Source organism: Pseudomonas sp. WS 5051, from assembly GCF_012985715.1.
GTDB lineage: Bacteria > Pseudomonadota > Gammaproteobacteria > Pseudomonadales > Pseudomonadaceae > Aquipseudomonas > Aquipseudomonas bubulae.
In genome coordinates this window covers 57,672-115,342 of the sequence record NZ_JAAQWV010000012.1, presented here as the reverse complement: position 1 = coordinate 115,342, position 57,671 = coordinate 57,672, and the positions used below count along the sequence as shown (strand labels likewise).

Genomic DNA, 57,671 nt, shown 5'->3' with positions numbered 1-57,671 from the left:
ATCAGAAATCCAGGTTGGACACTGCCAGTGCGTTGCTCTCGATGAATTCACGACGTGGTTCTACAGCATCGCCCATCAAGGTGTTGAAGATCTGATCGGCGCCGATCGCGTCTTCGATGGTGACTTTCAGCATGCGACGTACGCTTGGGTCCATCGTGGTTTCCCAGAGCTGATCCGGGTTCATTTCACCCAGACCTTTGTAGCGCTGGATGGTGTGACGTTTGGTACTTTCAGCCATCAACCAGTCCAGTGCTTCCTTGAACTCGGTCACTTGCTTGCGACGTTCGCCACGCTGGATATAGGCGCCTTCATCCAGCAGGGTGCTCAGTTGAGCGCCCAGGGTCACAACGGTTTTGTAATCGTTGCTGCCGAAGAAGTCGCGGTTGAAGGTGATGAACGTCGAGTGGCCGTGGGAGATCAGTTCGACCTCTGGCAACCAGACATTACGCTCACGGTCTTCACGCAGGCTGGCTTTGTAGACCAGGCCCGATTTCTCGACCAGACGCAGACGCTCTTCAAACTTGGCCATCCAGTCCTGCATGGCAGCGTGGTCACCCAACTGCTCAAGGCTTACAGCCGGCAGGTAGATGAAGTGCTCGGTCAGCTCCTGAGGGTACAGGCGCGACAAACGCTTGAGGGTCTTCATCACCATGCGGAAGTCGTATACCAGACGCTCCAGTGCCTCACCGGAGATGCCAGGGGCATCTTCGTTCAAGTGCAGGCTGGCATCTTCAAGAGCCGACTGGGTCATGTACTCTTCCATGGCCTCGTCGTCTTTAATGTACTGCTCTTGCTTGCCCTTTTTCACTTTGTACAACGGTGGCTGGGCGATGTAGATGTAGCCACGCTCGATCAGCTCCGGCAACTGACGGAAGAAGAAGGTCAGCAGCAGGGTACGGATGTGCGAACCGTCAACGTCAGCATCGGTCATGATGATGATGTTGTGATAGCGCAGTTTGTCGATGTTGTACTCTTCGCGGCCGATGCCACAGCCCAGCGCAGTGATCAAGGTGCCGACTTCTTGCGAAGAGATCATCTTGTCAAAACGGGCTTTCTCGACGTTGAGGATTTTACCTTTCAACGGCAGGATGGCTTGGGTACGACGGTTGCGACCCTGCTTGGCGGAGCCGCCAGCAGAGTCACCTTCCACCAGGTACAGTTCGGACAGAGCAGGGTCTTTTTCCTGGCAGTCAGCCAGCTTGCCCGGCAGGCCCGCGATGTCCAACGCGCCTTTACGACGGGTCATCTCACGGGCTTTACGTGCAGCTTCACGAGCACGGGCTGCGTCGATCATCTTGCCGACAATCAACTTGGCTTCGTTCGGGTGTTCCAGCAGGAAGTCGGAGAAGAACTTGCCCATTTCCTGTTCAACAGCGGTCTTCACTTCGGAAGACACCAGCTTGTCTTTAGTCTGCGAGCTGAACTTTGGATCCGGCACTTTCACCGATATGATCGCGGTCAAGCCTTCACGGGCATCATCACCGGTGGTGGCGACCTTGTGCTTCTTGGCCAGGCCTTCAGCTTCGATGTACGTGTTGAGGTTACGCGTCAGGGCAGAGCGGAAGCCCACCAAGTGCGTGCCACCATCGCGCTGTGGAATGTTGTTGGTGAAGCACAACAGGTTCTCGTTGAAGCTGTCGTTCCACTGCAGGGCGATTTCTACGCCGATGCCGTCTTCACGCTGAACATTGAAGTGGAACACCTGGTTCACAGGGTTCTTGTTGGTGTTCAGGTAATCAACGAATGCACGCAGGCCACCTTCGTACTTGAACAGCTCCTCCTTGCCGCTGCGCTCGTCCTTGAGGACGATACCCACACCGGAGTTCAGGAAGGACAGTTCACGAATCCGCTTGGCCAGGATGTCCCAGCTAAAGTGGATATTCTTGAAGGTTTCAGCCGAAGGCTTGAAGTGGATCTGCGTACCCGTGGTTTCGCTTTCACCCACAATAGCCATAGGCGCCTGAGGAACACCGTGGACGTAGGTCTGTTCCCAGATCTTGCCGCTGCGGCGTACAGTCAGGACCAGCAGTTCGGACAGGGCGTTTACCACCGAAACACCTACACCGTGCAAGCCGCCGGATACTTTGTAGGAGTTGTCATCGAACTTACCGCCGGCGTGCAGCACGGTCATGATGACCTCGGCTGCAGATACGCCTTCTTCTTTATGCACGTCAACCGGAATACCGCGGCCGTTATCGCGCACGGTGATGGACTCGTCCGGGTGGATCGTGATGGTGATGTCGTCGCAATGGCCAGCCAGCGCTTCGTCGATGGAGTTGTCGACTACTTCGAACACCATGTGGTGCAGACCGCTGCCATCGTCAGTATCACCAATGTACATACCGGGACGTTTGCGTACGGCATCAAGGCCTTTCAGCACTTTAATGCTCGTTGAGTCGTACGTGTTTTCTTCGCTCAATGCCTTCACTCCCGATGGTCGTGGGTCTGGGTGATACAGCCCTGTTCCACGTGGAACAGGGCAACTGGCGTTTCCGTCTGCCAGCCTTCCCTCAATAATTCGTGGTCTACACAGGTAATGAATACCTGGCAGCGTAAGTCTTCCAACAAGCGACACAGTGCGTTGCGATGCTGCTCGTCCAGTTCGGACGGCAAGTCATCCACCAGATAAATACATTGGCCTCGCCGGGCCTGGCTGACCAAGTGCCCCTGAGCGATGCGCAGCGCGCAGACCACCAACTTCTGCTGCCCCCGCGACAAAATATCTGCGGCGTTATTTGCACCCAGCTTAAGGCGCAAATCAGCACGTTGTGGCCCCGCCTGGGTATGCCCCATTTGCTGGTCCCGGTGGACAGACGCGGCGAGTACAGCACTCAGCTCACGGTCTTTATCCCAACCACGGTAATAGCTCAGCGTTAACCCCTGGAGATCCAGCAGCTCGCTCAGGGTCTGCTCAAAGACTGGTTTCAAGGCTTTGATGTAGGCGCGGCGGTATTCATCAATTTCAGCACTGGCCAGGCACAGTTCCCGGTCCCAGGCCGCTTGTGAAACGGCGTCGAGTGTACCATGCCGCAGCCATGAGTTCCGCTGCCGCAGGGCCTTCTGTAGCCGCTGCCAGGTCGACATGAACCGCGGTTCAACATGGAACACGCCCCAGTCGAGAAATTGCCTGCGGATCTTTGGGGCCCCTTCAAGAAGTCGGAAGCTGTCCGGGTTGATCAATTGCAGCGGAAGTATCTCGGCCAATTGCGCAGCACTGCGCGCATTCTGGCCGTCGATACGAATCTGGAACTCCCCCTGACGATCCCGCGAGACACCCAGTGCACTGTGTCCGCCTTCTGCCAGTTCTACCTGACCAAAAACTGTACAGCTCTGCTGCTCATGCTGGATAACGGGGTTCAGCCGCACACTGCGAAACGACCGCGCCAACCCTAGCAGGTGGATAGCTTCCAGCACGCTGGTTTTGCCGCTGCCGTTGGCGCCGTACAGAATATTGATGCGGGGGGAGGGGGAGAAGGTCACCGGGTGCAGGTTACGCACCGCGGTGACTGTGACACGACTGAGGGACATCTAGCGTGGGCTGTGCATAAGTTACAGGCGCATCGGCATGACAACGTAGGCCGAGTCGTCGTTGTCCGACTCCTGGACCAGGGCGCTGCTGTTGGAGTCCGACAGGATCAGACGCACTTGTTCAGTGGTCATGACGCCCAGTACGTCCAGCAGGTAGCTCACGTTGAAGCCGATCTCCAGGGAGCCGCCGTTGTAATCAACGCCAACTTCTTCTTCCGCTTCTTCCTGCTCCGGGTTATTGGCCTGGATCTTCAGCTGGCCATTGGCCAGTTGAAGGCGAATACCGCGGTACTTTTCGTTGGATAGGATCGCGGTACGACTGAACGCTTCACGCAGTGCCTGACGGTCACCGATCACCACCTTGTCACCGCCTTTAGGCAGAACGCGCTCGTAGTCCGGGAACTTTCCGTCTACCAGCTTGGAGGTAAAGGTGAATTCGCCGGTGGTCGCACGGATGTGGTGTGCACCCAGAACGATGCTCACTTCGCCGTCTGGCTCGGTCAGCAGGCGCGCCAGCTCGAGGATACCCTTGCGCGGTACGATCACCTGGTGACGGTCTGGTTGGCCGATATCGGCTTTCATCGAGCACATGGCCAAACGGTGACCGTCGGTAGCTACGGCACGGATGATCCCGGCCGACACTTCCAGCAGCATACCGTTGAGGTAGTAACGAACATCCTGCTGGGCCATGGCAAAGCTGGTGCGCTCGATCAGACGACGCAACTTGCTCTGCTGCAGGCTGCAGGTCAGCGAACCCGGACCTTCTTCAACCGTCGGGAAATCGTTGGCCGGCAACGTCGACAGGGTAAAGCGGCTACGGCCTGCCTTGACCACCAGTTTGTTGTCATCAAGTTTGATGTCGATCAGTGCATCGTTGGGCAGGCTTTTGCAGATATCCATCAGCTTGCGCGCAGGCACGGTGATTTCGCCTGGCTCGGCCGGCTCTTCAAGTTGCACCCGACCGACCAGCTCGACTTCAAGGTCAGTACCGGTCAGCGACAGTTGCTGGCCTTCGACAACCAACAGCACGTTGGACAATACCGGCAAGGTCTGGCGGCGTTCTACTACGCCGGCGACCAGTTGCAGGGGTTTCAACAGGGCTTCGCGTTGAATGATGAAATGCATGGTCTAGTCCCTTGCCTTAATAAGCTGCGCTGGTGTCATCAGGTTGTCAGAGTTCGCAGCAGGTTCTTGTAGTCCTCGCGGATGTCCGCGTCGGATTCCTTGAGTTCGTTGATCTTGCGGCATGCGTGCAAAACCGTGGTGTGATCGCGACCGCCAAACACATCGCCGATTTCCGGCAGGCTGTGGTTGGTCAGTTCCTTGGACAGTGCCATGGCGACCTGGCGTGGTCGCGCTACCGAGCGCGAACGGCGCTTGGACAACAAGTCCGAGATCTTGATCTTGTAGTACTCGGCCACGGTGCGCTGGATGTTATCCACAGAGACGAGTTTGTCTTGCAGCGCCAGCAAGTCTTTTAGGGACTCGCGAATCAGCTCGATGGTGATGTCGCGGCCCATAAAGTGCGAGTGAGCGATAACGCGCTTGAGCGCGCCTTCGAGCTCACGCACGTTGGAGCGAATGCGCTGGGCAATAAAGAAGGCTGCATCATGGGGCAGATCAACCTTGGCCTGATCGGCCTTCTTCATCAGGATCGCTACGCGGGTCTCTAGCTCCGGCGGCTCGACGGCAACCGTCAGTCCCCAGCCAAAGCGCGACTTCAGACGCTCTTCGAGGCCTTCGATTTCTTTCGGGTAACGGTCACTGGTCAGAATCACTTGCTGACCGCCTTCAAGCAGGGCGTTGAAGGTGTGGAAGAACTCTTCCTGGGACCGTTCCTTGCGCGCAAAGAATTGAATGTCATCGATAAGCAAGGCATCGACCGATCGGTAGAAGCGCTTGAACTCGTTGATGGCATTGAGCTGCAGGGCTTTAACCATATCAGCTACAAAACGCTCGGAATGCAGGTATACGACCTTGGCATTCGGGTTCTTTTTTAACAGGTGGTTACCCACCGCGTGCATCAAGTGAGTTTTACCCAGACCTACGCCGCCATAAAGGAAGAGCGGGTTGTAACCGTGCTTGGGGTTATCCGCCACTTGCCACGCCGCAGCGCGGGCCAGTTGGTTGGACTTGCCCTCGACGAAGTTTTCAAAGGTAAAGGTGCGGTTCAGGTAGCTGGTGTGCTTCAGGGCACCTTCAACCTGAACGGTGCGCTGTTCGGCGCGCACGGGTGCTTGCTGCGAGCTGGCGCCAGCCATCGGGTCGAAGCTGGCACGCGAAGGCTCTTCGCTGGCGGGCTCGGACTGCTTGGGCGCGGGTGCAGAGACTGCAGGCGCAGGCGCGCTCGGCGCCGGGGCTTGTTGAGAAGCCGATGCAGCCAAGGGCGCATTGGGGGCAGCACGAGGCGCCGAGCTGCGTTTGCTGCCTATTAACAAGGACAACGCTGGCGCCATGCCATTGCTGTGCTCATTCAACAGTTCAAGCAAACGGCTCAGGTATTTTTCGTTAACCCAGTCGAGAACGAATCGGTTGGGTGCATACACACGCAACTCGTCGCCTTCGGCTTCGACCTGTAGTGGACGGATCCAGGTGTTGAATTGCTGGGCAGGCAGCTCATCGCGCAAAAGCTCCACGCACTGCTGCCAAAGTTCCACTGACACGGATATCCCCTAAGTTGAAAGCCGGTGAGGCAAAAACAGGCGCCATTGTAGCGACCGCCGCCCCACTTATCCACATGTAGCTGACCTGCATATAAGGCGTTGACAGGCTTTTTACTGTGAACAAAGCGACAAATGGTATGTGCATAAGGTCTGTGGATAAGCGGGCCTGAGCTCGTTGCACAAGTGGGGGTAAAACTCTGTGCATAACACGGCTGTGGATAAGTAGCCCTTTCATGCACAGCTTTTCCGAGGGTGCAGCACAGGCAAAGCACCGCTTGTGGACAACCTTTCTGTTCTCTGAAAACCTTGCTCTACAAGGGCTGCATAGAGTTATCCACAGCAGAACGGCTCTATAAGAGTAGTAAGTTCTTTAAAAGAGCTTTAAATACTTCGTTTTTTTATTTCTATAGTTGGCAGGCACAAGACTGGTGCAAAACGGCAAACATCTATTTAGCAGTAAACGTTGGTTGGAAATTGACCTATCGGCTTGCATTCTCTAGAATCGCCGGTCTCTTAAAACGGGGGCCATTCCGGCCCGTTGTGGACGAACCAGGTAGCACGACATGAAACGTACTTTCCAACCAAGCACTATCAAACGCGCCCGCACTCACGGTTTCCGTGCTCGCATGGCTACTAAAAACGGCCGTGCAGTCCTGTCGCGTCGCCGCGCCAAAGGCCGTGCACGTCTGGCAGTTTGATAATCAGACAATGGTGGTGAGTCAGGACTTCAGTCGGGAAAAGCGGTTACTCACTCCCCGACATTTCAAGGCAGTCTTTGACTCCCCCACCGGCAAGGTTCCGGGGAAAAATCTCCTGCTCCTTGCGCGTAGCAACGATCTTGATCACCCCCGCCTGGGGTTAGTGATCGGGAAAAAGAGCGTAAAGCTCTCCGTTGAGCGCAATCGCCTTAAGCGTTTGATGCGTGAATCGTTTCGTCTCCACCAGGATTTACTGGTTGGTTGGGATATCGTTATCGTCGCGCGCAAAGGTTTGGGTGACGTAGAGAACCCCGAATTGATTCAGCATTTCGGCAAACTCTGGAAGCGTCTGGCCCGTAACACGCCAGTTCCAGCGGTTAAAACCGAAACTGTAGGGGTAGGCAGTCCTGATGCGTAAACTGGCACTCGTTCCGATCCAGTTTTATCGTTATGCCATTAGTCCTTTGATGGCCAGCCACTGCCGTTTCTACCCCAGTTGTTCCTGCTACGCGTTGGAAGCCATCGAAAATCATGGCCTTCTGCGCGGCGGCTGGCTGACCTTTCGTCGTTTAGGTCGCTGTCACCCGTGGAATCCCGGTGGTTACGACCCGGTTCCACCTATCCCTACCTCCCGTTCTTCTTGATGGCCGAGTAATCATGGATATTAAACGCACGATCCTGATCGTCGCTCTCGCAGTCGTGTCCTACGTTATGGTTCTGAAATGGAACCAGGACTACGGCCAAGCTGCCCTGCCGACTCAGAATGTTGCCGCCAGCACCACCGCACCGGCTTTGCCCGATACGGTTTCAGGTAACAACGTTGCAAACAGTGCCGATGTACCCAGCGCCAATACCGATACCAGCACACCGACTGAAACCCCGGTGGCTGCAAGCAAAGACCTCATCCACGTAAAAACGGATGTTCTGGATATCGCGATTGATCCACAGGGTGGTGATATTGCCCAGCTGCGTCTGCCGCTTTATCCACGTCGCCAGGATCACCCGGATGTTCCTTTCCAGTTGTTCGATAACGGCAACGAACGCACCTATCTGGCCCAAAGTGGCCTGACAGGCGTTGATGGCCCGGACGCCCGTCCGTCAGGTCGTCCTGTTTTCAGCACCGAGAAAAAGACCTACGAACTGGCCCCAGGTCAGGATCAACTGGTTGTTGATCTGAAATTCAGCGAAAACGGCATCAACTACATCAAACGTTTCACGCTCAAGCGTGGTTTGTACGATGTACAAGTTAGCTATCTGATTGATAACGAGAGCGGCAAGCCGTGGAACGGCAACCTGTTCGCGCAATTGAAGCGTGATGCCAGCTCCGATCCTTCTTCCAGCACCGCCACCGGTACTGCGACTTACCTGGGCGCTGCCCTGTGGACAAGTGCAGAGCCGTACAAAAAAGTGTCGATGAAAGATATCGACAAGGCTCAGCTGAAAGAAACCGTACAAGGCGGCTGGGTTGCCTGGTTGCAGCACTACTTTGTGACCGCGTGGATCCCTCAGAAAGGCGATAACAACGTCGTTCAGACCCGCAAAGACAACCAAGGCAACTACATCATCGGTTTCACTGGCCCAACATTGACTGTTGAACCGGGCAAAACCGCTGAAACCAGCGCTACGTTGTACGCCGGTCCGAAAAGCCAGGGTGTACTCAAAGAGTTGTCCCCAGGCCTGGAACTGACGGTTGACTACGGCATCCTGTGGTTCATTGCCCAGCCTATCTTCTGGCTGCTGCAACATATCCACAGCCTGGTCGGTAACTGGGGCTGGTCGATCATCTTCCTGACCATGCTGATCAAAGGGATCTTCTTCCCTCTGTCGGCCGCCAGCTACAAGTCGATGGCCCGCATGCGCGCTGTGGCACCAAAACTGGCCGCTCTGAAAGAGCAGTTCGGTGATGACCGCCAGAAAATGTCGCAAGCGATGATGGAGCTGTACAAGAAAGAGAAGATCAATCCACTGGGCGGCTGTTTGCCGATTCTGGTGCAGATGCCGGTCTTCCTGTCCTTGTACTGGGTACTTCTGGAAAGTGTTGAAATGCGCCAGGCGCCGTTCATGCTCTGGATTACCGACCTGTCGATCAAAGACCCGTTCTTCATTCTGCCGATCATCATGGGCGCAACCATGTTCATCCAGCAGCGTCTGAACCCGACTCCGCCGGATCCGATGCAGGCCAAGGTGATGAAGCTGATGCCAATCATCTTCACTTTCTTCTTCCTGTGGTTCCCGGCTGGTCTGGTGCTGTACTGGGTTGTGAACAACTGCCTGTCCATCGCTCAACAGTGGTACATCACGCGTAAAGTCGAAGCGGCTACCAAAAAAGTCGCTGAGTAACTTACTCTGATACGCACCACTCAAAACGCCCCCTAGTGGGGCGTTTTGCTATCCGTCACTTTTGTTTTGAGGCCTGTTTTATGAGTGTTCCGGCAGAGACTATTGCTGCAGTAGCGACCGCCCAAGGCCGAGGTGGTGTGGGGATCGTACGTATTTCCGGCCCACTCGCCCGTGTTGCGGCCAAAGCGTTCAGCGAACGCGAACTAAAACCGCGCTATGCCCATTACGGCCCTTTTTACGGCGACAACCGCGAAGTGCTGGATGAAGGCATAGCACTCTACTTCCCCGGGCCCAACTCCTTTACCGGCGAAGACGTCCTTGAACTGCAGGGCCACGGCGGTCCGATTGTTCTGGATATGCTGCTGCAGCGCTGCATCCAGTTGGGCTGCCGTTTGGCCCGTCCGGGGGAGTTCAGCGAGCGGGCCTTTATGAATGACAAGCTCGACCTGGCCCAGGCCGAGGCGATTGCCGACCTGATCGAGGCAAGTTCTGCACAGGCTGCGCGTAACGCATTACGTTCCTTGCAGGGTGCTTTCTCTCAACGTGTGCATAACTTGACCGAGCAATTGATCGGTTTGCGTATCTATGTCGAAGCAGCGATTGATTTCCCGGAAGAAGAAATCGACTTCCTCGCCGATGGCCATGTGCTCGGTATGCTCGACAAGGTTCGTGAAGAGTTATCCACCGTACAGCGCGAAGCCGGCCAGGGTGCTTTGCTGCGCGACGGCATGACCGTGGTGATTGCCGGGCGGCCCAATGCTGGAAAATCGAGCCTGCTCAATGCCCTGGCCGGGCGTGAAGCGGCGATCGTGACCGAAATCGCGGGTACTACCCGTGATGTGTTACGCGAACATATCCACATCGATGGCATGCCATTGCACGTTGTCGACACCGCCGGTCTGCGCGACACCGATGACCAGGTTGAGAAAATTGGCGTGCAGCGCGCACTCAAGGCCATTGGTGAAGCTGATAGGGTATTGCTGGTGGTTGATGCCACGGCACCGGAAGCTGATGACCCGTTTGCCCTGTGGCCAGAGTTTCTTGAACAACGCCCGGATCCGGCGAAGGTGACCTTGATCCGCAACAAGGCGGATCTAAGCGGTGAGAATGTAGCCCTTGAAGTCAGTGAAGATGGCCATGTCACCATCAGCCTGAGTGCCAGATCTACAGAAGGCCTGGACCTGCTGCGGGAACACCTCAAGGCCTGCATGGGCTATGAGCAGACCTCGGAGAGCAGCTTCAGCGCACGCCGCCGCCATCTGGAGGCATTGCAGCACGCCAGCAAGGCACTTGAGCATGGCAGGGCACAACTGACCCTGGCGGGTGCAGGAGAGCTATTGGCCGAGGATTTGCGCCAGGCACAGCATTCCCTTGGCGAAATTACCGGGGCATTCAGTTCGGATGACCTGCTGGGACGGATCTTCTCCAGCTTCTGTATCGGTAAATGACCCTCGTAGCAGCTGCCGTAGGAACGAGGCTGCGTCCGGCGGCACAGCCGTCGTAAAATCAGACACTGTGGTGTGCCAGTTAAAACCGGAGCTCAGGATTTACGACGACTACGTCGCCGAACGCAGCCTCGTTCCTACGGCAGCTGCTACAGTTATCCACATTCACACGAGGTATTAGTCCGATGCGCCATTGATGCCGCCGCGATGCTTGCGGCCAGTTCTTGATTCCCCTGCAACAGGGGGTAGATCTGTGCATCTCTGGAGTGCGTATGGCTCACGTTACCTCTGTAACGATGCAAGGCGTTTCTTATCATCTGCCCGATGGCAGTTCCCTGTTTTCAGATATTGATCTGCATCTCGACCAGCGCCGCACCGGCCTGGTAGGGCGCAATGGTGTGGGCAAGAGCATATTGGCGCGCATCATGGCAGGGGATATCTTGCCCTCAACCGGCCACTGCATCCGTAATGGCACGGTGTATTACCTGACGCAGCAAGTCAGCCATGACCCCAATCACACCCTTGCCGAGCTTGCTGGCGTGCAACCAGTCATTAGCGCCCTTGAGCGAATAGAGCGGGGCAGCAGCGCCCAAGCGGACTTTGACTGTGTGGGCGAACGCTGGAATATCCGCCAGCAACTGCTCGATCAGCTAAGCCGCAACAAGCTTGCACACCTGACCCTTTCGACTCCTGCATCAGCACTCAGCGGTGGTGAAGCCATGCGCGTGGCTCTGCTGGGCGCCTTTTTGTCGAAAGCCGATCTGTTGATCCTGGATGAGCCCACCAATCATCTGGATCACCAGCATCGACTTGCCCTGCATGAACAGTTGCAGCAGTGGCCAGAAGGATTACTTGTTATCAGCCATGATCGCGCCTTGCTGGAAAATATGGAGCGCATCGTTGAGCTGTCACCACAGGGCCTCACCAGTTACGGCGGCGGTTACTCGTTTTATGCACAGGCCAAAACCGGGCAACTGCAAGCGGCGCAACAACAGCTGGCGGCATACCGGCTGGAGCGCAAGCGTCAGGAACAGACCCTGCGTGAGCAAAGAGAAAGTCTTGAGCGCAAACAATCCCGTGGCCGGAAACAGGCCGCTGACGCCAATCAGGCGAAGATTTTGCTGGGCCGGCAAAAGGAGCGCAGCCAGGCCAGCAGCGGTAAGTTGCGGGTACAGCAGGATGCGGCTCGCGAGCAATTATCTGTGCAGGTCCGTCAGGCTGCGAATCAGGTAGAAGAGCAGCAGGCCATCTTTATCTCTGCGCCGCAGCCTTGCTCTGGCTCGCCGGCTCAAATTGCCGAGTTGATAGAGGCCCGCCTGCCTTATGGGGCGCAACAACTGCGCAGGATCAATCTTGCCGTTACGCGAGGCCAGCGCATTGCCTTGACCGGCCCGAACGGCTGCGGCAAGTCGACCTTGCTCAAGGTATTGGCCGGGCAACTAACGGTTGTTTCCGGTCAGGCCAGGACCCTGGTCACCAGCACTTACCTCGACCAGCACCTGGGCGTTTTGGAACCGGCTCGGTCAGTTCTTGAGCAGTTGCAGTCACTTAACCGGCAACTGAGTGAAGGAGAATTACGTACCCGGCTGGCGCAATTGGGCCTTAATGCCGATCGTACCAACCTGCCATCCCATCGGCTCAGTGGCGGTGAACGCTTGAAAGCGGCGATGGCCTGCGTGTTTTATACACAATCCCCACCACAGCTGTTACTGCTCGATGAACCGGGCAATCACCTGGATCTGCCTTCCGTTCAAGCCCTGGAGAGCATGCTCAAGCATTACCCGGGCACTCTGATCGTTACCTCACACGATGATGTGTTTCTGGCCGCAATCGGAATTACCCACAGGCTCATGGCCTCACCCACAGGCTGGCTGCTTTGCCCCGTCTAACGGGGCTGTTGGCTACCGTTTATCACATTAATCATTGACCGAACGTCCGACCGCTTGCCGGATTGCACCTTCAAGCGTTTTTCGGCTGCCTGTTTATTGGCTCGAAAGCACCCAAACACGGGAATAAGCCCTGTGCATAACTGGCCCTCAGGTCAGTGGGTAAGTAGGTCTGAAAACTGAAGATAACCACCCCTGTGGATAAGCACCTGTTTTACCCACAGGCTTAAAGCACTTATCCCAACCCCTCATCAGTGCATAACCACAGACTTTTGATCCTCTGTACAGTACGTAAAATATAGCCTGTAGCAATCTATCCACAGAAAGGTGCCTCAGTAGAAATAAACATAAAAACAAAGCTTTATAAATTTCTTCTCTATTTATTTATCTATCTTGCCCTTATCCACAGCTGGTTAAATTTTGTGCAAAGGGTTCTTTAAGAAGGGCGAAGTCCCTATACTTCGCGGTCTATCCAAAAAACCCCTAGTAACAGGCACGAGGTGCGTGGTGAATTTCCCTTCCCGTTTTGCAGTGATCGTCATCGGCGGCGGTCACGCCGGAACCGAGGCTGCACTTGCTTCAGCACGTATGGGTGTGAAAACCCTGCTGTTGACCCACAACGTGGAAACCCTCGGGCAAATGAGCTGCAATCCTGCAATTGGCGGGATTGGTAAAAGCCATCTGGTTAAAGAAATCGATGCCCTTGGCGGCGCGATGGCGATAGCCACCGATAAAGGCGGTATTCAGTTCCGCGTACTCAACGGACGCAAAGGCCCGGCAGTACGGGCGACCCGTGCACAGGCCGACCGCATCCTGTACAAGGCCGCCGTACGCGAAATCCTGGAAAACCAGCCCAACCTGTGGATATTTCAACAGGCCGCTGATGACCTGATCGTTGAACAGGATCAAGTCCGTGGCGTAGTGACCCAGATGGGCCTGCGTTTTATGGCTGATGCCGTGGTTCTGACCACAGGCACTTTCCTCGGTGGACTTATCCACATCGGCATGCAGAATTACTCGGGCGGTCGGGCCGGTGATCCACCTTCGATTGCCCTGGCACACCGTCTGCGTGAACTGCCCCTGCGAGTCGGTCGCCTGAAAACCGGGACGCCACCGCGTATCGATGGCCGTTCTGTGGATTTCTCGGTAATGACCGAGCAACCGGGTGATACACCGATTCCTGTCATGTCGTTCATGGGCAACAAGGAACAGCACCCGGCCCAGGTCAGCTGCTGGATTACCCATACCAACGCCCGCACTCACGAAATCATTGCCTCCAACCTTGATCGTTCGCCGATGTATTCAGGCGTGATCGAAGGTATTGGCCCGCGTTACTGCCCGTCGATTGAAGACAAGATCCATCGCTTTGCCGACAAGGAAAGCCATCAGGTCTTTATCGAGCCGGAAGGTTTGACCACGCACGAGCTGTACCCGAACGGGATTTCCACCTCCTTGCCGTTCGACGTGCAAATCCAGATCGTGCAATCGATTCGCGGTATGGAAAACGCCCATATCGTGCGCCCGGGCTATGCCATCGAGTACGACTACTTCGATCCACGCGACCTGAAGTACAGCCTCGAAACCAAGGTGATTGGCGGCTTGTTCTTTGCCGGGCAAATCAACGGCACCACCGGTTACGAAGAAGCCGGCGCCCAGGGTTTGCTGGCTGGCGCCAACGCGGCATTGCTCGCACAGGGCAAGGAAAGCTGGTGCCCGCGCCGGGATGAGGCGTACATCGGCGTATTGGTCGACGACCTGATTACCCTGGGTACTCAAGAACCGTACCGGATGTTCACTTCCCGCGCCGAATACCGCCTGATCCTGCGCGAAGACAACGCCGACATGCGCTTGACTGAAAAAGGCCGCGAACTGGGCCTGGTCGACGACGCTCGTTGGGCGGCTTTCTGCACCAAGCGCGAAAGCATCGCGCAGGAAGAACAACGCCTCAAAAGTACCTGGGTTCGTCCAGGTACCGAGCAGGGTGATGCCATTGCTGCCAAGTTCGGCACACCGCTGACCCATGAATACAATTTGCTCAACCTGCTGACCCGCCCCGAAATTGATTACGCCGGCCTGGTTGAAGTGACCGGGCAGGGGGCAGAAGACCCGCTGGTTGCCGAGCAGGTTGAGATCAAAACCAAGTACGCCGGTTATATCGATCGTCAACAAGACGAAATTGCCCGTCTGCGTGCCAGTGAAAATACCAAGCTGCCTGTGGATATCGATTACACGACCATCTCCGGTCTGTCGAAAGAGATTCAGAGCAAGTTGGGCGCCACACGTCCCGAGACCCTGGGCCAGGCTTCGCGTATCCCGGGTGTGACCCCTGCGGCAATTTCCCTGTTGATGATTCACCTGAAAAAGCGCGGCGCTGGCCGCACGTTGGAGCAAAACGCTTGAGTTCGCTGGTAACCGCACAACACGCCGAAGAGTTATCCACAGGTGCACGCCAGCTGGGCGTCGCACTGACCGAGCATCAGCATCAGCAATTGCTGGGTTATCTGGCCCTGTTGATCAAATGGAACAAGGCCTACAACCTCACGGCTGTGCGTAACCCGGACGAGATGGTGTCGCGTCATTTGCTCGACAGTCTGAGCGTGATGCCCTTCATCGAAAATGGCCGTTGGCTGGATGTGGGCAGTGGCGGCGGCATGCCGGGTATTCCCCTGGCGATCCTGTTTCCCGAGTCGCAAGTGACCTGCCTGGACAGCAACGGCAAGAAAACCCGTTTCCTGACCCAGGTAAAACTCGAGCTGAAGCTGGATAACCTGCAAGTTATCCACAGTCGCGTCGAAGAATTCCAGCCTGAGCAGCCTTTCAACGGAATTGTTTCCAGGGCTTTCAGCAGCATGGAGAACTTCAGCAACTGGACGCGCCACCTTGGCAACAGCGAAACCCGCTGGTTGGCAATGAAGGGCGTTCATCCGGCCGATGAGCTGGTAGCATTGCCGTCTGATTTTCGTCTCGATGGCGAACACGCCTTGACCGTTCCGGGTTGCCAAGGCCAACGCCATCTGCTGATACTGCGCCGCACGGCATGATTGGGAACGCAAGCAAGAATGGCTAAGGTATTCGCAATAGCGAACCAAAAAGGTGGTGTGGGTAAAACCACCACCTGTATCAACCTCGCAGCATCGCTGGTCGCGACCAAGCGCCGCGTGCTGCTCATTGACCTTGATCCACAGGGCAACGCCACCATGGGTAGCGGTGTGGATAAACACGGTCTTGAGAATTCGGTCTACGACCTGTTGATCGGTGAATGCGACCTGGCCCAGGCCATGCACATCTCCGAGCACGGTGGTTACCAGTTGCTTCCCGCCAACCGCGATTTGACCGCGGCTGAAGTCGTGCTGCTCGAAATGCAGATGAAGGAAAGCCGTCTGCGTACAGCGCTGGCCCCGGTTCGCGAAAGCTACGATTACATCCTGATCGATTGCCCGCCGTCGTTGTCGATGCTGACCTTGAATGCCCTGGTGGCGGCCGATGGGGTGATTATCCCCATGCAGTGCGAGTACTTTGCACTCGAAGGCCTGAGCGACCTTGTGGATAACATCAAGCGCATCGCCGAGCTGCTCAATCCGAACCTGAAGATCGAAGGCCTGCTGCGCACCATGTACGACCCGCGCCTGAGCCTGATGAACGATGTTTCGGCGCAGCTCAAGGAACACTTCGGCGAGCAGCTCTACGACACCGTGATTCCGCGCAACATCCGCCTGGCCGAAGCGCCAAGCTATGGCATGCCAGCGCTGGCGTATGACAAAAATTCCCGTGGCGCGATTGCTTACCTTGCCCTGGCGGGCGAGCTGGTTCGTCGTCAACGTCGTTCTACCCGCACGCCTCAGCCAACTTAAGGAATTTCCATGGCCGTCAAGAAACGAGGTCTCGGACGCGGACTGGATGCACTCCTGAGTGGTCCTACGGTCAGCTCGCTGGAAGAGCAAGCGGTCAAGGTTGATCAAAGCGAACTGCAGCACCTGCCCCTGGACCTGATCCAGCGCGGCAAGTACCAGCCTCGTCGCGACATGGATCCGCAGGCGCTTGAAGAACTGGCCAGCTCGATCCGCACCCAGGGCGTGATGCAACCGATCGTGGTGCGCCCGATCGAAGGTAACCGCTTTGAGATCATCGCCGGTGAACGTCGCTGGCGCGCCAGCCAACAGGCCGGCAAGGACACAATCCCGGCGATGGTCAAAGACGTGCCGGACGAAACCGCCATTGCGATGGCGTTGATCGAGAACATTCAGCGTGAAGACCTCAATCCGATCGAGGAAGCTGTCGCCTTGCAGCGTTTGCAGCAAGAGTTCCAGCTGACTCAACAGCAAGTCGCCGACGCTGTGGGTAAGTCCCGGGTGTCTGTGGCTAACTTGTTGCGATTGATTTCGTTACCGGAAGTGATCAAGACCATGCTGTCCCACGGTGACCTGGAAATGGGTCATGCGCGGGCATTGCTCGGTTTGCCTGATGCTCAGCAGGTTGAAGGGGCGCGACACGTTGTCGCACGAGGCCTGACGGTACGTCAGACTGAAGCCCTGGTTCGCCAGTGGTTGAGTGGCAAACAGGAACCCGCGGAACCGGTTAAAACCGATCCGGACATTGCCAGACTCGAACAGCGTCTGGCTGAGCGGCTGGGCTCTGCGGTGCAGATCCGCCACGGAAAGAAGGGAAAAGGCCAGTTAGTGATTGGTTACAATTCCCTGGATGAGCTGCAAGGAGTGCTTGCTCACATCCGCTGAAACAATTCCTCATGTAGCGCGCAGTCGGAAATCACTACCTGACAGTTGAATAGGGGCTTCGTCGCCCCTATACTCTGCGCGCATTTTGTCGGCACAAATTATGCCAAGTTTTCTGTTTTTGGTAGCCGACCTTTGAGGAGCAGTTGTGATGGAAACCCGCACGCCAAACCGCTTGCCGTTCCATCGCTTGGCGGTTTTTCCGGTTTTGCTGGCTCAATTTGTCGTTTTATTGCTGGCTGCTCTGGGGCTCTGGCAATGGCATGGAGTCGTCGCCGGATATTCAGGACTCTGCGGAGGCCTGATAGCTTTGCTACCCAATGTGTATTTTGCTCACAGGGCTTTTCGGTTTTCCGGCGCCCGAGCAGCGCAAGCCATCGTCCGGTCGTTTTACGCCGGTGAGGCAGGCAAGTTAATTTTGACGGCAGTGCTGTTCGCGCTGACGTTTGCAGGTGTGAAGCCATTGGCGCCGTTAGCAGTATTCGGTGTCTTCGTGCTGACCCAACTGGTCAGTTGGTTCGCTCCCCTGCTAATGAGAACAACACTTTCGAGACCTTAGGGCGTTTGAGGCAACCATGGCAGAAACAACCGCTTCGGGCTATATCCAGCACCACTTACAGAACCTGACCTTTGGGCAGCTACCTGATGGCGGCTGGGGCTTTGCCCACACCGTTGCAGAAGCTAAAGCAATGGGCTTTTGGGCGTTCCACGTCGATACCCTCGGCTGGTCGCTGTTTGTTGGTCTGATTTTCATCCTCGTATTCCGCATGGCGGCCAAGAAGGCAACTTCCGGTCAGCCAGGCGCACTGCAGAACTTCGTTGAAGTACTGGTGGAATTCGTTGATGGCAGCGTAAAAGACAGTTTCCACGGTCGCAGTGCAGTAATCGCACCGCTGGCGCTGACCATTTTCGTGTGGGTGTTCCTGATGAACGCCATCGACTTGATCCCGGTTGACTGGATTCCTCAGTTGGCCATCTTGATCACTGGCGATGAACACTTCCCGTTCCGTGCCGTACCGACGACTGATCCAAACGCGACCATGGGCATGGCCCTGTCGGTGTTTGCACTGATCATCTTCTACAGCATCAAGATCAAGGGCATCGGTGGCTTTATCGGTGAACTGACCCTGCACCCATTCGGCAGCAAGAACATTTTTGTTCAGGCGCTGCTGATTCCGGTGAACTTCCTGCTCGAATTCGTGACGTTGATTGCCAAGCCTATTTCGTTGGCTCTGCGTCTGTTCGGCAACATGTACGCTGGCGAGCTGGTGTTTATCCTGATCGCCGTGATGTTCGGCAGCGGCCTGCTTTGGCTTAGCGGTCTGGGCGTGGTGCTGCAATGGGCGTGGGCTGTATTCCACATCCTGATCATCACCTTGCAAGCGTTCATCTTCATGATGTTGACCATCGTCTACCTGTCGATGGCACACGAAGATAATCACTAAGATCCGCTTCGGCGAATCTGGTGCTCCTCTCACCTTCGGGTGAGAGGGCGTCGCAAAATGATTTTGTTTTACCGCTTTAATCTAAAAACCTAAACCATACGACGTAAAAGTCGGGAGGAAAGATGGAAACTGTAGTTGGTCTAACCGCTATCGCTGTTGCACTGTTGATCGGCCTGGGCGCACTGGGTACCGCAATTGGTTTCGGCCTGTTGGGTGGCAAGTTCCTGGAAGGCGCAGCGCGTCAACCAGAAATGGTTCCAATGCTGCAAGTTAAAATGTTCATCGTTGCCGGTCTGCTCGACGCCGTAACCATGATCGGTGTTGGTATCGCACTGTTCTTCACCTTCGCTAATCCTTTCGTTGGTCAACTCGCTGGCTAATCACTCGAATTTTCGAGTTGATTAGAGTGATGGACAACGAACGAGCGAGGTGTTGGCGTGAACATTAATGCAACCCTGATTGGCCAGTCCGTTGCGTTCTTCATTTTTGTACTGTTTTGCATGAAGTTCGTGTGGCCTCCGGTCATCGCGGCATTGCAAGAACGTCAGAAGAAGATTGCGGCTGGACTGGACGCTGCTAACCGAGCAGCTCGCGACCTGGAGTTGGCCCAAGATAAAGCGGGTCAACAACTGCGCGAAGCTAAGGCTCAAGCAGCTGAAATCATTGAGCAAGCCAAGAAACGCGGTACTCAGATCGTAGACGAAGCCCGTGAACAGGCTCGCGTTGAAGCTGACCGTGTGAAGGCTCAGGCTCAGGCCGAGATCGAACAGGAACTGAACAGCGTCAAAGACGCCCTGCGTACCCAACTGGGTACCCTGGCTGTTGAAGGCGCAGAGAAGATCCTGGGTGCCACAATCGATCAAAACGCGCACGCGGAGCTGGTTACTAAACTGGCTGCTGAAATTTAAGCGAGGGCGATCATGGCAGAATTGACCACGTTGGCCCGACCTTACGCTAAGGCAGCCTTCGAGCACGCCCAGGCCCACCAGCAACTGGCCTCTTGGTCAGCCATGCTCGGCCTGGCTGCAGCAGTGTCGCAAGACGACACTATGCAGCGCGTGCTCAAGGCCCCGCGACTGACGAGCGCAGAAAAGGCCGCCACGTTTATTGACGTGTGCGGCGACAAGTTCACTGTAGAAGCACAGAACTTCATCAACGTCGTTGCCGAAAACGACCGTCTCCCGCTGTTGCCGGAGATCGCCGCTCTGTTTGACCTGTACAAGGCCGAACAAGAGAAGTCGGTAGACGTTGAAGTCACCAGTGCTTTTGCATTGAACCAAGAACAGCAAGACAAACTCGCCAAGGTTCTCAGTGCACGACTCGACCGGGAAGTGCGCCTGCAAGTTGCGGAGGATGCCAGCCTTATAGGTGGTGTCATCATCCGCGCCGGCGACCTGGTTATCGATGGCTCGGTTCGCGGGAAACTCGCAAGCCTTGCCGAAGCATTGAAATCTTGAGTTTGAAGGGGCAGCAGAGCAATGCAGCAACTCAATCCTTCCGAAATAAGTGAAATTATCAAGGGCCGCATCGAAAAACTCGATGTGACCTCCCAAGCCCGTAACGAAGGCACTGTCGTCAGCGTATCTGACGGTATTGTGCGGATTCACGGTCTGGCCGACGTAATGTACGGCGAGATGATCGAGTTTCCGGGCAGCGTCTTCGGTATGGCTCTCAACCTCGAGCAAGACTCTGTAGGTGCCGTAGTACTGGGCGCATACACGACTCTGGCTGAAGGCATGAGCGCCAAGTGCACTGGCCGTATCCTGGAAGTTCCGGTTGGTAAGGAACTGCTGGGTCGCGTTGTCGACGCACTGGGTAACCCAGTTGATGGCAAAGGTCCACTGGGCAACACCGAGACTGATGCAGTCGAGAAAGTTGCTCCAGGCGTGATCTGGCGTAAGTCGGTAGACCAGCCTGTACAGACTGGCTACAAGGCTGTCGATGCCATGATCCCTGTCGGCCGTGGCCAGCGTGAGCTGATCATCGGTGACCGTCAGATCGGTAAAACCGCTCTGGCGATCGACGCGATCATCAACCAGAAGAACAGCGGCATTTTCTGTGTATACGTAGCGATCGGTCAGAAGCAATCGACCATCGCCAACGTGGTTCGCAAGCTGGAAGAAAACGGCGCGCTGGCTAACACCATCGTCGTTGCTGCCAGTGCTTCCGAATCCGCAGCGCTGCAGTTCCTGGCACCGTACTCCGGTTGCACCATGGGCGAATACTTCCGCGACCGCGGTGAAGACGCGCTGATCGTTTATGACGATCTGTCCAAGCAAGCAGTGGCTTACCGCCAGATTTCCCTGCTGCTGCGCCGTCCACCAGGCCGTGAAGCTTACCCAGGCGACGTGTTCTATCTCCACTCCCGTCTTCTGGAGCGCGCATCCCGCGTATCCGAAGAATACGTAGAGAAGTTCACCAACGGCGCAGTGACCGGCAAAACCGGTTCCCTGACCGCACTGCCGATCATCGAAACCCAGGCTGGCGACGTTTCCGCGTTCGTTCCGACCAACGTGATTTCCATCACCGACGGTCAGATCTTCCTGGAATCGGCCATGTTCAACTCCGGGATCCGTCCTGCAGTGAACGCCGGTGTTTCGGTATCCCGTGTGGGTGGTGCCGCTCAGACCAAGATCATCAAGAAGCTGTCCGGTGGTATCCGTACCGCTCTGGCTCAGTACCGTGAACTGGCAGCATTTGCCCAGTTCGCTTCTGACCTGGACGAAGCGACCCGTAAGCAACTTGAGCATGGTCAGCGCGTTACCGAGCTGATGAAGCAGAAGCAATACGCACCAATGTCGATCGCTGACATGGCGCTGTCGCTGTATGCCGCTGAGCGTGGGTTCCTGACTGACGTCGAAATCACCAAGGTCGGTAGCTTTGAACAAGCGCTGATTGCTTACTTCAACCGCGATCACGCCGAGCTTATGGCGAAGATCAACGTTAAAGGTGACTTCAATGACGAAATCGACGCTGGCATCAAAGCCGGTATCGAGAAGTTCAAGGCCACCCAAACCTGGTAAGCCGCAGCGGGAGCCGCAAGGCTCCCGCTTGCTAACCTGATAGGTGTTACATGGCAGGCGCAAAAGAGATTCGCAGTAAGATTGCGAGCATCAAAAGCACGCAAAAGATTACCAGCGCCATGGAAAAAGTGGCGGTCAGCAAAATGCGCAAGGCACAAATGCGCATGGCTGCTAGCCGTCCTTATGCGGAGCGTATCCGCCAGGTTATTGGGCATTTGGCCAACGCCAACCCGGAATACCGCCACCCGTTCATGATCGACCGCGAAGTTAAGCGTGTGGGTTATGTGGTTGTGAGCAGTGACCGTGGTTTGTGCGGTGGTTTGAATACCAACCTGTTCAAGGCTTTGGTCAAGGACATGGCGGTAAACCGTGAAAACGGCGTCGAGATTGATCTGTGCGTGGTCGGCAGCAAAGGTGCGGCATTTTTCCGTAACTTCGGCGGTAACGTCGTCGCTGCTATCAGCCATCTGGGTGAAGAACCGTCGATCAATGATTTGATCGGCAGCGTTAAGGTGATGCTGGATGCTTACCTGGAAGGCCGTATTGACCGCCTGTCCGTGGTATCCAACAAGTTCATCAACACCATGACGCAACAGCCTACTGTGGAGCAATTGATTCCACTGGTGGCGACCCCGGATCAAGAACTCAAGCACCACTGGGACTATCTCTACGAACCGGATGCCAAAGAGCTGCTAGACGGCTTGATGGTGCGTTACGTGGAGTCGCAGGTGTACCAGGCGGTGGTCGAGAACAGTGCAGCTGAACAAGCTGCGCGGATGATCGCAATGAAGAACGCCACTGATAACGCCGGTGACTTGATCAGCGATTTGCAGCTGATCTACAACAAGGCGCGTCAGGCTGCGATCACCCAAGAGATCTCGGAAATCGTCGGCGGCGCTGCCGCGGTTTAACGGTTCAAATATTCAGAGGATCCAGCTATGAGTAGCGGACGTATCGTTCAAATCATCGGCGCCGTGATCGACGTGGAATTTCCACGCGAAAACGTACCGAGCATCTACAACGCGCTGAAAGTACAAAGCGCGGCCGGAACCACTCTGGAAGTTCAGCAACAGCTGGGCGACGGCGTGGTTCGTACCATTGCGATGGGTTCCACCGAGGGCTTGAAGCGCGGTCTGGAAGTCACCGACTCTGGCGCAGCCATCTCCGTTCCAGTAGGTAAAGCTACCCTGGGCCGGATCATGGACGTTCTGGGCAACCCGATCGACGAAGCTGGCCCGATTGACACCGAAGAGCGTTGGGGCATTCACCGCCCAGCACCGTCCTTCGCTGAGCAAGCTGGCGGCAACGACCTGCTGGAAACCGGTATCAAGGTTATCGACCTGATCTGCCCGTTTGCAAAAGGCGGTAAGGTTGGTCTGTTCGGTGGTGCCGGTGTAGGCAAAACCGTAAACATGATGGAACTGATCCGTAACATCGCCATGGAACACAGCGGTTACTCTGTGTTTGCTGGTGTGGGCGAGCGTACCCGTGAGGGTAACGACTTCTACCACGAGATGAAGGATTCCAGCGTACTGGACAAAGTGGCACTGGTTTACGGTCAGATGAACGAGCCGCCGGGTAACCGTCTGCGCGTAGCACTGACCGGCCTGACCATGGCCGAGAAGTTCCGTGACGAAGGTAACGACGTACTGTTGTTCGTTGACAACATCTACCGTTACACCTTGGCCGGTACTGAAGTATCCGCACTGCTGGGCCGTATGCCTTCGGCAGTAGGTTACCAGCCGACTCTGGCTGAAGAGATGGGTACTCTGCAAGAGCGCATCACTTCGACCAAAAACGGTTCGATCACTTCGATCCAAGCGGTATACGTACCTGCGGATGACTTGACTGACCCGTCGCCTGCGACCACGTTTGCCCACTTGGACGCTACCGTCGTTCTGTCCCGTGACATCGCTTCCCTGGGTATCTACCCAGCAGTAGATCCACTGGATTCGACTTCGCGCCAGCTGGACCCGAACGTAATTGGCCAGGAACACTACGACACCGCTCGCGGCGTTCAGTACGTGTTGCAGCGTTACAAAGAACTGAAGGACATCATTGCGATCCTGGGTATGGACGAGCTGTCGGAAACCGACAAGCAGTTGGTATCCCGCGCTCGTAAGATCCAGCGTTTCTTGTCTCAGCCGTTCTTCGTGGCTGAAGTCTTCACTGGCGCTTCGGGTAAATACGTTTCCCTGAAAGACACCATTGCTGGCTTCAAAGGCATCCTCAACGGTGACTACGACCACCTGCCAGAACAAGCGTTCTACATGGTCGGCGGCATCGAAGAAGCGATCGAGAAAGCCAAGAAACTGTAATTCCAGCGCCCGGCAACGGGCGCTAATCAGGTTGAGGCAATCAGATGGCTAATATGATGACAGTCCATTGCGATATCGTCAGTGCGGAAGGAGAAATCTTTTCCGGTCAGGTCGAGATGGTGATTGCGCACGGCAGCCTGGGTGATCTTGGTATCGCTCTGGGTCACGCTCCGCTGATCACTGAACTCAAGCCAGGTCCGATCCGCCTGATCAAGCTGGGCGGGGAATCGGAGGTGTTTTACATCTCCGGTGGTTACCTCGAGGTTCAGCCGAACATGGTCAAGGTTCTTGCCGACACCGTGCAACGTGCTGCCGACCTGGATGAAGCCTCCGCTCAGGAAGCCGTAAAGGCTGCCGAGAAGGCACTGAACGAAAAAGGCGCAGATTTCGATTACGGATCTGCTGCTGCACGTCTGGCCGAAGCCGCAGCTCAGCTGCGCACCGTCCAGCAAATCCGCAAGAAGTTTGGCGGCTAAGCCTCCTGTCTTATTGTGTGATTGATTAAAAAGGGTAGCCTCGGCTACCCTTTTTCTTTTTCCGCGAAATACTTTTTGGTCGCAACCGCTGACCACCCAGGATTGGTAGCCAGTCATGTCTCTCGATATCGTTATTCTCGCCGCAGGTCAGGGCACCCGCATGCGTTCTGCCCTGCCCAAGGTTCTGCACCCCGTGGCAGGCAACTCCATGCTTGGCCATGTTATCCACAGCGCTCGTCAGCTTGAACCGACCCGCATCCACGTCGTCATTGGTCACGGAGCCGAACTGGTGCGTGAACGCCTGGCTGCTGATGACCTGAACTTTGTGCTGCAAGACAAGCAACTGGGTACCGGCCATGCCGTGGCTCAGGCACTACCATTTCTGACCGCAGAAAACGTGTTGATCCTGTACGGCGATGTACCGCTGATCGAGGTCGAGACCCTGCAACGTCTGCTCAAGCAAGTTGGCCCCGAGCAACTGGGCCTGCTGACCGTCAACCTGGCCGACCCGACTGGTTATGGTCGTATCGTGCGTGATGCGGATGGCAAGGTGTGTGCGATTGTTGAGCACAAGGACGCAACCGAAGCCGAACGTACAATTACCGAAGGCAACACCGGGATCCTCGCCTTGCCGACCCGTCGCCTGGCTGACTGGATGAGCCGTCTGTCGAACAACAACGCACAGGGCGAGTACTACCTGACCGACGTAATCGCCATGGCGGTCAGCGATGGTTTGGTCGTGGCCACCGAGCATGCCCTTGACCCGATGGAAGTGCAGGGCGCCAATGATCGTAAACAACTCAGTGAGCTGGAACGTCATTACCAGTTGCGCGAAGCCCGTCGCCTGATGGCCTTGGGTGTGACCTTGCGTGACCCGGCGCGTTTCGATGTGCGCGGTGAAGTCACCGTGGGTCGTGATGTGCTGATCGATATCAACGTGATTCTTGAAGGTCGCGTGGTTATTGAGGACGACGTGGTCATCGGTCCGAATTGCGTAATCAAGGACAGCACCTTGCGCAAAGGTGTTGTGGTCAAGGCCAATAGCCATCTCGACGGTGCCGTGATGGGCGAGAACAGTGATGCCGGACCGTTCGCTCGTCTGCGCCCGGGCAGTGTGCTGGATGCCCGTGCCCATGTGGGTAACTTTGTCGAATTGAAAAACGCCCACTTGGGTGAAGATGCCAAATGCGGTCACCTGACTTATCTGGGCGATGCCGAGGTCGGCCCGCGCACCAATATCGGTGCTGGCACCATCACCTGCAACTACGATGGCGCCAACAAGTGGAAGACCGTGTTGGGCGCTGATGTATTTATTGGTTCGAACAACTCGTTGGTTGCACCTGTGGATATCTCCAACGGTGCTACCACTGCTGCAGGCTCGACCATCAATCAGGATGTTGCCGCGGAGCAACTGGCCGTTGGTCGTGCGCGCCAGCGCAATATTGATGGCTGGAAGCGTCCGGTCAAACAGCCAAAGCCTTGATTTAAAGTTATCCACAGAAAGGCGATGATGATTTAAGGTTATTAACAAGTCATCCTATAACTGTTTTAAATCAATGAGTTACCTAAAGCCTTATTCACGCCCTGTGGATAAGGCTTTGTTTTTTGCGGGCCTAAATAAGCGTTTTGGCCAATGAATACAGGCCCATATCGACTTATTCACAGAAAATAGCCCACAACATTTTCTTGACGAAGGTTTCGAGATACGGTTTCATTGCTTTCGTTATCTTTCGAAACGAAACTTAAGCCGTTATGTCCAAACGTAATACGCCACAACGCAGACACAACATCCTGGCCATGCTTGCCGAGCAGGGCGAAGTCAGTGTGGATGAACTGGCCAAGCGCTTCGAAACCTCTGAGGTTACGATTCGCAAGGATCTGGCTGCACTCGAAAGTAACGGGCTTTTATTGCGTCGTTATGGCGGCGCGATCACCATGCCGCAAGAACTGGTCAGTGATGTCCCTCAGCCAGTTTCTCTTTATAAGCAAGCCATTGCCCGTGCAGCGGTTGGTCTGATTAAAGAGCATGCGCGCATCATCATCGACAGCGGCAGCACCACGGCCTCGATGATTCCACAACTGGGCCTGCAACCTGGCCTGGTAGTGATGACCAACTCCCTGCACGTCGCCAATGCACTCAGTGAACTGGAACATGAGCCTGTATTGCTGATGACCGGGGGCACCTGGGATCCGCACTCCGAGTCCTTTCAGGGACAGGTTGCCGAACAGGTGTTGCGCTCATACGACTTCGATCAACTGTTCATCGGTGCTGACGGCATAGACCTGCAGCGCGGCACGACAACTTTTAACGAGTTGTTGGGTCTGAGCCGGGTCATGGCTGACGTCGCGCGTGAAGTGATCGTGATGGTCGAGTCGGACAAGATTGGTCGAAAAATACCCAACCTGGAACTGCCCTGGAGCAGCGTCCATACCCTTATTACCGATGATCGCCTGCCCCTTGAGGCACGCGAACAGATTCAGGCCCGGGGCATAACATTGTTATGCGCGGCCCTAAGCTAGGAGAACTTTATGTGTGGAATCGTTGGCGCAGTCGCTGAACGTAATATCACGGCCATTCTGCTGGAAGGCCTGAAACGTCTTGAATACCGTGGTTACGACAGCGCAGGTGTGGCTGTTTTCACCAACAACGGCACCCTGGAACGCATGCGCCGCAACGGCAAAGTGGCCGAGCTGGAACAAGCTCTGGCCGGTGAGCCATTGGCCGGTCGTCTGGGCATTGCCCATACCCGTTGGGCCACCCACGGTGCGCCGTGCGAGCGTAACGCTCACCCGCATTTCTCCGGTTCCGATCTGGCTGTTGTGCACAACGGCATCATCGAAAACCATGAAGCCCTGCGTGAGCAGCTCAAAGGCTTGGGCTATGTGTTTACCTCGGACACTGACACCGAAGTCATTGCCCACCTGCTAAACCACAAACTCAAAGATCACAGCGACCTGACCGAGGCCCTCAAGGCCACCGTTAAAGAGTTGCACGGTGCCTACGGCCTGGCTGTGATCAGCGCCAAGCAACCGGATCGTCTGGTTGCAGCCCGCAGCGGCAGCCCGCTGGTGATTGGCCTGGGCCTGGGTGAAAACTTTCTGGCCTCCGACCAATTGGCACTGCGTCAGGTCACTGACCGTTTCATGTACCTGGAAGAAGGCGATATCGCTGAAATCCGTCGTGACAGCGTGCAGATCTGGGACGTAAACGGTCAGAGCGTTCAACGCGAAGCCGTGCAATACAGCGATGGCGCCGAAGCGGCCGACAAGGGCGAGTATCGCCACTACATGCTCAAGGAAATCCACGAGCAACCAGCTGTAGTTCAACGCACCCTGGAAAACCGCCTGGGTGCTGACCATGTACTGGTTCAAGCTTTCGGTCCACAAGCGAAGGAATTGTTCGCCAAGGTTCGCAATGTTCAGATCGTCGCCTGTGGTACCAGCTACCACGCTGGCATGGTTGCCCGTTACTGGCTCGAAAGCCTGGCAGGCATTCCGTGCCAGGTTGAAGTGGCCAGCGAGTTCCGCTACCGCAAAGTTGTGGTGCAACCGGACACCCTTTTTGTTTCGATCTCGCAATCGGGCGAAACCGCTGACACCCTGGCAGCACTGCGCAATGCAAAAGAATTGGGCTTCCTCGGTAGCCTGGCGATTTGCAACGTAGGTATCAGCTCGCTGGTTCGTGAGTCTGATCTGACGCTGCTAACCCAAGCAGGTCGCGAAATCGGTGTGGCTTCCACCAAGGCATTTACCACCCAGCTGGTAGGCCTGTTGCTGCTGACCCTGTCTCTGGGCCAGGTGCGCGGCACCCTGGAAGAGGGCGTTGAAGCACAGCTGGTAGAAGAACTGCGTCGTTTGCCAGCGCGTCTGGGCGAAGCCCTGGCGATGGATTCGGTGGTTGAAAAAGTGGCTGAATTGTTTGCCGATAAACATCACACCCTGTTCCTGGGCCGTGGCGCTCAGTTCCCGGTGGCAATGGAAGGTGCACTCAAGCTCAAAGAAATTTCGTACATCCACGCTGAAGCGTACCCGGCGGGCGAGTTGAAGCACGGCCCTCTGGCACTTGTGGATAACGATATGCCGGTAGTGACCGTTGCTCCGAACAATGAGCTGTTGGAGAAACTTAAATCCAACCTGCAAGAAGTGCGTGCCCGCGGTGGCGAGCTGATTGTGTTTGCTGATGAACAAGCCGGTATGAGCAACGGCGAAGGCACCCATGTGATCAACATGCCGCATATCCACGATGTGCTGGCGCCGATCCTCTACACCATCCCGCTGCAATTGCTGTCGTACTACGTGGCCGTGCTTAAAGGCACTGACGTGGACCAGCCGCGTAACCTGGCTAAATCCGTGACTGTGGAATAAATCACAGCTGCGGCACTACTCAGTGGTTTTAGAGAGTTAAAACTGTCGCGAATGAAGGGAGCCACTTACGGGCTCCCTTCTTCGACAGATCCCCTTCTTCCAGGTTGCTTGACCAACACTGAGGGAAACACTCAATTACAGGTGGAAATGGCCCGCAGCCTCTGGCTGGTAAAGCACTTTCATGATCTCAATTCGGCGGGTCCGATCAGAAATTCGCCAGTCAATGGCGTCCCCCTCCTGATAGCCCAAAATGGCGGCGCCAATGTCGGAATACACGGAATGCTTCCCTGCGTTGCTGTCCGCGTCTTCCGGGTAGACCAAGGCCACTTCGATCTCTTCGTCGTCCAGTTGCACTAAAGCCCTGGAGTTCATCGTGACGACATTGCCCGCCACCTGCTGCGGCTTGACGACAATGGCTCGTTCAAGCTCATGTTCGAGCTCAACAACCGTCGGACCTTGCTCCAGAGCGATTAGACTCTCGAGCCTGGCCTTGTCGATTTCAGTGATGTAGATCCTGGTGGAGTCGCCAACGGTACCTTCGCGCAAGAGCTGGAGATAGCGCCCCGCTGCCATGGAAAATGACTTCAATGTGGGCGTTTCGCTTTCAAGCACAAAGCCGCTGCGCAGAAAGGCTTTTACCGAGCGCGTGTTGTCCGGGTGGATCTTGGCGATGAGCTTCTTGGCCCGCATGTCGAGGAAGGCCAGTTTCATGCCTTCGCGGATCGTGCGGGCGCCAAGGTTTCGGCCCCATTTGTCGCTGTCTCCGATGACCAGGACTATCTCGCAATTTGAGCCGGTCTTGATCAGACGGACAAAGCCTACCGGGGCGTCATGCCGGTCATAAGCCATGAAGAATCGGCCGCCCTGGTTGAACAGATGGGTCAGGATTGGCAATTGGGTTCTATCAATGGCTTGCTCGATGGAGCGGGAGACATGACGTGAATCGCTCAGATAACAGGTGACGCGCTCATCTTCCAACCAATCCATCAACGTCAACGCATGCGCCCGAGTAACTTCCGGGCACAGCGAAATGAAAGGCTTGTTCATCTTCACCACACTTATTTTCAAGGGATGAAAGCCCTTCATGGCTACGGCCATGACGGTTCTTTCGGCAACCGGCTATTTTAAGACATAACGCAAGTAATGCCGAATGGTCGGGAGAGTTCGGGGATATCTTCGTTTTACCCTTTGATCCGACCCAGAGCCTCGCCGCAAGCAGCGCCAGCAAATGTACGTTGATGTCTTGTGGCTTCTGGGTTGTGGATAACTTCAGCAAGGAGCTGGCATGCTTTACACCAATGCGCTGAAACAATTGGATATGCAGGATATTTCGATCGTCTTGCTGTTGATCGAAAATCGCAGCGCCAAGCGTGTGGCAGAAATGTTGAATCTCAGCCAATCAAGCATCAGTTACAGCCTGAAAAAACTCCGCCACTGTTTCGACGACAAACTCTTCGAGAACACCGACGGCGCCATGCAACCCACGGCACGGGTGCTGGCGATCAAGCCCTATCTGCAAAACATCCTGCAGTGCATCAATCAGTGCGCCAAGGAAGGAGCAGGGCAGGGCACCGCGCTGCGTCAGTGGAATATCACTGCCCCGGAATATTTTGAAATTCTCATGTTGCCTGCAGTGTTGCAGCAGGTGCGTTCAACCGGGCGCAACTGGGCGTTGAGTGTGAGCCGCCTGGGCCAGGATTTGCCCATCAGTGAGTTATTGGCTTCTGACACCGACGTTTGCTTTGGCTTCGGCCCGGGCTATCACCAACGGCATCCGTTGCTGGGCTATCGCAGCCTTACTGAAGATTCTTTTGTGTGCCTGTCCAGCGTGGCAAAACATCAGGCTAAATCTTTTTTGGATATTGATGAATTTTGTGACACGCCGCACATATTTCCAACGCCGTGGCTGTCGGAAAAAAACATGGTGGATGGCTGGCTGGAAAAACAGTCGCGGCGTAGAAATATTTTTACCCGGGCCAACTCCTATCACGCCGGGGTCAATGTTTTATTGGCGGTGCCGGCACTGATCGTGATCCCGAAAAAAATAGTGGCGACGTTGAATGTGCCGCCAAACATTAAAGTTCTCCAACCGCCGCCCGGTTTTCCGACTTTCACTCTGGACATGATCTGGAGCCGTGAACGAACCATCCACAGCGACTTTCATGAGCTGGAAGGGTTGATCGAAAAAATAAAAAAATAAATTTCAGGTGCGCAAAATCGCCTGCGGGTGCTGGTGTGCGCTATACATTCCCACTGCTTATCCCGCAGGGTAGGGCACGGCCATGAACTGAAAAGGAATTTTCGATGATCAAGCAATTTATCAAACCCGCCCGCACCGGTGCGGTTTTTCTAGTGACTTGCCTGGCGGCTTCCATCGCCTGTGCCAGCGATAAAACCAGTTACCCGGACGCCGCTGCCAGCGACCCGGCGAAGCTGGGCTGGATGGTCGGTGCACCGCCCCCGCCGGATCGCATCGTGCGCTTTGCCGACGGCAGTTATTTCCAGTTTCCCGCCATGCGCTGGAGTGTTTCCAACTTCCGTCAATTGATGCCTACCACCAATGTCTCCCGTGGCCTGGGTGCGCCCGTGCCGCTGGCCAGAGCCTTGCGCACGGATATCGACGCCTTGACCTTCGTGCCACTGGGCAGCAAGGAGCCGATGACCTGGGAACAGTCGCTGGCGGCGAACTACACCGACGGCATTGTGGTGCTGCACCGCGGCAAAATTGTTTATGAGCGTTACTTTGGTGTGCTGACCCCCGAAGGCCAGCACGGCGCCATGTCGATGACCAAGTCCGTGGTGGGTACTATGGGCGCGATGCTGGTGGCTGATGGCACGTTGGATGCCAATAAAAAAATTGCTGAGTATGTCCCCGAGCTGGCCAAGTCGGCCTTTGGCAACGCCACCCTGCGCCAGGTGCTGGACATGACCACGGGACTTAAATACAGCGAAGATTATGCCGACCCCAATGCGGAAGTCTGGAAGCATGCACAGGCCGGTAACCCGCTACCCAAACCCAAGGACTACACCGGCCCGCAAAGTTATATGGAATATTTGCAGACGGTCGAGCCGGAGGGGGAGCACGGCGAGGCCTTCGCTTATAAAACCGTGAACACCGATGTGCTGGGCTGGGTCATTGCACGAGTGACAGGGCGTAACGTTGCGCAATTGCTCTCGGAAAAAATCTGGCAGCGCATTGGCGCTGAACAATCGGCCTATTTCACCGTGGATTCAATCGGTACCCCGTTTGCGGGGGGTGGTTTGAATACAGGGCTACGGGACATGGCCCGCTTTGGAGAAATGATCCGTAACAATGGTCAGTATCTCGGCAAGCAAATCGTACCCAAGGCGGTTGTCGATGACATTCGTGGTGGCGGCGATAAAGCGGCCTTTGCCAAAGCCGGTTATGACTTGCTCAAGGGCGCCAGCTATCGCGACATGTGGTGGGTGACGCACAACGCGGATGGTGCCTTTATGGCGCGCGGTGTTTACGGTCAGCGCACCTACATTGACCCGAAAGCCGAAATGGTTATTGTGCGTTATGCCTCCAACCCGGTTGCCAGCAACTCGGCTAACGATCCGGTGACTATTCCTGCATTTGAAGCCCTGGCCAAACAGTTGATGACTCACCCGGACTGATAGCGCCAAAAAACGCTGGGAGTCGTGCTTGACCGGCTCCCATAGCGGCGTTTCGCCGTTTTTAAACCAAGATGAAGAATCCGTAAGCTCGACAAAAGTTTCATCATTTCTGCGATATCGTAACTAGATATTTCATAAGTGAGTGTTTCCATGCGTGTCGATTTAGAGGCAGAGGAGGGCCGGCTCGAGTCTTTGCCTCGTTTCCAAAGCGCCAGCGCACAGGCTCGTCAGCTCTATCTACTGGGGGTAGTGCTGGCAGTCCTGGCGTTGCTGGCGTGGGTGCTGGCATTTTTTATAGGTCTGTTTTCATCGGAATCGCTGTGGCCGGTGCTGCTGGGCAATAACGCAGCAGCCATGCTGGTGCTGGCCGCAGGCGTTCAATCGGCTTACTGGGTGGCGGATTGGCGCAATGACGCACTCAACCCCGCACCACAGGTGGCTGAGGTCGCTCCCGACGAACAGTTGCGTGGCATTGAACGTTTTAACCAGCGGATTGATGCCGGGGCAAAACAGGTGCTGGCCACCATCGGCGCGCCCGTTTTGTGGCTGGCAGGCGTGAGCGGTGTCGCCTGGTGGAGCGTCCAGCACACCTGGAACCTGGCTTTACCCGGTTTGGCTCTGGGAACCTGGGGCAGTGTCGCGGCTGGCATTGCGGTGCTGTGCGCGTTTGCACTGTTAGTGTTCGAACGTTTCCTGGCGCAGCAACACCCTGGCCAATGGCCGGAGGCGCGTTTGCTGGCACCGTTGGTTCGCGTGCCCATCCTCACTTTGCTCCTGAGCGCCGTGTGCCTGATTTTCAGCAGCGACGATGCGGTGTGGCCTGCCCGCCTCGCGGTGCTGACCGGGTTGCTACCTGCTGCCGTGGCTATTGAGCTGATTCTGAGGGCGCTGGCTGCACTGTTCATCCCGCGCCGCGACAAACTAGAACCGCGCATGATCGGGCAAAGCTTTGTCGCTGGTATGTTGCGTTGGCCGCCTCAGCCATTGCTGACGCTGCAGAGCGAATTGCATAACCGGTTCGGCATCGACCTGCGCCAAATCTGGGCTTTTACCTTTATGCGCAAAGCGTTTTTCCCGGTGCTGGCGGTGGTTGCTGCTGTCGGCTGGGTGCTGAGCGGTGTGAGTGAAATCCCGCTGCAAGGTCGAGGGATTTATGAGCGCTTTGGTGAGCCGGTTGAAGTGTTGGGCCCGGGTTTGCACGTGGGCCTGCCATGGCCTTTTGGGCGAGTCCTGGCGGTGGAAAACGGTGTGGTACATGAGTTGGCCACTAGCACAGAATCGACTGTCGATCCGCTACTCACGCCTGCCGATGGTTTACCACCGCTTACCGCCAATCGCCTGTGGGATGCCACCCATGTGAATGACAAGTCCCAGGTGATTGCCAGCGACAGTGGCGACAAACAGGGCTTTCAGATCGTCAATATGGACGTGCGTTTTGTCTATCGCATTGGCCTGAGCGACCACGCCGCCATTGCCGCCACTTATCACAGTGCTGATGTACCGACGCTGATTCGCACTACCGCCAGCCGCATTCTGGTACACGACTTTGCCTCTCGGACGCTTGATGGTGTGCTCGGTGAGCAGCGCAGTGCGCTGGCCGATGATATAGGCCACGCCGTGCAGGCTGATCTGGATGGCCTGGACAGCGGGGTGGAAATTCTTGCCACCGTGGTTGAAGCCATCCACCCACCTGCCGGGGCCGCCAATGCCTATCACGGTGTGCAGGCAGCACAGATCAGCGCGCAGGCCCTGATTGCCCGCGAACGGGGCGCGGCCAGTGAACAAGCCAATGTGGCGCAATTGCAGGCCAGCGTCGCCCTGGATCAAGCCCATGCGCTGGCGCGTGAAATAAATGCCACCGCACTGACAGCTGATCTGCGCTTTGGCGCCGAGCAAAAAGCCTACGCCAGTGCCGGTCATGCGTTCCTTTTGGAACAGTACCTGAGCCAGTTAAGCCAGGGGCTGAACAATGCCCGATTGCTGATCCTCGACCATCGCCTTGGGGGCAGCAGTGCGCCGACCCTCGACCTGCGTTCTTTCACGCTGCCGGCCGATCCTGTCGCGCCGCGTAAAGCTGCTCAGTAAGGAGTCTTCTCTTGTCTCAATCCCACGATCACAGCAGCCATCATCATGGCTGTTCCCACCACGGCCATCACCATCATGACGATACCCTTGAGCCAAGCCCCTTCCCGTGGCGACGCATGGGCTGGGCGGCATTGCTGGTGCTGTTTGCCATCGCCGCGGCGAGCCTGGTGCAAGTACGTTCCGGCGAAGCCACGGTAATTACCCGCTTTGGCAACCCGGCCCGGGTGCTGCTGGAGCCCGGTCTGGGCTGGCGCTGGCCGGCGCCATTTGAAGTCAGCGTGCCGGTGGATCTGCGTTTGCGCACCACCTCCAGCGGCCTGCAGGACGTGGGCACTCGCGATGGTCTGCGGATTATTGTGCAGGCCTATGTGGCCTGGCAGGTGCAGCCCGATGCCGAGAATGTGCAGCGCTTTATGCGCGCCGTACAAAATCAGCCTGACGAAGCGGCGCGGCAGATCCGTACATTTGTGGGGTCGGCACTGGAAACGACGGCTGCCAGTTTTGATCTTTCAAGCCTGGTGAACACCGATGCCAGCCAGGTCAAAATTGCCGACTTTGAAGCGCAATTGCGTCAGCAGATCGAACAGCAATTGCTCAACACCTATGGTGTGCGTGTGCTGCAAGTGGGCGTGGAGCGCCTGACTTTGCCATCGGTCACGCTCACGGCGACGGTTGACCGCATGCGTGCCGAGCGCGAAACCATCGCCACGGAGCGCACCGCCGCAGGCAAGCGCGAAGCGGCGCAAATCCGCTCCGCTGCCGAACGCGATGCGCGCATCCTGCAGGCCGATGCGAGCATCAAGGCCGCGGATATCGAAGCGCAGTCGCGGGTAGAAGCCGCGCAGATTTATGGTCGTGCCTATGCCAGTTCGCCCGCGCTGTACAACGAACTGCGCACGCTCGATACGCTGGGAACAATGGTTAATCCCGGCACAAAAATTATTTTGCGCACCGATGCCGCACCCTTCCGGGTACTGGTCGATGGCCCGCCGAAGCTGGATGCCAAGGCTGGATCGCAGCCATGAGCCAGGCACCTGATGAAATCAAAGGTGTCAGCAGCCCATGGCAACAGGCGGGGCGACTGGCATTTTTGGGCCTGTACGCGGTGACTGTATTCGCGGCGGTTGCCTGGGGGTTTTCCAATGTGCGTCAGATCGATCCGCAAAATCGTGCCGTGGTATTGCGCATGGGCGCGTTGGACCGTATCCAGAATGCCGGCTTGTTGTGGGCGTGGCCAAAGCCTTTCGAGCAAGTGGTGATCGTCCCCGCAGCAGACCGCGTGAGTGAACGCCGGATTGAAAATCTGCTGCGCTCGGATGTGGCGTTGCAGGCCGATCGAAAAGCTTCGTTCGCCACGCCGGTCAGCGATGCGCTGGCCGGTTCCGGGTATTTGCTGACCGGTGATGCTGGCGTGGTGCAACTGGATGTACGGGTGTTTTACAACGTCACCGAGCCCTATGCGTTTGTGCTGCAAGGTGAGCATGTACTGCCTGCGCTGGACCGGTTGGTGACACGTAGCGCCGTTGCGCTGACCGCCGCCCGCGATCTGGACACGATTCTGGTGGCGCGCCCGGAACTGATCGGCAGCGACAGCCAGGCAGCTGAACGCCGTGAGCGCCTGCGCGGTGATCTGGTGCAAGGCATCAACCAACAACTCGCATCCCTGAGTGCCACCGGGCAGGGTATTGGTTTGCAAGTGGTACGGGTGGATGTGCAATCGAGTTTGCCGGGCCCTGCGGTGAATGCCTTCAATGCGGTACTGACGGCCAGCCAGCATGCGGAGCAAGCGGTGGCTGCAGCGCGCAATGAAGCGGCCAAAGTCACCCAATCGGCCACCCAGCAGGCTGATCGCAGTGTCGAGCAGGCCCAGGCCCAGGCCAGCGAGCGTCTGGCCAAGGCTCAGGCAGATACGTCTACCATCATCAACCTGGCCAAGGTACAGCAGGCCGGCAATGATTCTGGCTTGATGTTGCGCCTGTACCGCGAACGCATGCCCAGGATTCTGGGGCAGGCCGGTTCTGTCACCAGCGTCGATCCCAACGATGATTCCCGCCTGATTATTCAGGGAGCCGAACAATGAATGCGTCTGCCACTCAACCCGCCGTGAGCCTGTTGACCGGTCCCGAACAACGTCGCGCAGCGCGCCAACTGACACTGGCCATGCTGGCGCTGGGCTTGTTGGGTTTGGGGCTGGTATGGCGCTGGCTGATGCCCGCGCAAATCGGCGTCAGTCAGTTGCTGCTGGGTTTTGCTTCAATATTGGTGGCCGTGCCGGTCATGCGTTCGGCCTGGTACAGCCTGCGCTACCCGAGCCTGCACGGGATTACCGACCAGTTAATTGCCTTGGCCATGCTCGGCGCCTGGGCCACCGGCGATTTGCTGACGGCGGCTTTGCTGCCGATCATCATGATTTTTGGCCATGTGCTGGAAGAGCGCAGTGTGATTGGCTCCCAGGAAGCGATCCATGCCCTGGGCAAACTGACCCGCAGCCAGGCGCGTTTATTTCAGGCTGACGGCAGTTTGCTGGAAGTCGACAACGCCACCCTTAAAAGCGGCGATCAGGTAGAGGTGCGCGCTGGAGATCGGGTGCCCGCCGATGGTCTGGTACTGGCAGGGCAGGCCAGCCTGGATACGGCCTCTATTACCGGTGAGTCAGTGCCGCTGGAAGTCGGTAGCGGCATGCCGGTCTTTGGTGGGGCCATCAACCTCGATGGTTTACTGCGGGTACAGGTTACCCGCACCGGTGAAGAATCGACATTAGGTAAAGTCATCGCCCTGATGCAAAGCGCCGAGCGCGCCAAGCCGCCGATCACCCGTTTGCTTGAACGCTATGCTGGCAGTTATATGGTGTTGGTGTTGATGATTGCAGCAGTGACCTGGTTTATCACCAACGATGCCCAGGCCATGCTGGCAGTGCTCGTGGCTGCGTGCCCTTGTGCGCTGGTGTTGTCGGCACCGGCGACGGCGATTGCCGGGATTGCCGTGGCGGCGCGCCACGGGATCTTGATCCGTAGTTCGGCGTTTCTGGAAGAGCTGGCAGACCTCAGCTCATTGGTTGTGGATAAAACCGGCACCCTGACCTACGGCACTTTGCGCCTGCAAGCGATCGAAACCGATGTGCTGCACGAGCAACCGCTGCTGCAACTGGCCGCCAGTTTGGGCGCCGCCAGCAGCCACCCGGTGAGCCGGGCGCTGGCCGGGTTGGTGAGCCACGAGCAGATGCTCACCCTCAATGATGTGCGCGAGCGACAAGGGTTGGGCATTGTGGCCAGCACCGGGCAGGGTGAAGCAGCGTTGGGCCGTCCTGAATTGTTCAGTCAATTGAACATCACCACCAGTGCCGTGCCTGACCACGATGGCCCCATTGCCGGGCTTTCCCTCAATGGCAATTTCCTGGGCTGGCTGTTGCTGGCAGATAGCGTAAAACCCGAAGCCCGACAGGCGTTAAGTGAATTACGTGAACTGGGGCTTGGGCGCCAGGTGCTGCTGACCGGCGACCGCCAGAGCGTGGCCGAGCATTTGGCGCACACTGTGGGCATCAACGAAGTTCAGGCGCAGGCACTGCCCGAAGACAAGCTCGAACGTGTGCTGAGTGAAATCGGCAACGGCTTTCGGCCTATGGTGGTGGGCGATGGTATCAACGATTCGCTGGCGCTCAAGGCCGGTGTGGTGGGGGTTGCCATGGGCGCCGGTGGCGCGGATATCGCGCTGGCGTCATCGGATATCGTGTTGATCGGCAGCGATTTGCGTCGGCTGGGCACCTGCGTGCGCCTGAGTCGTGAGTGCCGGCATACTTTGCAGGTCAATGTGATCATCGGCCTGGGCTGGACCCTGGCGATTGTCGCGGCGGCGGCGTTTGGCTGGCTGGGGGCCGCCGGCGCGATGATCGCCGCGGTGTTGCATAACCTCAGCACATTGCTGGTGCTGGGCAATGCCGGGCGTTTGCTGCGGTTTCATGAACCCCTGCAGCCGTTGAAGTTGGCTTGAAAGTGATTCGGATAAACGGTCGCGCCCGCTCTAGCGTCGACCTCCTGTCCGCGAAGCTGACAGTTTTCGTTATTCGTCTAACCTATAGTTTTGATATCTGAAATGAAGGAGGATTACAGATGCTCGCGCAACTTCCACCGGCCTTACAGAAACTTCAACTTCCATTACGCCTGAGGCTGTGGGACGGGCACGAGTTCAATTTCGGCCCGACGCCCAGCGTCACGATCGTGGTCAAGGACCCGACCCTGGTGGCTCAATTTACCCACCCCAGCCTCGACTTGCTGGGCAGTGCCTTCGTTGAGGGTCGGCTTGAACTGGAAGGCTCTATCAGCGAAGCGATTCGGGTATGCGATGAGTTGAGCCAGGCGCTGGTAGATGATGATGACTACGCCCCGCCACCCCGGGTTTATCACGACAAGGCGACTGACGCCGAGTCCATCTCTTATCACTACGACCTGTCCAATGACTTCTACCAGCTGTGGCTTGATCGCGACATGGCGTATTCCTGTGGTTATTTTGAAACCGGGGAAGAAAGTCTGGACGAAGCCCAGCAAGCCAAGTTTCGTCTGTTATGCCGCAAGCTGCGACTCAAGCCCGGCGAATACTTGCTGGATGTAGGCTGCGGTTGGGGCGGGCTGGCGCGGTTTGCCGCACGCGAATATGGGGTCAAGGTATTCGGGATTACCCTCAGCAAGGAACAACTCAAACTTGCCCGTGAGCGCGTCAACGCTGAAGGTCTGCAAGACAAGGTTGATCTGCAACTGCTCGATTATCGCGATCTGCCGCAGGATGGCCGGTTCGACAAAATCGTCAGCGTCGGGATGTTTGAACACGTCGGGCACGCCAACCTGCGCGAATACTGCGAAATTCTCTCCAGAGCGGTGCGCGAAGGCGGGTTGGTGATGAACCACGGGATCACTTCCAAGCACACCGATGGCCGCCAGGTTGGTCGGGGTGCAGGGGATTTTATCGATCGTTATGTGTTCCCCAATGGCGAGTTGCCGCATCTGTCGATGATGACTGCCGAAATCAGCGAGGCCGGGTTGGAAGTGGTCGATGTTGAAAGTTTGCGCCTGCATTACGCGCGTACGCTGGAGCATTGGAGCCAGCGCCTGGAGCAAAAACTGGATGCTGCCGCCAAGCAGGTACCGGAGCAGGCCCTGCGGATCTGGCGTTTGTATCTGGCCGGTTGTGCCTACGCCTTTGCCCATGGCTGGATCAACATCGACCAGATTCTGGCGACCAAACCCCATGCCGATGGCTCGTTGGAGTTACCACCGACCAGGGCGGATATTTACCGCTGAGCGTGGGTTTCCCAGGTGATGGGTTGCGGGTCTTGTATCAGGTTTCTGTCCAGGACGAAGCGCCCATTCTGGAGCCCGATATTTTGATCAACCTTGGCCAGGGCTGTTTGCTCAAACGTCAGTGAGCTTTTGTTGAAAACAAGGTCGTGGCGGGCGACATTGCCGCCCCAGTCCGGTGAGGGGAGGGAGATGTAACTGATGCGGTACTGGTCGTCAGTAAAATCTCCCTCCACCACATACACGCCGTAATGGTTCTCTCCCGGGGAGATGATTTTGTAGAGGCCATTGTCGTAGTAGTACAACACCGCTTCTTCAAAGGGCTTTTCGCTATACATCTTCTTGTAGTGCAGCCGGTGGATAAACGTTGGCTGGCCCACTTCTACGTTGATTAGCGGCGGGGTGTGAGGGGTGTCTTTGGCCTGAGCTGAAGCAAGCGTGCTGATAGTGAAGAGCACACCCATTAACGAGAATCTCATTATTTTTATTCCTTAAACTGAACGGCCCGGGTTATTCCGGGCCATTCAGTTTATGGAATCCTGCTTGACGCTTTTGCCTGCCCTGAGTAATTCAGATCCGTCCTACACAGCTATAAAACCGGTGAAACCAGTCTGGCTATTCGCATGCCCAGTTGCTGCAAACGGTGTGTGGCTTTGATATCGGCATCAGTGATTTCACGGGCCAGTGCGAAGTCATCAAGCAGCATATGCTCGACTTGCCTGGCGAAGTCTTGGTCGACGGTCAGCAGCATGACTTCAAAGTTGAGACGGAACGAGCGGTTGTCCATATTGGCGCTGCCAATGGCGCTGATCTCGTCATCGACCAGTACTACTTTTTGATGCACAAAACCGGGCTGGTAACGGAAGATCCGTACGCCTGCGCGTACTGCCTCGAAGGCATACAGGCTGGATGCGGCGTACACGATTTTGTGGTCCGGGCGTGAAGGTATCAGGATGCGTACATCCACGCCGCGCAGCACGGCGAGCCTGAGCGCGGAAAACACCGCTTCGTCAGGTACAAAGTAAGGGCTGGTAATCCACACCCGTTGATTGGCGGCATGGATAGCTTCAACGAAAAACAGCGAACAGGTTTCGTATGGATCTGCCGGGCCGCTGGCCAGGAACTGGCAGAGCACGCCACCGTCCGGGTAGCTTTGTGGCAGGATCAGGGGCGGCAGTTTGCGTGCGGCCCAGAACCAGTCCTCGGCAAACGACTCCTGCAGGCAGGCCACAACAGGGCCGGTGACTTCCACATGGGTATCGCGCCACGGCGACAGCGGGGGCTTGGCACCCAAATACTCATCGCCAACGTTATGGCCGCCGACAAAACCGCGCACGCCATCCACGACCACCACTTTGCGATGGTTACGGAAGTTGACCTGGAAACGACTGATCCAGCCGCCACGGGTGGCAAACGCATAAGTTTGTACACCACCTGCGCGCAGGGTCTCGGCATAAACTTTTGGCAAGGCATGGCTGCCGATACTGTCATACAGCAGATGCACCGCGACCCCTTGCGCGGCTTTTTCGAGCAGCAGTGCATGCAGTTTCATGCCCAGGTCATCGTCGTGGATGATAAAAAACTGCACCAGCACCACTTCTCTGGCTGAGCGAATGGCATCGAAAATGGCGTCAAATGTCGCCGTGCCATTGATCAACAGGCGCACGCTGTTGTTGGCCAGGCATGGCATGCGACCCAGTCTGGGCATTGCGCGCAGCGAGGCGTAGGCTTTTGAGCTGCGTGCGGCCAGTGCTTCTTCGACCCATGGGCGCCAGCTCAGATGGGTGATGGCTTCACGCATTTCCTGGTTGGCATCGCGACGGGCTCGAATGTAATCGTCAAAAGTACTACGGCCAAAGATCAGATACGGGATCAGGGTGAAGTAAGGAATAAAGAACAGCGACATAGCCCAGGCAATCGAGCCCTGCGCAGTCCTGACCGTCAGCACTGCATGCACGGCGGCAATCAGGCCTAAGCTGTGGATTAATAAAATCAGATAACCAAGTACGTGCGGGCCTAGATAATCCATGCGTATCCTTACTCCAAAATGTCTAATGCCAGTACTAACAGACCATGATCTGTTATGAATGTCCTATTTGTTTGCGGGCGCAACACTTGCCCTTTTTTGACGTCTAACGCTGACAATCGCGTAGGAGTTGCTTGATGAATGTTCGTCTGCTTGGGCTGTTCATGGCCTGTGGTTTGTCGATTCCTGTGGCTCAGGCCCAGATGCTGCAACCGGGGCTTTGGGAACTCAGCTCCAGCAATATGCAGGTAGATGGCCAACAGCTGCCTGAACTGCAGGTAATGTTAGGCCAATTACAGGATATGCTGACCCCGGAACAAAAAGCCCAACTGGAAAGCCAGGGGCTGACCATGGCGGGCAAAGGTGTGCGGGTGTGCCTGACGCCCGAGCAAGTGAAGTCAGACAATATTCCGCTGACTGACCCCAAGTCTGGGTGTAACCAGCAGATCACTGAGCGTAGTGGAAATCAGTGGAAGTTTCGCTTTAGTTGTCCAAAAGCCCAGGGCGCAGGTGTGGCAACGTTTGCCAGTGATCGGGAGTTCACCACCCAAGTAAATGGCACCTTCAATGCGACCGGGATACAGCAGAAGGGCAGCATGGATACCCGTGCTGTCTGGTTGGGACAAAACTGTGGAACCGTCAAACCGCGTACTTGATCAGAACTCGTTTTGCAGCGCTTTATAGCCGCGCACCAAATCCACATTGGTGCGCGCTACATCTTCTGAAAACTCCGATGCGCTAACACTCACTGGCGCAAATTGGCTCAGGTCCGTGTTTGGTCCGATTCGGGTCGTGGACGGCACATAGAAGTTATCCGGCAGGTCGCGGCCATCCACGACCGAGTTATGCCGCACCACACAGCCATCACCCAACTCGCAATTGAACAGCACACTGTTGAAACCGATAAATACCCTATCGCCAACACGGCATGGCCCGTGAACGATGGAACGATGTGCTATCGAAGTGTTTTCACCAATGATGACCGCCGCGCCGGACTTTGAGTGAATGACCACGCCGTCCTGAATATTTGAATTAGCGCCGATGCTGATCGGTTGCATGCCGCCGTCCTTGTCGACTTCATCGGCGCGGATCACGGCGTACGGTCCGACAAATACGTTTTCGCCGATCACTACTTTGCCGCAAATGATGGCCGTTCTGTCGACATAGGCGGACTCGGCGATTTGTGGCAAGTCGCCTGATGGATTTTTTCGGATCATGGTGTGCTCAATGCGTTGTGCAGGGTGGTGAGGTTGTATTCGAAAAGGCCAAGAAAAGTGCTGGCCGGACCTTCACTGGCCAGGGCATCGTAGTACAGCGTGCCACCAATTTGTGCGCCACTTTCATCGGCAATCTGCTGCAACAGACGCGAGTCTTTAATGTTCTCCATAAATACGGCCCTCACCTTGTCGGCCCGTATCTGACGAATCAGCGAAGCGACTTCAGCGGCCGAAGGTTCGCGCTCAGTGGACAAGCCCTGAGGTGCCATAAAGTCGATGCCATAGGCCTGGCCCAGATAGCCGAAGGCATCATGGGAGGTCACGATACGGCGATTGCCGGCGGGCAGGTTGCCCAGATCTGTTATGGCCTCGGCTTGCAGTCGATCCAGCTTTTTCAGATAAGCCGCAAGGTTGCGGTTGTAGTACGCCTCATCGGCCGGGTCGGCCTTGATCAGCGCTTGAGTGATGTTGTTCACATACAGTTTTGCGTTTGTCAGGTTGTGCCAGGCGTGAGGGTCGGGGATGGTTTCGCCGTCTTCCTCCATCGTGTGAGCAGCCACTCCTTTGCTGGCAGTCACGATAGCCCCCGGGGTTTCGGTACTGCTCACCAGGCGATCAAGCCAGGGCTCGAACCCCAGGCCATTTTTGATAATGATCTTGGCATTGAGCAGTGCCTTGGCATCGTCCGGGGTGGGCTCATAGGTATGTGCATCCTCATCAGGGCCGACCAGCGCGCTGACGTGCACATGTTCGCCGCCGATTGCCCGGGTCATGTCGCCGAGAATGCTGAAGCTGGCTACGACAGGTATTTTCGGTGTCTGAGCCGCGACGCCAAGGGACAAGCCCATCGCCACGCACATACTGAATATCATGGGTAGAGCACGCATCGTGTTGCACCTCATCGGGATGACAGCAAAGGCGGTCGGCGCAGCAAACCGTGTACCGGACCAAAAATGACAGACAACGCATAGCTGCAACCCGCTATCAGCACGATGGCCGGGCCGCTGGGCAGTGAGTAATAAAACGACAGCAAAAGGCCCAGCCAAACCGAAACGCAGCCAATCGCAGCCGAGATCAGGATCAGCACAGGCAGTCGACGGCTCCAGAAGCGCGAGGCAATAGCCGGCAACATCATCAGGCCAACCACCATCAGTGCGCCGATAGCCTGAAAGCCGATCACCAGATTCAACACCACCAATGTCAGGAATAGCCCGTGAGCCAATGGCCCCAGCCGACTGACACTGCGAAGGAATAGAGGATCCAGGGTGTCGAGCAACAATGGGCGGTAGATGGCTGCCATCAGCAGCATGCTGAAGCCGGTTACCCAGAGCATGCCTGTGAGCGTCTGGCTGTCGACGGCCAAGGCTGAACCAAACAACAGATGGAGCAGATCAAGACGTTTACCGGCGATGCCAAGGATCAATATGCCGCTGGCCAATGAGATCGGGTAAATCGCCGCGAGGCTGGCATCTTCACGCAAGCCGGTGCGCCGAGTGATCCAGGCTGACACTCCGGCCATGCTCAAACCCGCCCCCAACCCCCCCAATGTCAAAGCAGGCAGGCTCAGCCCGGCAAACCAAAACCCCAGCGCAGCTCCGGGGAGAATGCCGTGTGCGACTGCATCACCAATCAAACTCATGCGCCGCAAGATCAAAAAAACGCCCAGGGGTGCCGTGCTACATGCCAGTACCAGACCGCCAAATAAGGCACGGCGCATAAAGACAAATTCCTGGAACGGTTGCCATAACTGGCTGACGATAACCATCAGGCGACCTGCGGCGGGTTGATCAGTTGCTCGGTCGGCGCCAGTAAGTTGCCGCTGCTTTTAATCAATAATGTTTGGGGGATATGTTTGCGAACGGCGTTAAGGTCATGGCACACAACCAGCAACGTTCGGCCTTCGGTTTGCCATCTCTGGATATGTTGCCAGAGCAGTTCTTGCCCCAGTTCATCGAGAGCTGCATGGGGTTCATCCAGTAGCAACACCGAGGCATCGGCAAGGCATAAGCGGGCCAGAAGCGAGCGTTGCAATTCGCCGCCCGACAGGGCCATAAGCGGTCGGTGTTCCAGGCCGTCTAAATGCCAGTCTGCCAAGACAGCGTTCAACCGGTCGCTTCGTTGTTGGGCCGTTTGCTTCTTGCCCCAAAATCCCGCAGCCACCAACTCTTGCAAACTGATGGGGAATTGCCGATCCATAAATTGTTGTTGTGGCATAAAGGCCACGTTGCCTTGGCGTGGAACATCCAGCACAACTTTTCCCGAGAGCGGCTTTTGCAGCCCCGCAATCACTTTGAGCAAACTGCTTTTGCCGCAACCATTGGCGCCTATTACGGCTGTGAGGCTGCCTTTGACCAGGTTCATATTTAGCGCTGGAGTGAGGGGCTGACCCGGAACGCCCCAAGTCAGATGCTGACAACCGATCATCACGCCTCCCAATTCCAAAAGCTTTCGGCCACGGCGTCATGGCTGTGCAAACTTTCTGCGTGAACAACTTTAAGTTTGAACGCCTCCACGCCAGAAGTTTTCTGCAACACCGTGTTGAGCCTTCGGGCCGCGTCTTCGCAGAACATCAAGTTTTGACCGTTGGCCAGTGCGAAGGCTTGTTCGTCGGCGCGTTTTACCGCTGTTTGAACGGCAGTCCCTAATGCGCCTTCGGCATTATTGATGATTGTTTCCAGAGGCAGTTGTGGGAACTGATGTTCCAAACGAATCGTTAGATGTGCAGCGCTTCGCTGGCTGTGTGGTGTGGCCACGATACCTTTTGAACTACCGAGCCAAGCAAGAACATCTGCGTGTTGCAGTGATGTGTTGGCGAAATCATCGATGAATTGTCGCTGTATTAATTGCCGTGCGAGCGCCGCTGAGCAGGGGCATGTGGAGGAGTAACTCACGAGAATTTTTAGTTCCACGTGGAACATTCCGTTTTTCAAACTCGCTTCTATGCTTGTTGGATAGCTTTTCCAGCCTGCCAATGGGCTGACCAAGGCCGGGCGTTTGAGCAGTACATCGCTGTGAATTCGCACATAGGCTTTGTTCGATAAACCTTCGTGGCTGTCGAGAAAGCACTGCAATAGTTGCCTGAGCAGGGCAGGCGTAAGGTTTTCCGTTTCCAGCTGATCCAACGCCAGATACAGGCGAGACATGTGAATGCCCCGTGCAGTGGCGTCTACGAGATTGACGCCGGCATCTATTTTCGCGCTGAGGCGTTGGCCGTTGATTAATACCGGGGAAGCAATGCCGCACATACCGACCCATTCAAGCGCTATTGCTTGCTGGGATGACTGCGCGGCGACATCTGGCAAAGTCAGCGCATTCATAAAGTGAGATCCGTCGCAGAGTGTTTTGACATGTTATATTATAACTATAAAGTCGACGATGCTTTTTTGCTGGGGCATACACACAGCAATCTTGAGTACGGATGCTCCCTTATCTGCGGTACAGGCCATGCACAGACGTCAACTGCTCAACTGGCTGCTTGCCAGTTCCGTATTCACATTGCCGCTGGGAATTTCAGCTGCCCAAATTCAGCACGCCAGGCTATGGCGCACCGGGAATACCCTGCGTCTGGTTCTGGATCTGAGTGGGCCGGTGCAGTACAAAACCTTCTCATTAACGGCTCCCGATCGGCTGATTATTGATGTGAGTGGTGCCAGCCTGAAGGGGGATTTCAGTGAGTTGGTACTGGCCAATACGGGCCTGCGTTCGATTCGCTCCGGGCATTACGGCCAGGGTGATACGCGCATCGTGCTGGACCTGGATGAGCCGGTTCAGCTCAGCAGTTTTCTGCTGCCACCCCAGGGCGGGCAAGGTCACAGGCTGGTGCTAGACCTGGCCAAAAGTGCGGTCGCCAAACTGGGTGTGGCAGCGGCAACGCCAAGCAACACACACCCCAAACGCGACATTATTGTGGTGATTGACCCCGGGCACGGGGGTAAGGATCCGGGTGCGACGAGCGCCAAAGGCCATCGTGAAAAGGATGTTGTTTTGTCCATCGCCCAGCTGCTGGCCAAGCGCCTCAAGCGTGAAAAAGGCTTTGATGCACGGCTGGTGCGCAATGATGATTTCTTTGTCCCCCTGCGCAAGCGGGTAGAAGTCGCTCACAAGCACAATGCAGACCTGTTTATTTCGGTGCATGCAGACGCAGCGCCGCGTCTTACGGCGTCTGGAGCGTCGGTGTACGCGCTCTCGGAGGGTGGGGCTACATCGGCCACGGCGCGGTATATGGCACAGCGTGAAAATGGTGTGGATTTGCTCGGTGCCACCCGTCTTTTGAACCTTAAAGACAAAGACCCGATGCTCGCAGGCGTGATCCTCGATATGTCCATGAATGCCACCATCGCGGCCAGTTTGCAGTTGGGCAACACCATTCTGGGCAGCCTTTCGGGCATCACCTCACTGCATCAAAAACGCGTGGAACAGGCCGGTTTTGCCGTGCTCAAGTCGCCGGATATTCCGTCGATTCTGGTAGAGACGGGCTTTATGTCCAACCCCCGCGACAGCGAGCGCTTGATCACCGCGCGTCATCAACAGGCGGTAGCCGAGGGTTTATTTAACGGATTAATCGCTTATTTTCAGAAAAATCCGCCCGCCAGCAGCCATATGGCGTGGGTTAACGAACAGAAAAACAGTACGTTCGTCACTTCAGGGTTGTCTTAAATGTATTGTTATAATGTATCATTTGTTGATCCGGTATCGGATTGACTGCCAAGCGGGCGTTTTGACCTGCAGCCCTGATGAGGAAATATCCAGATGTCGAATCGTCTTCCTGTAACTGTTCTCTCAGGCTTTTTAGGTGCAGGTAAAAGCACGCTGCTCAATTATATTTTGCGCAACCGCGACAACTTGCGCGTGGCCGTGATCGTTAACGATATGAGCGAAATAAATATTGATGGCGGTGAAGTACAGCGCGATGTGACCTTGAACCGGGCTGAAGAAAAACTGGTCGAAATGAGCAACGGCTGCATCTGTTGCACCCTGCGTGAAGACTTGCTTGAAGAGGTCAGCGCACTGGCCAGGGAGGGTCGATTTGATTATTTATTGATCGAGTCGACCGGTATTTCAGAACCGCTGCCTGTGGCAGAAACTTTTACGTTTCGTGATGAATCAGGACAAAGCCTGGCCGATATTGCCCGCCTGGATACGATGGTTACAGTGGTCGACGGGCTGAATTTTCTTCAGGATTATCAAGCCGCAGAGAGCCTGGATTCACGGGGTGAAACCCTTGGAGAATCAGATGAACGGTCAATTACTGATTTATTGATCGAACAAGTTGAGTTCGCGGACGTCATTTTAATCAGCAAAATTGATTTAATAAGTTCCGACGAACGGCAAGAATTAATGGCCATTCTGCAACGCCTCAACGCTCAGGCCGAAATAATGCCTATGGTCATGGGTGAAATTGCGCTGCATAAAATTCTCGATACCGGCCGGTTTGACTTTGACCGTGCGGCGCAGGCACCGGGCTGGTTGCAAGAGTTACGCGGTGAGCATGTGCCCGAAACCGAAGAGTACGGCATTGCCTCCAGTGCCTATCGTGCGCGCCGGCCTTTTCATCCCGAACGTTTTTTCAATTTTATCGAGCGGCCCTGGACCAATGGCAAACTGCTGCGCTCCAAAGGTTTTTTCTGGCTGGCCAGTAAATTTCAGGAGGCGGGCAGTTGGTCTCAGGCTGGCGGTCTGATGCGCTATGGGTTTGCCGGTCGCTGGTGGCGCTTTGTGCCCCGCGACCAATGGCCGCAGGAGCCGCAAGCCAAGGCAGAAATATTGCAAAAATGGCTGCCGGATACAGGAGATTGCCGCCAGGAATTGGTGTTTATCGGTCAGCACATCGACTTCGCCCGGCTGACGGCTGAACTCGATGCCTGTTTGCTCAACGATGCTGAAATGGCCTTGGGCGAAGCGAGCTGGAAATTGCTGAGCGATCCTTTTGGCGACTGGTATGAAGAGGTGGCTGCATGAAGAATGCATTTGCCTTTACCGCTCAGCCGTTGATCGATCAGGTTCGTGGGCAGACGCCTGAAATCATGACCCGAATTCTGGATGAAGACGTCAACCTGGCGATCTGGCAGCGTCAGTTACCTGTGCATATCGTCGATTTCGGGGCTTTATTGCTTTCGCTGGACGAGCCATTGGCTGACGCCATCGTGATAGATATGCCCAACGAAAAGGCTCAGCCCAACCTGACAGGCCTGGCTGCCAGGTTTAATGATCTGGAAGGCTATGCAGGCTTTATTGCAGACGTTTCCTGGCTGGTGAGTGCCTACGCGTGCCTGTTGGGCGCAAAACGCATTGGGCTGCGTCTCAGAGCCCTGGATAAAGCCATGTGCCCCCGCTTTCATGTGGACCATGTACCTGTACGTCTTATTACCACTTATGCAGGGATTGGTAGCCAGTGGCTGCAGGAAGGCGTAATGGAGCGTCGTCAGTTAGGGCAGGTGCAGGCCGAACCCGCCCGTGCAGAGTTGATTCAGCAAATAAACGCCGGTGAAGTTGCCTTGCTCAAGGGGGAGAAGTGGCAGGGTAACGAGGGAGCGGGGTTGATCCATCGTTCGCCGGCACTGGCACCGGGCGAGCGCAGGCTGATTTTGACCCTCGATTGGCTGGCCTGAGGCATATTGCTTGCTTCAATCCGTACAGAAGCTGGCCTCATGTTGCAAAACATACCTACCCACGTGATTGCCGGGCCGCTTGGCGCCGGCAAAACCAGTCTGATTCAGCATCTGATGGCGCACAAACCGCCACACGAACGCTGGGCGGTGCTGGTCAATGAGTTCGGTCAGATCGGCCTGGATGCGGCCCTGATGAGCCAGGGAAGCGATGACATTGCTATCACCGAAGTGGCGGGTGGCTGTGTGTGCTGCGTCAATGGCGCGCCTTTTCAGATCGGTTTGAGTCGCCTTTTGCGCAAGTCTATGCCCGATCGCCTGTTTATCGAGCCTTCCGGTTTAGGCCATCCCGCACAGATTCTAAAGCAGCTCGGTGAAGCGCCCTGGCTGGGGGTTTTGGTCCTCCAGCCGTGCGTCATGGTGCTCGATGCGCAAGCGATGGCTCAGGGCAAACCTTTGCCAAAAACCCAGCAAGAGGCCCTGAAAAGTGCCGGTTTACTGGTCATGAATAAATCTAATAGTGTCCCAAATGAGCAACGTGAGCAGATTGCATGCAGCCTGCCAAAGTGCCCTGTTTTATGGGTCGAGCATGGCCGCATCCCTTTAAATACGCTGCCTGTAGCCCATATGAATATCGCTCATGCTGTGGATAACTCATTGATTTATAAGGATTTTAATCATATTGGCAGTGTGTTTTCCGACCCGCGTACGCCGTTGGTGATGACTCAGCATCAGCCCGAAGGATGGAGCGCAGGTTGGCGCTGGCACCCCTCTCGGCAATTTGACCTGGATCTGTTGCAACAGTGGCTCGAAAGCCTGGATTGGCAGCGTGCAAAGCTGGTTATTCATGGTTCGGCGGGCTGGTTTTCGAACAATTCTGTGGATAACTCGATCGCGCAATGGAGATCGAGTGAGTGGCGCAAGGATTCGCGCCTCGAATTGATTTTTGCTCAGCCCCAGGATCTGGATTTGCTTTGCTCGGGGCTGGAAAGTTGTCTACTCAAGGAGGTTTTTTAGGTAGCAGGCCCGTGTTGCGAGGCACAAAACCCAAGGTTTTAGCGGGTTCTGTGCTGGTAAAATTGTCCTACAACTTGAAGTGTGCGCATGGGATTTGCACCGTTAAAACCTCACAGAGGTGTCTATCTCAATGGTTTTAGCGAGGTTGCACGGAAAGTTATCCACAGGCGCCCGGCATGCAGGCGCTGAAAGGCAGGGCTCAGTGGCGGGTCTTGCTGTGTTCCTGGCGCCACTGGCTGAGTTCGATCACCTGAGCGCTGGGAATGACACTTGGCTCGGCTTCGGTCTGGAACGGGTAGGGCGGCAGCTCGATTTTTACGCTGTGGGCGCCGAACTGGGTGATGGTTCCGGTATGACGCTGATCACCGGTCACCGTGAATTCAAAGTTATACACACGGGCCAGGCGTTTATGGCCGTTGGCGTCGGGGATCAGACCGATTTTTTTAAGCGCCACGTTTTCATCGAGCAGTTCGATATCGAGGTTTTTGCAGTGTTGCTTGACCCGCTCCAGCGCCCGCTCGCGCAGCCCGTGGTTGTGCCACAGCCAGGCAGCGCCTGCAGCCAGCAGCATGAGGACGAACATATTTCCCAGGGTCAGCATTACATGTGCTCCAACAGATTGTGCTCAGCTTAACTGCGTCTTCAACCTGTCGTACAGGCCGCGTTTGGTCGCATACTGCGTGGCTTGAATCCACCCGTAGTCTGGAATCCGGCATGAAACGTACACCTCATTTACTCGCCATCCAATCCCACGTGGTTTTCGGCCATGCCGGCAACAGCGCAGCGGTTTTTCCCATGCAGCGCGTCGGGGTGAATGTCTGGCCTCTGAACACGGTGCAATTCTCCAATCACACTCAGTATGGCCAGTGGACGGGGGAAGTGTTGGCTCCCGAGCAAATTCCTTCGCTGGTCGACGGAATCGCCGCCATCGGCGAGCTGGGCAGCTGTGATGCGGTCTTGTCCGGTTACCTGGGCAGTGCGGCGCAGGGGCGGGCCATTTTAAGTGGGGTGGCGCGTATCAAGGCTGTTAATCCCCATGCACTGTACCTGTGCGACCCGGTAATGGGGCACCCGGAGAAAGGTTGTATCGTGCCTCAGGAAGTCAGTGACTTCCTGCTTGAAGAAGCTGCCGCTATGGCCGATTTTTTGTGCCCCAACCAACTCGAACTGGACAGTTTTTGCGGCCGTCATCCGCAATCGTTGTTTGACTGCCTGGCCATGGCCCGCAGCTTGCTGGCCCGCGGCCCGAAAGCGGTGCTGGTGAAGCATTTGTCGTATCCGGGCAAACCGCCTGAAAGTTTCGAGATGCTGCTGGTCACGGCAGAGGGCAACTGGCACTTGCGTCGGCCGCTGCTTGCCTTCCCGCGCCAGCCAGTGGGCGTAGGCGACCTGACCTCAGGTTTGTTCCTGGCGAGAGTGCTGCTGGGCGACAGCCTGGTGGCTGCGTTTGAATTTACCGCTGCGGCGGTGCATGAGGTGTTGCTGGAAACCCAGGCCTGCACCAGCTATGAATTGCAGCTGGTACGGGCCCAGGACCGCATTGCCCATCCGCGTGTGCGGTTTGAGGCAGTGCCGATCAGTTTGTAAGCAAACTGAACAAAACCTGTGGGAGCGGGCTTACAGTGTTTCGTCTTTTAGCTCGCGGTAGCGCTGCTCCAGCTCCTGACGGATCTGGCGGCGTTGCTTGCCCTGGATAAAGCGGCGCTTGTCTTCGCTGTTCACTGGCTGCAACGGCGGAACAGCGGCCGGCTTACGGTCGTCGTCCACGGCTACCATGGTGAAGAAGCAGCTGTTGGTGTGGCGCACCGAGCGCTCGCGGATATTTTCGGTAACGACCTTGATGCCAACTTCCATCGAGGTGTTGCCGGTGTAGTTGACCGAGGCGAGGAAGGTCACCAGTTCACCGACATGAATCGGCTCGCGAAAAATGACCTGGTCCACCGACAAGGTGACCACATAACGCCCCGCATAGCGGCTGGCGCAGGCATAGGCGACTTCATCGAGGTACTTGAGCAGGGTTCCGCCGTGAACATTGCCAGAAAAATTGGCCATGTCCGGGGTCATCAAGACCGTCATCGACAGTTGGGAGTTTCCGGGTTCCATAGCAGCAGGCTCGTGGTTGTGTTGCAGCAGTGAAATGGGTATCTCTGTGGATACTTGTCGATTTTTGAAACAGTGATTAACGGGACGCTGCCGTGTTGGCTGCCGTCACGCTTATCTCTATCTGTTTCCATATATTGCACCGCCTTTCTGTCGCAAGTCGCGGTGTTAACCTGCAAAAGTCCGTTAGTCGGATACTTCCTACATTTTAAACAGTCGATACGCGCGGCCTGACAGGCTGTGTCTGTCGTCATGTTGCCTGGTGAATATCAAACAAGGAGTGCCACGCCATGCATGCCATCAGTTTTATTCAGGATCTGGCAGTCATCATGCTGGTCGCAGGTGTGGTGACGATTCTTTTCCACAGGTTCAAACAGCCGGTGGTACTGGGCTATATCGTTGCAGGTTTTATTATCGGCCCGCACACCCCGCCGTTTGGCCTGATTCACGATGAAGAAACGATCAAAACCCTGGCTGAGCTGGGGGTGATCTTTTTGATGTTCTGTCTGGGGCTGGAGTTCAGCCTGCGCAAGTTGTTCAAGGTCGGGGCCACAGCCTTTATCGCAGCGTTTATGGAAATCACGCTGATGATCTGGATTGGTTATGAAATTGGCCGCTGGTTCGACTGGAACACCATGGATTCGCTGTTTCTGGGCGCCATCCTGGCCATTTCATCTACCACCATCATCGTCAAGGCCCTCAACGACCTCAAGATGAAAAACGAGCGCTTTGCCCAGCTGATTTTTGGCGTGCTGATCGTTGAAGATATTTTGGGTATCGGGATTATTGCGCTGCTGTCGAGCATTGCGGTCAGCGGCAGCGTCAGCCCCGAAGAGGTTTTTTCGACCGTCGGTAAATTGTCATTGTTTATGATCGTGGCGTTGGTTATCGGCATTTTGCTGGTGCCGCGTGTGCTGGCGTATGTAGCCCGATTCGAAAGCAATGAAATGCTGCTGATCACTGTGCTGGGCCTGTGTTTTGGCTTTTGCCTGCTGGTGGTCAAGCTGGAATACAGCATGGTGCTCGGGGCGTTTTTGATCGGTGCAATCATGGCCGAGTCGCGTCAGTTACTGAAAATCGAGCGCCTGATTGAACCGGTGCGTGATTTGTTCAGTGCAATATTCTTTGTCGCCATCGGGTTGATGCTCGACCCGGCCATCCTGCTGGAGTACGCGCTGCCAATTGTGGTGATCACTATCGCCGTGGTGCTGGGCAAGATGCTCTCCTGCGGGCTGGGGGCGTTTATCGCAGGCAATGATGGACGTACCTCGCTGCGAGTTGGAATGGGGCTTTCGCAGATTGGGGAGTTTTCTTTCATTATCGCGGCGCTGGGTATGACATTGCAGGTCACCAGCAGCTTCCTGTACCCCGTAGCAGTGGCCGTCTCCGTATTGACCACCCTGATGACCCCTTACCTGATTCGCGCCGCAGACCCGCTCTCGCTCAAGCTGGCACAGGTGGTGCCTGGTCGCTTGTCACGGGTGTTGGGGTTATATGGCGAATGGCTGCGCAGTATTCAGCCACAGGGCGAAGGGGCGTTGTTGGCGGCCATGATTCGCAAGATCTTGCTGCAAGTTGGGGTCAATCTGGCCCTGGTCATCGCTATTTTCTTTGCCGGCGGTTATTTCGCACCGCGCATCGGCCGTTATTTGCAGGGCTGGATTCTGGAGCCGAGCTGGCAAAAAGGGATGATCTGGGGGGCTGCTTTGCTGTTGTCGTTGCCGTTCCTGATTGCGGCGTATCGCAAGCTCAAGGCGCTTTCGATGCTACTGGCCGAGATGGGGGTCAAGCCGGAAATGGCAGGGCGCCATACGCAGCGCGTGCGCCGGGTGATCTCGGAAGTCATCCCGATTCTGTCGTTGCTGGTGATTTTTCTGCTGCTGTCGGCCTTGTCGGCAAGCATCCTGCCCACCAACGAGTTGCTGATGGTGATTGCGGTGGTGGCGGCGGGGGTTGCGGCGCTGTTGTGGCGCTGGTTTATCCGGATTCACACGCGCATGCAGGTTGCACTGCTGGAAACGCTGGATAACCACAAGGAGGGGGGGCACTGACAGCCCGCTGACCAATGGCTGGAAAGCGGGGATGCCCGGGGGCTGTTGATGTTTCGTTGTGGCTCACAACGAAACGTCAACCAACCCTGGAGGTATCAGCTTTCCAGCCAGACGTCGCGCGCCCAGTGCCAGACCGATTCCCAGGTTTCTTCAGTGACGAGTTCTTCTTCGCCGGACCACAGCACCACGGTGCCGTCTTCTTCCACGCAGTAGTAGTCGTCGCCGTCCTGGCAAATAGGGATCAGGCTGCGATCAACGCCAGCATCCCAGGCATTTGCCGCCACTTCCGGCAGATAGGTGTGCGATTGTGGGTCGGTCACTGTGACCGGCTCCAGGCTGCCATACACCACGTCACTGACGGTCAGCAGAAATTCTCTGAAGACAAATGGAATATCGATGAACAGCTGTTCTTCGATTTCCACCAACTGGTCTTCTTCAGGCAGTTCCAGGGGAACCGGTACAGGCTCGTTTTTTTCGCGTAGCTCTTCAATAATCTCTTCCACGACCTCATCCTCATGCTCTATGGCGCGGTTTATATGACGCGCTTTATACAGTAGCTCGTTATAAGTGCAATCGTGAAATGCAAAGCCCCGGACAAGTCCGGGGCTTTGGTAAACGCATGTGTAACTCGCAGGGTTAGCCGTTCTGGCGGATACCTGCCACCAGCCAAGGCTGGTTGTCGCCTTGCTGACGTTCCATGTTCCAGCTTTCGCTGAAGGCTTCGCCCTGGTCAAAGCGCGAGTTTTTCGACACGCCGCTGAAGGTCAGGGTTGCAATGGTTTTGTCTGCGCGATCGTCCAGGCCGTCCAGTTGCACGGTCAGGTTGTCGATGTAGGTGGACTGGAAGCCATCACCCAGCTCAGCGCGTTCACGCTTGAGGAAGTCGAGCATCTGCGGGGTCACGAACTCGGCGATCTTGTCCATTTCGTTGGCATCCCAGTGCTGTTGCAGGGACTGGAAATGGTTGCGCGCGGCTTCCAGGAAGTTCTGTTCATTGAACCAGGCTGGGGCGTTGATCACCGGACGTGCTGCAGGGGCAGCCGAACCACCGAAGATCGAAGCAGCAGGCTTGGCGTCGAACGCTTCGCGTTGCATGGGTGCGTGGCCAGCAGGGGCCATCATGTCAGCTTGTTTGCGACGACGGGCCGCGATAAAGCGGAAGATCAGGAAGGCGATAACCGCCATGATCAGGATGTCGAAGAATTGCATGCCCTGGAAGCCGCCGCCCATGAACATGGACGCCAGCAGGCCACCGGCAGCGAGGCCGGCCAGAGGGCCGAGCCAGCGCGAAGCACCGCCGGCCTTGGCTGCGGCGCCTGCGGCACCGGCAGCCGCCGGGGCTGCAGCTGGAGCAGCTTGACGCGTTTGGTGGCTAGGCGCTGCACCCGCGCTTTTGCCGCCACCGAAGCGCTTGGCGTTCGCGTCGATGCTCATCGTCAAGCCGATGCACAACGCCATGGCGATGCTAAGAAAACGTTTCATAAGGGGTTCCCATTTGTGGATATCACGCGCGCCATGTTGCACAGATGAGTTGTGACTGGCTAGCGGTGAAGTGTTTCGGGCTTTTGCTTATTTGTTTGTAGGGCTAGGATTTATTTTGCGTAGGAGAACATGTGGGAGCGAGCCTGCTCGCGAAAGCGGTGTATCAGCCAACAATAATATTGACTGATGTGCTCTCTTCGCGAGCAGGCTCGCTCCCACAGCGGTTTGCCTTACCTTATTCCCGCCAAGCTGTCGGGTTGCTGTCAGACCGCCTCAAGTTTGGCGTAGCCCATCATCAGCCATTTGCTGCCTTCGCTGAAGTTGACCTGTACCCGTGCCTGGGCACCTGCACCCTCGAAATTGAGGATGACGCCTTCGCCGAAGACCGCATGCTTGACCATCTGGCCGAGTTTGAATTCGGTTTCGGGAATCTCCGAACCACCAAACAGGGTGCTGGCGCTCTGCTTTTGACCGCCGCCGAAAGGACGACTGACACTGTTGGACAGTCTGACTTCCTGGATCAGGCCCTTTGGTACTTCGCGTACGAAGCGTGAAACCTTATTGTAGGTTTCGCTGCCGTACAGGCGTCGGGTTTCTGCGTAGGTCATCACCAGGTTTTGCATGGCGCGGGTAATGCCTACGTAGGCCAGGCGTCGTTCCTCTTCGAGGCGACCGGGCTCTTCCAGGCTCATTTTGTGCGGGAACAGGCCTTCTTCCATGCCTACCAGGAACACGTACGGGAACTCCAGGCCTTTGGCGCTGTGCAGCGTCATCAGTTGGATGCCGTCTTCATGTTCTTCGGCCTGGGTATCGCCAGCCTCCAGTGAGGCATGCCCGAGGAAGGCGGCCAATGGCGACAGCTCTTCGTCTTCGTCATTGTTCTCAAAGTTGCGTGCTGCGCTGACCAGCTCCTCAAGGTTTTCTACCCGGGCCTGGCCTTTTTCGCCTTTTTCCGCCTGATGGTAGGCAATCAGCCCGCTTTGCTCGATCACGGTTTGCGTCATCAGATGCAGAGGCATGTCCATGACTTTTGCCGCGAGGTTTTCGATCAGTTCCATAAAGCCGGCAATGGCACCCGAAGCACGGCCCGGCAGGGCTTTATTGGCGATCAGCTGGCGCATTGCTTCCCACATCGACACGTCGCTGTGACGTGCGTGTTCGCGAATGGCTTCGACGGTTTTTTCGCCAATGCCGCGGGCAGGTACGTTAATCACCCGCTCCAGCGCCGCATCATTGCCGCGACC

General features: G+C 56.2%; 53 protein-coding genes (1 of these 53 only partly in view). 36 read left to right on the top strand and 17 right to left on the bottom strand.

All coding sequences use genetic code 11. The features are described 5' to 3' along the window. Position 1 precedes the first annotated feature (1 nt). Genes gyrB through dnaA form a run of 4 tightly spaced genes read right to left on the bottom strand, consistent with a single transcriptional unit; the run spans position 2 to position 6,191 of the window. Positions 2–2,419 (bottom strand): DNA topoisomerase (ATP-hydrolyzing) subunit B, encoded by a 2,418-nt coding sequence (gene gyrB / locus HBN79_RS18430; protein WP_016782862.1) that lies wholly within the window; start codon positions 2,417–2,419, stop codon positions 2–4. 5 nt (positions 2,420–2,424) lie between these two features. Then, positions 2,425–3,528: a DNA replication/repair protein RecF gene (gene recF / locus HBN79_RS18425; RefSeq protein ID WP_094999581.1), complete on the bottom strand. Its 1,104-nt coding sequence runs from the start codon at positions 3,526–3,528 to the stop codon at positions 2,425–2,427. A gap of 21 nt (positions 3,529–3,549) precedes the next feature. Next, a complete protein-coding gene (dnaN, locus tag HBN79_RS18420) occupies positions 3,550–4,653 on the bottom strand; it encodes a DNA polymerase III subunit beta (RefSeq protein ID WP_169916992.1) in 1,104 nt (367 codons plus the stop codon). Between the two features lie 38 nt (positions 4,654–4,691). Then, a complete protein-coding gene (gene dnaA / locus HBN79_RS18415; protein ID WP_094999580.1) occupies positions 4,692–6,191 on the bottom strand; it encodes a chromosomal replication initiator protein DnaA in 1,500 nt (499 codons plus the stop codon). Positions 6,192–6,754: 563 nt separating this feature from the next. On the opposite strand from dnaA, the gene rpmH reads away from it, so the two are divergent. The 22 genes from rpmH to glmS all read left to right on the top strand — a co-directional run bounded on the left by rpmH (position 6,755) and on the right by glmS (position 28,917). Beyond that, positions 6,755–6,889 (top strand): 50S ribosomal protein L34, encoded by a 135-nt coding sequence (gene rpmH, locus HBN79_RS18410; RefSeq protein WP_003213577.1) that lies wholly within the window; start codon positions 6,755–6,757, stop codon positions 6,887–6,889. 16 nt (positions 6,890–6,905) lie between these two features. Further along, a complete protein-coding gene (rnpA, locus tag HBN79_RS18405; protein ID WP_019828646.1) occupies positions 6,906–7,307 on the top strand; it encodes a ribonuclease P protein component in 402 nt (133 codons plus the stop codon). Continuing rightward, positions 7,300–7,533, top strand: coding sequence for a membrane protein insertion efficiency factor YidD (yidD, locus tag HBN79_RS18400; protein ID WP_019828647.1), 234 nt, complete (start codon positions 7,300–7,302; stop codon positions 7,531–7,533). The genes rnpA and yidD overlap by 8 nt, the downstream gene beginning before the upstream one ends. A gap of 13 nt (positions 7,534–7,546) precedes the next feature. Next, a complete protein-coding gene (gene yidC, locus HBN79_RS18395) occupies positions 7,547–9,229 on the top strand; it encodes a membrane protein insertase YidC (RefSeq protein WP_094999579.1) in 1,683 nt (560 codons plus the stop codon). Positions 9,230–9,309: 80 nt separating this feature from the next. Then, entirely contained in the window at positions 9,310–10,677 is a 1,368-nt protein-coding gene (gene mnmE / locus HBN79_RS18390) for a tRNA uridine-5-carboxymethylaminomethyl(34) synthesis GTPase MnmE (protein WP_169916991.1), read from the top strand. 269 nt (positions 10,678–10,946) lie between these two features. Continuing rightward, on the top strand, positions 10,947–12,563 hold the full coding sequence (locus tag HBN79_RS18385; protein ID WP_169916990.1) for an ABC-F family ATP-binding cassette domain-containing protein: 1,617 nt from the start codon (positions 10,947–10,949) through the stop codon (positions 12,561–12,563). 504 nt (positions 12,564–13,067) lie between these two features. Then, positions 13,068–14,960 carry a tRNA uridine-5-carboxymethylaminomethyl(34) synthesis enzyme MnmG gene (mnmG, locus tag HBN79_RS18380; protein ID WP_016782869.1) on the top strand — a complete coding sequence of 631 codons (1,893 nt, stop codon included), beginning with the start codon at positions 13,068–13,070 and terminating at the stop codon, positions 14,958–14,960. After that, a complete protein-coding gene (rsmG, locus tag HBN79_RS18375) occupies positions 14,957–15,601 on the top strand; it encodes a 16S rRNA (guanine(527)-N(7))-methyltransferase RsmG (protein WP_094999576.1) in 645 nt (214 codons plus the stop codon). Before mnmG ends, rsmG begins: the two co-directional genes overlap by 4 nt. A gap of 18 nt (positions 15,602–15,619) precedes the next feature. Continuing rightward, entirely contained in the window at positions 15,620–16,411 is a 792-nt protein-coding gene (locus HBN79_RS18370) for a ParA family protein (RefSeq protein WP_094999575.1), read from the top strand. 9 nt (positions 16,412–16,420) lie between these two features. Then, positions 16,421–17,293, top strand: coding sequence for a ParB/RepB/Spo0J family partition protein (locus tag HBN79_RS18365; protein WP_094999574.1), 873 nt, complete (start codon positions 16,421–16,423; stop codon positions 17,291–17,293). 148 nt (positions 17,294–17,441) lie between these two features. Next, positions 17,442–17,849, top strand: a complete 408-nt coding sequence (locus HBN79_RS18360; RefSeq protein WP_003437994.1) for a F0F1 ATP synthase subunit I — start codon at positions 17,442–17,444, stop codon at positions 17,847–17,849. A gap of 16 nt (positions 17,850–17,865) precedes the next feature. Further along, positions 17,866–18,735 carry a F0F1 ATP synthase subunit A gene (gene atpB / locus HBN79_RS18355; RefSeq protein WP_086799500.1) on the top strand — a complete coding sequence of 290 codons (870 nt, stop codon included), beginning with the start codon at positions 17,866–17,868 and terminating at the stop codon, positions 18,733–18,735. Between the two features lie 122 nt (positions 18,736–18,857). After that, positions 18,858–19,115, top strand: coding sequence for a F0F1 ATP synthase subunit C (gene atpE, locus HBN79_RS18350; RefSeq protein WP_002555987.1), 258 nt, complete (start codon positions 18,858–18,860; stop codon positions 19,113–19,115). A gap of 57 nt (positions 19,116–19,172) precedes the next feature. After that, positions 19,173–19,643 carry a F0F1 ATP synthase subunit B gene (locus HBN79_RS18345; protein ID WP_169916989.1) on the top strand — a complete coding sequence of 157 codons (471 nt, stop codon included), beginning with the start codon at positions 19,173–19,175 and terminating at the stop codon, positions 19,641–19,643. 12 nt (positions 19,644–19,655) lie between these two features. Then, complete coding sequence (locus HBN79_RS18340; RefSeq protein ID WP_016782875.1) at positions 19,656–20,192, top strand: F0F1 ATP synthase subunit delta; 537 nt, start codon at positions 19,656–19,658, stop codon at positions 20,190–20,192. Between the two features lie 21 nt (positions 20,193–20,213). Then, positions 20,214–21,758, top strand: a complete 1,545-nt coding sequence (gene atpA / locus HBN79_RS18335) for a F0F1 ATP synthase subunit alpha (RefSeq protein ID WP_086799496.1) — start codon at positions 20,214–20,216, stop codon at positions 21,756–21,758. 50 nt (positions 21,759–21,808) lie between these two features. Beyond that, positions 21,809–22,669: a F0F1 ATP synthase subunit gamma gene (gene atpG, locus HBN79_RS18330; protein WP_003438003.1), complete on the top strand. Its 861-nt coding sequence runs from the start codon at positions 21,809–21,811 to the stop codon at positions 22,667–22,669. A 27-nt stretch (positions 22,670–22,696) separates the two neighbouring features. After that, positions 22,697–24,076, top strand: a complete 1,380-nt coding sequence (atpD, locus tag HBN79_RS18325) for a F0F1 ATP synthase subunit beta (protein WP_016782877.1) — start codon at positions 22,697–22,699, stop codon at positions 24,074–24,076. A gap of 56 nt (positions 24,077–24,132) precedes the next feature. Beyond that, a complete protein-coding gene (locus HBN79_RS18320; protein WP_029611653.1) occupies positions 24,133–24,552 on the top strand; it encodes a F0F1 ATP synthase subunit epsilon in 420 nt (139 codons plus the stop codon). Between the two features lie 115 nt (positions 24,553–24,667). Next, positions 24,668–26,035, top strand: a complete 1,368-nt coding sequence (glmU, locus tag HBN79_RS18315; RefSeq protein ID WP_094999572.1) for a bifunctional UDP-N-acetylglucosamine diphosphorylase/glucosamine-1-phosphate N-acetyltransferase GlmU — start codon at positions 24,668–24,670, stop codon at positions 26,033–26,035. Positions 26,036–26,304: 269 nt separating this feature from the next. Continuing rightward, entirely contained in the window at positions 26,305–27,072 is a 768-nt protein-coding gene (locus HBN79_RS18310; protein ID WP_088378585.1) for a DeoR family transcriptional regulator, read from the top strand. Between the two features lie 9 nt (positions 27,073–27,081). Further along, positions 27,082–28,917: a glutamine--fructose-6-phosphate transaminase (isomerizing) gene (gene glmS, locus HBN79_RS18305; RefSeq protein WP_094999571.1), complete on the top strand. Its 1,836-nt coding sequence runs from the start codon at positions 27,082–27,084 to the stop codon at positions 28,915–28,917. A gap of 135 nt (positions 28,918–29,052) precedes the next feature. Here glmS and HBN79_RS18300 read toward each other — a convergent pair whose 3' ends face one another. Then, on the bottom strand, positions 29,053–30,015 hold the full coding sequence (locus HBN79_RS18300) for a bifunctional GNAT family N-acetyltransferase/nucleoside diphosphate kinase regulator (RefSeq protein ID WP_095024803.1): 963 nt from the start codon (positions 30,013–30,015) through the stop codon (positions 29,053–29,055). A gap of 187 nt (positions 30,016–30,202) precedes the next feature. Between HBN79_RS18300 and HBN79_RS18295 the strand changes: the two genes are divergently transcribed. From HBN79_RS18295 to cfaB, 7 genes are all read left to right on the top strand, one after another. Further along, on the top strand, positions 30,203–31,117 hold the full coding sequence (locus tag HBN79_RS18295; RefSeq protein ID WP_169916988.1) for a LysR substrate-binding domain-containing protein: 915 nt from the start codon (positions 30,203–30,205) through the stop codon (positions 31,115–31,117). 104 nt (positions 31,118–31,221) lie between these two features. Next, positions 31,222–32,556: a serine hydrolase gene (locus tag HBN79_RS18290; protein ID WP_095020597.1), complete on the top strand. Its 1,335-nt coding sequence runs from the start codon at positions 31,222–31,224 to the stop codon at positions 32,554–32,556. A 150-nt stretch (positions 32,557–32,706) separates the two neighbouring features. Further along, a complete protein-coding gene (locus HBN79_RS18285; RefSeq protein WP_094999567.1) occupies positions 32,707–34,641 on the top strand; it encodes a protease modulator HflK in 1,935 nt (644 codons plus the stop codon). A gap of 11 nt (positions 34,642–34,652) precedes the next feature. After that, positions 34,653–35,666, top strand: a complete 1,014-nt coding sequence (locus HBN79_RS18280) for a protease modulator HflC (protein ID WP_169916987.1) — start codon at positions 34,653–34,655, stop codon at positions 35,664–35,666. Next, positions 35,663–36,721 carry a protease modulator HflK gene (locus tag HBN79_RS18275; protein ID WP_094999565.1) on the top strand — a complete coding sequence of 353 codons (1,059 nt, stop codon included), beginning with the start codon at positions 35,663–35,665 and terminating at the stop codon, positions 36,719–36,721. Before HBN79_RS18280 ends, HBN79_RS18275 begins: the two co-directional genes overlap by 4 nt. After that, complete coding sequence (locus HBN79_RS18270) at positions 36,718–38,628, top strand: cation-translocating P-type ATPase (RefSeq protein ID WP_094999564.1); 1,911 nt, start codon at positions 36,718–36,720, stop codon at positions 38,626–38,628. Before HBN79_RS18275 ends, HBN79_RS18270 begins: the two co-directional genes overlap by 4 nt. Positions 38,629–38,747: 119 nt before the next feature. Next, on the top strand, positions 38,748–39,932 hold the full coding sequence (gene cfaB, locus HBN79_RS18265) for a C17 cyclopropane fatty acid synthase CfaB (protein WP_088378578.1): 1,185 nt from the start codon (positions 38,748–38,750) through the stop codon (positions 39,930–39,932). On the opposite strand, the gene HBN79_RS18260 is transcribed toward cfaB, so the two are convergent. Together HBN79_RS18260 and cls are read right to left on the bottom strand one after the other, a co-directional pair. Beyond that, complete coding sequence (locus HBN79_RS18260; RefSeq protein ID WP_169916986.1) at positions 39,923–40,408, bottom strand: hypothetical protein; 486 nt, start codon at positions 40,406–40,408, stop codon at positions 39,923–39,925. The two genes, cfaB and HBN79_RS18260, sit on opposite strands and share 10 nt — an antisense overlap. Before the next feature lie 110 nt (positions 40,409–40,518). Then, positions 40,519–41,958 carry a cardiolipin synthase gene (gene cls, locus HBN79_RS18255; protein WP_094999562.1) on the bottom strand — a complete coding sequence of 480 codons (1,440 nt, stop codon included), beginning with the start codon at positions 41,956–41,958 and terminating at the stop codon, positions 40,519–40,521. 134 nt (positions 41,959–42,092) lie between these two features. Here cls and HBN79_RS18250 point away from each other — a divergent pair, with 134 nt between their 5' ends. Next, positions 42,093–42,611, top strand: coding sequence for a DUF3617 domain-containing protein (locus HBN79_RS18250; RefSeq protein ID WP_169916985.1), 519 nt, complete (start codon positions 42,093–42,095; stop codon positions 42,609–42,611). Here HBN79_RS18250 and HBN79_RS18245 read toward each other — a convergent pair whose 3' ends face one another. From HBN79_RS18245 to folE2, 5 genes are read right to left on the bottom strand one after another with little or no spacing between them, the layout of a single operon-like run. Beyond that, positions 42,612–43,172 carry a DapH/DapD/GlmU-related protein gene (locus HBN79_RS18245; RefSeq protein ID WP_095020592.1) on the bottom strand — a complete coding sequence of 187 codons (561 nt, stop codon included), beginning with the start codon at positions 43,170–43,172 and terminating at the stop codon, positions 42,612–42,614. Continuing rightward, positions 43,169–44,059 carry a metal ABC transporter substrate-binding protein gene (locus HBN79_RS18240; protein WP_169916984.1) on the bottom strand — a complete coding sequence of 297 codons (891 nt, stop codon included), beginning with the start codon at positions 44,057–44,059 and terminating at the stop codon, positions 43,169–43,171. The genes HBN79_RS18245 and HBN79_RS18240 overlap by 4 nt, the downstream gene beginning before the upstream one ends. An 11-nt stretch (positions 44,060–44,070) precedes the next feature. Beyond that, on the bottom strand, positions 44,071–44,937 hold the full coding sequence (locus HBN79_RS18235; RefSeq protein WP_094999559.1) for a metal ABC transporter permease: 867 nt from the start codon (positions 44,935–44,937) through the stop codon (positions 44,071–44,073). Continuing rightward, positions 44,937–45,596, bottom strand: coding sequence for an ATP-binding cassette domain-containing protein (locus tag HBN79_RS18230; protein WP_095024798.1), 660 nt, complete (start codon positions 45,594–45,596; stop codon positions 44,937–44,939). Before HBN79_RS18230 ends, HBN79_RS18235 begins: the two co-directional genes overlap by 1 nt. After that, on the bottom strand, positions 45,596–46,489 hold the full coding sequence (folE2, locus tag HBN79_RS18225; RefSeq protein ID WP_169916983.1) for a GTP cyclohydrolase FolE2: 894 nt from the start codon (positions 46,487–46,489) through the stop codon (positions 45,596–45,598). Before folE2 ends, HBN79_RS18230 begins: the two co-directional genes overlap by 1 nt. A 127-nt stretch (positions 46,490–46,616) precedes the next feature. Between folE2 and HBN79_RS18220 the strand changes: the two genes are divergently transcribed. The 4 genes from HBN79_RS18220 (at position 46,617) to HBN79_RS18205 (ending at position 50,794) form a co-directional block, all read left to right on the top strand. Beyond that, positions 46,617–47,828 (top strand): N-acetylmuramoyl-L-alanine amidase, encoded by a 1,212-nt coding sequence (locus tag HBN79_RS18220; RefSeq protein ID WP_094999556.1) that lies wholly within the window; start codon positions 46,617–46,619, stop codon positions 47,826–47,828. 93 nt (positions 47,829–47,921) lie between these two features. Then, on the top strand, positions 47,922–49,130 hold the full coding sequence (gene zigA, locus HBN79_RS18215) for a zinc metallochaperone GTPase ZigA (RefSeq protein ID WP_153326315.1): 1,209 nt from the start codon (positions 47,922–47,924) through the stop codon (positions 49,128–49,130). After that, complete coding sequence (locus tag HBN79_RS18210) at positions 49,127–49,780, top strand: DUF1826 domain-containing protein (RefSeq protein ID WP_095017938.1); 654 nt, start codon at positions 49,127–49,129, stop codon at positions 49,778–49,780. Before zigA ends, HBN79_RS18210 begins: the two co-directional genes overlap by 4 nt. 39 nt (positions 49,781–49,819) lie before the next feature. Next, a complete protein-coding gene (locus HBN79_RS18205) occupies positions 49,820–50,794 on the top strand; it encodes a CobW family GTP-binding protein (protein ID WP_169916982.1) in 975 nt (324 codons plus the stop codon). Between the two features lie 199 nt (positions 50,795–50,993). Here HBN79_RS18205 and HBN79_RS18200 read toward each other — a convergent pair whose 3' ends face one another. After that, positions 50,994–51,395, bottom strand: a complete 402-nt coding sequence (locus HBN79_RS18200) for a DUF3301 domain-containing protein (RefSeq protein WP_094999552.1) — start codon at positions 51,393–51,395, stop codon at positions 50,994–50,996. A 113-nt stretch (positions 51,396–51,508) separates the two neighbouring features. Between HBN79_RS18200 and pdxY the strand changes: the two genes are divergently transcribed. Next, complete coding sequence (pdxY, locus tag HBN79_RS18195; protein ID WP_095020586.1) at positions 51,509–52,381, top strand: pyridoxal kinase PdxY; 873 nt, start codon at positions 51,509–51,511, stop codon at positions 52,379–52,381. Between the two features lie 30 nt (positions 52,382–52,411). On the opposite strand, the gene HBN79_RS18190 is transcribed toward pdxY, so the two are convergent. After that, positions 52,412–52,897, bottom strand: coding sequence for an acyl-CoA thioesterase (locus HBN79_RS18190; RefSeq protein ID WP_094999550.1), 486 nt, complete (start codon positions 52,895–52,897; stop codon positions 52,412–52,414). A gap of 287 nt (positions 52,898–53,184) precedes the next feature. Here HBN79_RS18190 and HBN79_RS18185 point away from each other — a divergent pair, with 287 nt between their 5' ends. Next, positions 53,185–54,945 (top strand): cation:proton antiporter, encoded by a 1,761-nt coding sequence (locus tag HBN79_RS18185; protein ID WP_094999549.1) that lies wholly within the window; start codon positions 53,185–53,187, stop codon positions 54,943–54,945. 95 nt (positions 54,946–55,040) lie between these two features. Here HBN79_RS18185 and HBN79_RS18180 read toward each other — a convergent pair whose 3' ends face one another. The 3 genes from HBN79_RS18180 to uvrD all read right to left on the bottom strand — a co-directional run. Beyond that, positions 55,041–55,448 (bottom strand): SMI1/KNR4 family protein, encoded by a 408-nt coding sequence (locus HBN79_RS18180; RefSeq protein ID WP_016782918.1) that lies wholly within the window; start codon positions 55,446–55,448, stop codon positions 55,041–55,043. A gap of 133 nt (positions 55,449–55,581) precedes the next feature. Beyond that, the gene (locus HBN79_RS18175; RefSeq protein ID WP_094999548.1) at positions 55,582–56,427 is read right to left on the bottom strand and encodes a TIM44-like domain-containing protein; all 846 of its coding nucleotides are present in this window, start codon (positions 56,425–56,427) and stop codon (positions 55,582–55,584) included. A gap of 263 nt (positions 56,428–56,690) precedes the next feature. Beyond that, a protein-coding gene (gene uvrD, locus HBN79_RS18170) for a DNA helicase II (protein ID WP_094999547.1) crosses the window boundary here: on the bottom strand, positions 56,691–57,671 show its final stretch. Its footprint extends 1,203 nt past the window's final position; only the last 981 of its 2,184 coding nucleotides appear in the window; its start codon lies off the right edge, out of view — the gene reads right to left on this strand; the stop codon is at positions 56,691–56,693.

Excerpts from the sequence above, each read along its gene's own strand:
- HBN79_RS18230 (WP_095024798.1), bottom strand. The coding sequence starts at position 45,596 with ATGATCGGTTGTCAGCATCTGACTTGGGGCGTTCCGGGTCAGCCCCTC.
- HBN79_RS18235 (WP_094999559.1), bottom strand. The coding sequence starts at position 44,937 with ATGGTTATCGTCAGCCAGTTATGGCAACCGTTCCAGGAATTTGTCTTT.
- pdxY (WP_095020586.1), top strand. The coding sequence starts at position 51,509 with ATGAAACGTACACCTCATTTACTCGCCATCCAATCCCACGTGGTTTTC.
- cfaB (WP_088378578.1), top strand. The coding sequence starts at position 38,748 with ATGCTCGCGCAACTTCCACCGGCCTTACAGAAACTTCAACTTCCATTA.
- cls (WP_094999562.1), bottom strand. The coding sequence starts at position 41,958 with ATGGATTATCTAGGCCCGCACGTACTTGGTTATCTGATTTTATTAATC.
- HBN79_RS18175 (WP_094999548.1), bottom strand. The coding sequence starts at position 56,427 with ATGAAACGTTTTCTTAGCATCGCCATGGCGTTGTGCATCGGCTTGACG.
- HBN79_RS18260 (WP_169916986.1), bottom strand. The coding sequence starts at position 40,408 with ATGAGATTCTCGTTAATGGGTGTGCTCTTCACTATCAGCACGCTTGCT.
- HBN79_RS18185 (WP_094999549.1), top strand. The coding sequence starts at position 53,185 with ATGCATGCCATCAGTTTTATTCAGGATCTGGCAGTCATCATGCTGGTC.
- HBN79_RS18250 (WP_169916985.1), top strand. The coding sequence starts at position 42,093 with ATGAATGTTCGTCTGCTTGGGCTGTTCATGGCCTGTGGTTTGTCGATT.
- atpA (WP_086799496.1), top strand. The coding sequence starts at position 20,214 with ATGCAGCAACTCAATCCTTCCGAAATAAGTGAAATTATCAAGGGCCGC.
- atpG (WP_003438003.1), top strand. The coding sequence starts at position 21,809 with ATGGCAGGCGCAAAAGAGATTCGCAGTAAGATTGCGAGCATCAAAAGC.
- HBN79_RS18205 (WP_169916982.1), top strand. The coding sequence starts at position 49,820 with ATGTTGCAAAACATACCTACCCACGTGATTGCCGGGCCGCTTGGCGCC.
- HBN79_RS18190 (WP_094999550.1), bottom strand. The coding sequence starts at position 52,897 with ATGGAACCCGGAAACTCCCAACTGTCGATGACGGTCTTGATGACCCCG.
- HBN79_RS18220 (WP_094999556.1), top strand. The coding sequence starts at position 46,617 with ATGCACAGACGTCAACTGCTCAACTGGCTGCTTGCCAGTTCCGTATTC.
- HBN79_RS18370 (WP_094999575.1), top strand. The coding sequence starts at position 15,620 with ATGGCTAAGGTATTCGCAATAGCGAACCAAAAAGGTGGTGTGGGTAAA.
- HBN79_RS18275 (WP_094999565.1), top strand. The coding sequence starts at position 35,663 with ATGAGCCAGGCACCTGATGAAATCAAAGGTGTCAGCAGCCCATGGCAA.
- atpB (WP_086799500.1), top strand. The coding sequence starts at position 17,866 with ATGGCAGAAACAACCGCTTCGGGCTATATCCAGCACCACTTACAGAAC.
- dnaN (WP_169916992.1), bottom strand. The coding sequence starts at position 4,653 with ATGCATTTCATCATTCAACGCGAAGCCCTGTTGAAACCCCTGCAACTG.
- HBN79_RS18270 (WP_094999564.1), top strand. The coding sequence starts at position 36,718 with ATGAATGCGTCTGCCACTCAACCCGCCGTGAGCCTGTTGACCGGTCCC.
- yidC (WP_094999579.1), top strand. The coding sequence starts at position 7,547 with ATGGATATTAAACGCACGATCCTGATCGTCGCTCTCGCAGTCGTGTCC.
- HBN79_RS18295 (WP_169916988.1), top strand. The coding sequence starts at position 30,203 with ATGCTTTACACCAATGCGCTGAAACAATTGGATATGCAGGATATTTCG.
- folE2 (WP_169916983.1), bottom strand. The coding sequence starts at position 46,489 with ATGAATGCGCTGACTTTGCCAGATGTCGCCGCGCAGTCATCCCAGCAA.
- yidD (WP_019828647.1), top strand. The coding sequence starts at position 7,300 with ATGCGTAAACTGGCACTCGTTCCGATCCAGTTTTATCGTTATGCCATT.
- HBN79_RS18340 (WP_016782875.1), top strand. The coding sequence starts at position 19,656 with ATGGCAGAATTGACCACGTTGGCCCGACCTTACGCTAAGGCAGCCTTC.
- zigA (WP_153326315.1), top strand. The coding sequence starts at position 47,922 with ATGTCGAATCGTCTTCCTGTAACTGTTCTCTCAGGCTTTTTAGGTGCA.
- HBN79_RS18385 (WP_169916990.1), top strand. The coding sequence starts at position 10,947 with ATGGCTCACGTTACCTCTGTAACGATGCAAGGCGTTTCTTATCATCTG.
- glmU (WP_094999572.1), top strand. The coding sequence starts at position 24,668 with ATGTCTCTCGATATCGTTATTCTCGCCGCAGGTCAGGGCACCCGCATG.
- HBN79_RS18210 (WP_095017938.1), top strand. The coding sequence starts at position 49,127 with ATGAAGAATGCATTTGCCTTTACCGCTCAGCCGTTGATCGATCAGGTT.
- glmS (WP_094999571.1), top strand. The coding sequence starts at position 27,082 with ATGTGTGGAATCGTTGGCGCAGTCGCTGAACGTAATATCACGGCCATT.
- HBN79_RS18200 (WP_094999552.1), bottom strand. The coding sequence starts at position 51,395 with ATGCTGACCCTGGGAAATATGTTCGTCCTCATGCTGCTGGCTGCAGGC.
- recF (WP_094999581.1), bottom strand. The coding sequence starts at position 3,528 with ATGTCCCTCAGTCGTGTCACAGTCACCGCGGTGCGTAACCTGCACCCG.
- HBN79_RS18300 (WP_095024803.1), bottom strand. The coding sequence starts at position 30,015 with ATGGCCGTAGCCATGAAGGGCTTTCATCCCTTGAAAATAAGTGTGGTG.
- HBN79_RS18360 (WP_003437994.1), top strand. The coding sequence starts at position 17,442 with ATGGAAACCCGCACGCCAAACCGCTTGCCGTTCCATCGCTTGGCGGTT.
- mnmE (WP_169916991.1), top strand. The coding sequence starts at position 9,310 with ATGAGTGTTCCGGCAGAGACTATTGCTGCAGTAGCGACCGCCCAAGGC.
- atpE (WP_002555987.1), top strand. The coding sequence starts at position 18,858 with ATGGAAACTGTAGTTGGTCTAACCGCTATCGCTGTTGCACTGTTGATC.
- rpmH (WP_003213577.1), top strand. The coding sequence starts at position 6,755 with ATGAAACGTACTTTCCAACCAAGCACTATCAAACGCGCCCGCACTCAC.
- HBN79_RS18320 (WP_029611653.1), top strand. The coding sequence starts at position 24,133 with ATGACAGTCCATTGCGATATCGTCAGTGCGGAAGGAGAAATCTTTTCC.
- HBN79_RS18365 (WP_094999574.1), top strand. The coding sequence starts at position 16,421 with ATGGCCGTCAAGAAACGAGGTCTCGGACGCGGACTGGATGCACTCCTG.
- HBN79_RS18240 (WP_169916984.1), bottom strand. The coding sequence starts at position 44,059 with ATGCGTGCTCTACCCATGATATTCAGTATGTGCGTGGCGATGGGCTTG.
- HBN79_RS18285 (WP_094999567.1), top strand. The coding sequence starts at position 32,707 with ATGCGTGTCGATTTAGAGGCAGAGGAGGGCCGGCTCGAGTCTTTGCCT.
- HBN79_RS18245 (WP_095020592.1), bottom strand. The coding sequence starts at position 43,172 with ATGATCCGAAAAAATCCATCAGGCGACTTGCCACAAATCGCCGAGTCC.
- HBN79_RS18290 (WP_095020597.1), top strand. The coding sequence starts at position 31,222 with ATGATCAAGCAATTTATCAAACCCGCCCGCACCGGTGCGGTTTTTCTA.
- HBN79_RS18310 (WP_088378585.1), top strand. The coding sequence starts at position 26,305 with ATGTCCAAACGTAATACGCCACAACGCAGACACAACATCCTGGCCATG.
- atpD (WP_016782877.1), top strand. The coding sequence starts at position 22,697 with ATGAGTAGCGGACGTATCGTTCAAATCATCGGCGCCGTGATCGACGTG.